The following is a 41,929-nucleotide window of genomic DNA, read 5'->3' on the forward strand; positions in this document are numbered from 1 at the left end:
ATCCTTGGGTGGTCAGCAGGCCTTGTGGATGAAGAAAAGGCCCGCTCACAATGTTCTTCCAGCGTCGAGACACGCGACATGGCCACCCGGCCAGCGACACGCTGAAAAGCCTGCGATTATAGCCCGTCCCGCGTTTTCTTCGAATTCCGGCCTTGCGCCACCCGCTTCCACACGCATGCCCCTCACCATCCGCCCCAGCCGCGAAGAAGACATCGCAGCCATCACCTCCATCTACGCCCATCACGTGCTGCACGGCACCGGCACCTTCGAAACGGAGCCGCCCTCCCCTGCCGACATGAGCGCCCGCCGTGCCGACGTGCTGGGCAAGAACCTGCCCTACCTCGTGGCTGAAGAAAATGGCGAAGTGTTGGGTTTTGCCTACTGCAACTGGTTCAAGCCGCGCCCGGCCTACCGTTTTTCGGCCGAAGACTCGATCTACATGTCGGAGTCAGCACGCGGCAAGGGTCTGGGCGCCAAGCTGCTCGCAGCGCTGTCGCAGGCCGCCGAAGCGGCCGGCGTGCGCAAGCTGATCGCGGTGATCGGCGACTCGGCCAATGCGGGCTCGGTCGGCGTGCACCGCAGCCAGGGTTTCACGCACGTGGGCGTGCTGAAAGACTGCGGCTGGAAGTTCGGCGAATGGCGCGACGTCGTATTGATGGAGAAAGTGCTTGGCGAGGGCAGCACAACCCGCCCCGAGTGACACCCGAATGAAAAACAAGACCACCGCCGCCTGGCTCTCTTTCCTCGGCGGCCCGCTGGGTCTGCACCGCTTCTACCTGCGCGGCATGGGCGACTGGCTCGGCTGGCTGCTGCCCATTCCCACGGCACTGGGCATCTACGGCATAGAGCGCGTGCGCATGTACGGCGTGGACGACGGGCTGAGCTGGGCGCTGATCCCGCTGCTGGGTTTCACCATCGCAGGCTGCGCGCTGACGGCCATCGTCTATGGCCTGATGACGCCCGAGAAATGGAACACCCGCTACAACGCCGGCGCCTCTGCCGACGCCGAACCTGGCCGCACGAACTGGTTCACCATCGGTGCAGTGGTGCTGGCCCTTTTCTTCGGCAGCACGATCCTGATGGCCAGCATCGTGTTCAGCTTCCAACGCTACTTCGAACACCAGATCGAAGAGGGCCGGAAAATCTCCCAGTAGCCGTCAGAACACCTGCAGGCTGATCCAGTAGGCGATTGCGGCGACGAACGCCGAAGCGGGGATCGTGAAGATCCACGCCCACACGATGTTGCCCGCCACGCCCCAGCGCACCGCGCTGGCGCGCTGTGCGGAACCCACGCCGACGATGGCGCCGGTGATCGTGTGCGTGGTCGACACCGGGATGCCCAGCGCCGTCGCCAGGAACAGCGTCAGCGCCCCGCCCGTCTCGGCGCAGAAGCCGCCGACCGGCTTGAGCTTGGTGATCTTCTGGCCCATCGTCTTCACGATGCGCCAGCCGCCGAACATGGTGCCCAGCGCGATCGCGGTATAGCAGCTCACGATGGTCCAGGTCGGCGGGTTCGCGTCCCCGGCGTTGGCATAGCCGGTAGCGATCAGCAGCATCCAGATGATGCCGATGGTCTTCTGCGCATCGTTGCCGCCGTGGCCCAGGCTGTAGGCGCCGGCCGAAACCAGCTGCAGCCGCCGGAACCAGCGGTCCACCCGCGAAGGCGTGGCACGCCGGAAGCCCCAGGCGACCAGCACCATCATCATCGAGCCCAGCACGAAGCCGAGCAGCGGCGAAACGAAGATGAAAGCGACTGTCTTCCAGATGCCCGCGGCGACCAGCCCGCTGGTGCCGGTCTTGGAGATCACCGCGCCCACGATGCCGCCGATCAGTGCGTGCGACGAGCTGCTCGGGATGCCGTAGTACCAGGTCACGAGGTTCCAGCTGATGGCGCCGACGAGCGCGCCGAACACCACGTGCACGTCGACCACTCCCGGCTGGGCAATGCCCTTGCCCACGGTGGCCGCCACGCTCAGGTGGAAGATGAAGATCGCGATCAGGTTGAAGAAGGCCGCGAACACCACGGCCTGCCCCGGCTTGAGCACCCCGGTGGACACCACCGTCGCGATCGAATTGGCGGCATCGTGGAACCCGTTCATGAAGTCGAACAGGATCGCGAGCACGACCAGCACTATCACCACCCAGAGGGCGACCTGAACCGTTGCCATCGGTCGCTACCCGCTCAGGAATTCTCGAGGACGATGCCCTCGATCACATTGGCCACGTCCTCGCACTTGTCGGTGATCGTTTCCAGCAGCTCGTAGATCGCCTTGAGCTTGATCACTTCGCGCACGTCGGGCTCCTCGCGGAACAACTTGCTCATGGCGCTGCGCATCACGCGGTCGGCGTCCGACTCGAGGCGGTCGATTTCCTCGCAGGTCTTCAGCGTGGCCTCGGCCACGGCCGGGTCGGCGATCTTGCCGAGGAACTTGACGGCGTCCTTCAGGCGGTCGCAGCACTTCACGCTCAGGGCCGTGAGGCGCACGATCTCTTCGGTCATGTGGCGCACGTCGTACAGCGCCATGGTCTCGGCGGAGTCCTGGATCAGGTCGGCCACGTCGTCCATCGTGTTGATGAGCTTGTGGATCTGCTCGCGGTCGATGGGTGTGATGAAGGTCTTGTGGATCAGCCGGTTGACGTCGTGCGTCACGCGGTCGGCGGCTCGCTCGGCGTTGTCGACGTCGCGGTTGTACTGCTCGCGCAGGTGCACGTCGTTGTAGTTGGCGACCAGTTGCTCGAACGCGCGCGCTGCCTCGACGATGCGCTCGGCGTGCTGGTTGAACATCTCAAAAAAATTCCCCTCGCGGGGCAGCAGCTTGCCGAACATGGCGCTCTCCTGGGATCTCGGGTCTCGCCCAGCCACAAACGTGTGACGGAGTCGTGAAAAACCGCGCAAGTGTAATGGGAGCCCGGAACCGGACCGCTGCGCCGGGGTTCCAGGCCCGTTGCCCGGTCAGTTCCGGATGCGTTCGATCACCTGGCCCGACACACGGGCCAGCGCAGCGCGCGGCACCTTGTCGGGCGCGATCTCGGCCAGCGGCTTCAGCACGAAGGCGCGGTCACGCATGCGGGGGTGCGGCAGGGTCAGCTCGGGCGTGTCCATCACCGAATTGCCGTGCATCAGCAGGTCGAGATCGAGCGTGCGCGGCGCGTTGGGAAAAGCCCGCTCGCGCCCGGCCTGCGTCTCGAGACGCTGCAGGGCGACGAGCAGCTGCTCGGCGTCGAGCCCGGTGCGCAAGGCCACCACAGCGTTGATGAAATCGGGGCCCGTGGCATCGACCGGCGCGCTGCGATAGAGCGACGAGCGGGCCGTCACCTGGGTTCGCTGCAATGCGCCCAGAGCATCCATGGCCGCCTTGACGGCCGCCTGGGCATCGCCGAGGTTGGCGCCGATGGCGACGAAAGCCTGCACAGTCGGATAGTCCTCCCGCACGCGGCCCGGAGACCGCGTGGGCGCTCGCCGAGCCGCGGGCGCGCCCTTGGCACCCGCGGGCCTGGCCCCTGCCGGCTTGCCCGTGGGGGCGCCGCTTTTCTTGCCGTCCTTCGGCTTGCCGGACGCGCTCATGCGCCTGCGGCGCTCTCGCCGCCTCCACCCGCGGAACGCGGCTTGCGGCGACGCCGGCGTTTGCGCGGCACGGCCTCGCCATCGGGCGGCACGGCGCCGGCTTCGACTTCGACCTCGTCCTCGGCGTCCGAATCGGCGTCCTGGCGCGCCACCGGCACGCTGCGCGGCTTCGGCGGCGGGGTTTCGCGCACCCGCACGCGCTGGCGCACTTTCTGCTCTTCGCGCACCTGCTCCAGCAGGTCCTGCCGGCGCACGTCGTCGGCGATGCTGAACTCCTGCCACCACTCGGCAATCGCCTCGCCGACTTCACCCACGTCGGCGCGCAGGCGCATGAAGTCGAAGGCGGCGCGGAAGCGCGCCTGCTCGACCAGGCTGTAGGGCGTGGAGCCGGTGCGCTTGTCGAAACGCGGCTGCATCATCCAGATCTCGCGCATGTCGGCGGCCAGCTTGCCGCGGCCCGAGACATCGCCGATACGGGCGTTGAACACGTCGTCGATGGCGTCCTGCAACGCCGGGAACGGCGGTTGCGCGCGCTGGCCGTGCCGGCCCTCCTGGCGCTGCGCCCAGCCGTCGCGCACGTCGGCCCACAGCACGCAGGCCAGCAGGAAGCTGGGCGCCACGGGCTTGCCTTCGCCGACGCGGCGGTCGGTGTCCTGCAGGGCCGCCTTCACGAAGGGCTGGTCAGCGCGCTCGACCACCACGTCGAGCAGCGGGTAGATGCCACGGGCCAGGCCGAGCTTGTTCAGTTGCTCGACCGTCGCGACGGCGTGGCCGGTCTGCAGCAGCTTGAGCATCTCGTCGAACAGGCGGCTCTGCGGCACGTCGGCCAGCAGCCTGCTCGATTCGACCAGTGGAGCCGCCGTCTTGGCTTCCATCTTGAAGCCCAGCGCGGCGAGCTTGGCCGAGAAGCGGATGGCGCGAATGATGCGCACCGGGTCTTCGCGGTACCGCGTGGCCGGGTCGCCGATCATCCGCAGCGTGAGCTTCTGGGCGTCCTTGATGCCGTTGTGATAGTCGACCACGACCTGGTTGGCCGGGTCGTAGTACATCGCGTTGACGGTGAAGTCGCGGCGCGCCGCGTCTTCTTCCTGCGGACCCCAGACGTTGTCGCGCAGCACCCGGCCGCTGGCGTCCACGGCGTGTTTCATGCTCGCGAGCTCGCCCTTGCTGGTGCGCTCGTTGCCTGCAACCTGCTCGGCGGCGGCGTTGTCCATGTAGGCGCGGAAAGTCGAAACCTCGATCACCTCGTGCTCGCGCCCACGGCCGTACACCACGTGCACGATGCGAAAGCGCCGCCCGATGATGAAGGCGCGACGAAACAGCGACTTGACCTGCTCGGGCGTGGCGTTGGTTGCCACGTCGAAGTCTTTCGGTCGCAGCCCCAGCAGCAGGTCGCGCACCGCGCCGCCCACCACGTAGGCCTCGTAGCCGGCCTGCTGCAACGTGGTGACCACGTTCTTCGCGCGTTCGTCGACCAGGGCCGGATCGATCTTGTGAACCTCTGCCGGCACCTCCTGGCGCTTGCCGAAGCGGCTCTTGCCCTGTGCGCCGCCGGCGTTCTTGCCGAGCAGCTTGTCGATGAATTTCTTGATCATTGTTGGTTGGAAGCCTTGTTCGCTCTTTATTCGTTCTCGAGCATGGAGCGGATCAGCGGAATGGTGATCGCGCGTTGCGTCTGCAGGGCATAGCCGTCGAGCTGCGTGAGCAGCTCCATCAGGCTGCCGAGGTCGCGGCTGAAGCGGTGCAGCATGTAGTCGAGCACTTCGTCGGACAGCATCACGCCGCGCGCATCGGCGGCTTGGCGCAGCACCGCGCGGCGTTCGCTTTCGCTCAGCACCTGCAAGTGGAACACGTGGCCCCAGCCGAGGCGGGTGCGCAGGTCTTCGCGCAGCGGCAGGTCGGCCGGCGGCAGGGCGCCGGCGGCGACCACGCCGCGCTGCAGGGTCTGGGCGTTGACGAACCAGTTGAAGGCCGCGTGCTGCTGCACGGCGGTATAGAGGTGGACGTCGTCGAGCAGCACGGCGCCCCAGCGCTCGTCGAACTCGGGCGGCTCCAGCAGGCCGGCGTGCAGCCAGCCCACGCTGGCGCCCTGCTCGCGCAGTGCGACACGCACCGATTCGAGCAGATGGGTCTTGCCGCTGCCGCCTTCGCCCCACAAGTAGGTGGGCACCGGCGAGTGCAGCGCAGGGCTGCCGGCGCCGCCCACCCACACTTGCAGGTGCCGCAGCGCCGCCTCGTTGGGGCCGGCAAAAAAGGCGTCGAAGCTGGGGCCCGTCGCAATGCCGATATCGAGCGCGAGCTGTTTCATCCCGGGAAGGTTCATGGAGGGGGCCGCGAGGGCCCTTAAAATCGTGAGGAATTCTATCGGCCCGGCCAACATGGTTGCCGGAGCCGCCTTCCGCTCCTACTCTCCGCATCCTTTCGCGTCCCTCCCGACCTCGACCACCCATGACCTCCTCCACGCCCACCCCGCTCAGCTACAAGGACGCCGGTGTCGACATCGATGCCGGCGACGCGCTGGTCGATCGCATCAAGCCGCTGGCCAAGAAAACCCTGCGCGAGGGCGTGCTGGCCGGCATCGGCGGCTTCGGCGCCCTGTTCGAGGTGCCCAAGCGCTACAAGGAGCCAGTGCTGGTGAGCGGCACCGACGGCGTGGGCACCAAGCTCAAGCTGGCTTTCGAATGGAACATGCACGACACGGTCGGCATCGACCTCGTGGCCATGAGCGTCAACGACGTGCTGGTGCAGGGCGCCGAGCCCCTGTTCTTCCTCGACTACTTCGCCTGCGGCAAGCTCGAAGTCGACACGGCCGCGGCCGTCATCGGCGGCATCGCGCGCGGCTGCGAGCTGTCGGGCTGCGCCCTCATCGGCGGCGAGACCGCTGAAATGCCCGGCATGTACCCGGCCGGCGAATACGACCTCGCGGGCTTCGCGGTCGGCGCGGTCGAGAAGTCGAAGATCCTCACGGGCCAGAACGTCAAGCCCGGCGACGTGGTGCTGGGCCTGGCCTCGGCCGGCGTGCATTCCAATGGTTTCAGCCTCGTGCGCAAGGTGATCGAGCGCGCCGGCACCGATCTGCCCGCCACGCTCGACGGCAAGCCCTTCCGCCAAGCCGTGATGGAACCCACCCACCTCTACGTGAAGCCGGTGCTCGAGGCGCTGGCCAAGCATCCGATCAAGGCGCTGGCCCACATCACCGGCGGCGGCCTGCTCGAGAACATCCCGCGCGTGCTGCCCGAAGGCACAGCCGCCCACCTCAAGAAGGGCAGCTGGCCGCAGACGGAGCTGTTCGCCTGGCTGCAGAAGGTGGCCGGCATCGACGACATCGAGATGAACCGCACCTTCAATAACGGCATCGGCATGGTCGTGGTGATCGATGCGGCAGAAGCCGCCGCCTGCGCGGCCACGCTGCGCGCCGCTGGCGAATCGGTGCACGAGATCGGCGTGATCGCCGCGCGCGGCGAAGGCGCCGCGGTGGTCGTCGGCTGAGCGGCGGCCGCACCTTCCACTTTTCCGAACAGAGCGCCTGACACCCCCGGATGGCCAAGAAGCCGCAACCCGTCACCACCGCCGTTCCGACGGTCCCCATTCACCGCGCCACGGCCTCGCGCGGCGTGACGATCGCAAGCTACCTGCTGATGCTGGGAACGCTGATGCTGGTGATGTGGGAGCACCTGCTGCCAGGATTGCTCTGCGTATGCATCGGCTTCCTGGCCACGCGGTGGTTCGCGCGGCTGCTGGCTGGCGACACGCGGCGCAATCCGGCCCCCAGCCAGCGCACCGACGGCTGGGCACGCGTGCTGGCCGTCGTCGTCGTGCTGGTGGGGCCGATTGCGCTGATCACGCTGCTGCTGTCGCAGGCCCGCGAATACATCGTCGACGCGCCCGACCAGTACCGCGAGCTGCTCGACTACACGGCGCGCACGGTGCTCGAGCTGCGCTCCAAGCTGCCGGTCGAGATCGCGGTCTACCTGCCCGAGGGCGCCGCCGAAATCCAGCGCGTGATCGCCAACTACCTGCGCGCGCAGGCCGGTTCGCTCGCCGTGGCCGGGCGGGCCTGGCTGCACGGCATCCTGTTTTCGTACGTGGGCCTGATCGTGGGCAGCCTGGCCGCCGTGTCGCACGCGCCGCTGCGCCGGATGCCGCTGGCCGAGCAGCTGCACCAGCGCGTGCAGACCTTCGGCGAGGCCTTCGGCCAGATCGTGGCGGCCCAGTTCTGGATTGCGGCCTTCAACACGCTGCTGACCGCCATCTTCCTGCTGTTCGTCATGCCGCTGTGGGGCGCGCACCTGCCGTACACGCCGGCGCTCATCACCCTCACCTTCCTGGCCGGACTGGTGCCGATCGTGGGCAACCTGGTCTGCAACTCGGTGATCACGCTGGTGGGCCTCTCGGTGTCGCCGGTCACGGCGCTGGCCTGCCTGATCTTCCTGATCGTGATCCACAAGGCCGAGTACGTCATCAACGCCAAGGTGGTCGGCGCGCGCACGCAGATGAGCGTGTGGGAGCTGCTGGCCGTGATGTTCGTGGCCGAGGCGGTGTTCGGGCCGGCCGGGCTGGTGGCGGCGCCGCTGTACTACGCGTACCTGAAGAAAGAGCTGCAGGCGGCGGCGCTGGTCTGAAAAGACGGTACCCGGCGATGTCCTGATCTGATCGATTCTGGTCCGCTCCCGAACGGACCCTGGGCTGGCAACGCACAAGAATAGGCGCATCATTCATTCCGCCCTTGCGAGCCACCGCCATGAAAACCTGTCTGATTGTGATTGACGCCCAGGCGTCGTTTCGCCAGCGCCCCTACTGGGACGAACGCCAGGCCGCTCCCTACCTCGCCGCGCAGAACACGCTCATCGCAGGCTGCGCCGCTGCCGGCACGCCGATCGTGCGGGTCTTCCACGTCGACGAACCGGCCGACGCGAGCAATCCCTTCGCGGTCGAATCGGGCCACATCCGGCCCATAGAAGGCCTGGCTGATTTCGAGGCCGCGGCCACCTTCACCAAGCACCGCCACAGCGCGCTGGTCAACAGCGGACTGGACATCTGGCTCACGCAGAACGGCATCGGCCGGCTCATCGTGAGCGGCATCCGCACCGAGCAATGCTGCGAAACCACCACACGCCATGCCTCGGACCTGGGCTGGGAAGTCGACTACGTGACCGACGCCACCCTGACCTTCGACATGACCCAGCCCGACGGCCGGCCGCTGGCCGCCGCCGACATCAAGGCGCGCACCGCCACCGTGCTGCACGGCCGGTTCGCGACGGTCTGCAGCGTGGCGCAGGCGCTGGAACGCGCCGGCGCGGAGGCAAGCGCATGAGCCTGCGCGTGCTGATCCTGGCCTACGACGGCGTCGAAGCACTCGACTTTGCCGGTCCCTTCGAGGTGTTCACCACCGCCAGCCGCGTCAGCCAACGGATGCAGCCCGGCACGGCCGCGCCGTTCGAGGTGGCCCCGGTCGCACAGGCATCGCCCGTGCAGGCGCGCGCGGGCCTTCGCCTGCTGGCCGACCAAACGCTCGAAGGCAGCCCGAAAGCCGACGTATTGATCGTTCCCGGCGGCGTGGTCGATGTGCCGATGGCCAGCCCCGACACCTTGCGCTGGATCGCGAAAAGCGCAGCCGACGCGCAGCTCGTGGCATCGGTCTGCACCGGCGCCTTCCTGCTCGCGAAGAGCGGCGTGGCCACGCACCAAGCGGTCACCACGCACTGGGAAGACATCGCCGACCTGCGCGCGCAGTTTCCGCGACTCGATGTGCGCGAAGGCGTGCGCTGGGTCGACAGCGGCCGCATCGTCAGCTCGGCCGGCATCAGCGCGGGCATAGACATGAGCCTGCACCTGGTCGAACGCCTGGCCGGACGCGAACTGGCCGAGCGCACCGCGCGCCAGATGGACTACGCATGGACCCACAACAGCAGCAACAGCCCATCCGCGTAGTCTTCGCGCTCCTGCCCGGCGGCCTGGTGCTCGACTGGGCCGGCCCGGCCGAGGCCCTGCGCATCGCCAACCAGCGGCTGCGCGCAACGGGCCAGCCTGAGCGCTTCACGCTCGAGTTCGCGAGCCCCCGGCCCGATTCCCTCAGCTCGGTCGGCGTTGCGCTCACCGGGCTGGCGTCGCTGCCCACGCGGTGGGACGGCCCGGCCTGGGTGGTGCTGGTCGGCCTGCCCGGGAACAGCATCGCCATCGACAATCCCGAGGCGCAAGACCTGTTGCACTGGCTGCGCGGCCTGCGCTTCGAGCGCAGCCGGCTGGAGCTGGTGACGATCTGCGCCGGCGCCGTGCTTGCGGCGCATGCCGGCGCGCTCGCGGGCCGACGCGCCACCACACACCACCATCACCTGGACGAACTGCGCACGGTGGAGCCACGCTGCGACGTGGTGGCCAACCGCGTCTTCGTGATCGACCCGCCGCTCTACAGCAGCGCGGGCGTCACGACCGGCATCGACCTCGTGCTGCACCGCATCGGCGAGATTTGCGGCGAAGCCCTCGCGGCCCAGGTGGCGCAGACCATGGTGGTGGCGCTGCGGCGCGGCCCGAACGATCCGGAGCTGTCGCCCTTTCTCGCCTACCGCAACCATCTGCATGCCGCGCTGCACCGGGTGCAGGACGCGGTCAGCGAACAGCCTCAGGCCGAGTGGAGCGTGCCGCGCATGGCGGAGGTGGCGCACACCTCGGCGCGGCATCTCACGCGCCTGTTCGTCGAGCATGCGGGCGTGGCGCCGCTGGCGTACCTGCGCCGGCTGCGGCTGGCGGCCGCGCAACTGGCGCTGGCCTCGGGTGCGAACGTCACGCGAGCGGCGGAACTGTCGGGCTTCGGCTCCGATACGCAGTTGCGTCGCGCGTGGCACCAGTTCGGCTTGCCGGGTTCGCCGTCCGAGGCGAATACGCCGCTGAAAACCTGACGGGTGTTCGGGCTGCGCCCCGGGGCGCTCAGTGCCAGACGCCCGCAGGCGCGGGGCCGGTCACACGCAGCAGCTTGTCGTCGCCGATCTCCAGCAGGCGGTTGGCCGCATAGCTGTTCTGCGAATCGGGCTCCAGCGCGGCGCTGACCAAGGGCGACAGCGGCTGCGCCAGCGACACATAGAAGCTGCCCGGCGGCATCACGGCACGCCCCATCCTTGGCCGCACGCGGAGGGCGCGGATCGCCTCGCCGTCCTCGATGGCGCCGCGCGCGTCCTGGCGCTGGCCGTCGCTCTGCGACAGGATCTCGTAGCGCTCGACCTGCCACGGCGCGGCGCTGTCGATGCGCTCGACGCGCACGCCCAGCATCTGCAGGCGCTGCACGGCCACCGTTTCACTGGCCGCCAGCAGATAGCCGCACGGGCGCGGGCGCGCATTGGCGACCTTCAGCGGCTCGGCCGCGCGCCACTCGACGTCGATCGCCTTTTCTTCCCCGCTCTTCTCGTCGAGAAAGTCCAGGCGCTGGCGCGCCGTCGTCTGCCAGGCCTCGACCACGAGGTCTCCGTGGCAGGCGTCGGCCTTGGCGCGCTGGCCGGCCTGCGCGGTGAGCTGCATCAGCGCCGGGCCCTGGCGCGCCGCCGTCTCGATGACGGTGGTGGCGGCCAGCACCTGCGTGTACACGCGACGGGCGAAATGCGCGCGGCCCAGCCCCACGCCCCGCACTTCCAGCAGCAGGCTCACGGCCTGATGCAGGCCGCTCACATTGCGGCCGGTGTCGGGCTGCACACCGCCCATCGAGACGGTGCGGTCGGCGCTCTTGCCGCCAGAAGTGGTGTGGTACTTGAAGCCCTGCAGCCCCGCCTGCGTGAACGCAGCCTGGACGGCGTCGATGTAGTCGCGCTGCGCGCTCGCGGCAATGGCGGCGTCGAGGTTGCCCACGGTGGCGGGCTGCAGCAGGCCGTCGTACTTCATGACCGCGCCGAACTTGTCGATCCAGCGGCCGCCGACGGTGAACTCGTGCAGGTCGAGCACCACCTGCGGCCGAAAGCGCAGGGTGGCGGCCGCGATCGAGCGGGCCTCGGGCGTACGCAGCAACAGGTGGTCGCGGTTCACGTCGATGCCGTTGGCGGTGACGCGGGTGAAGTGCTCCGCGCCGTCAGGGTTGCCGCGCGGCAGCAGCACGAGGTTCACCTTCTGCAGCAGCGCCGCGCCCGGCCCGCTGGCGAACTGCTGCGCCAGGGCCAGCACCGCTTCGCCGCCGGCTGGCTCGTTGCCGTGTTGCTGGCCGATCACCATGACGGTGGGCCGCGCAGGATCGACGCGGCCCTGATCGGCAAGCAGCACCAGCGGCATCTCGCGCCCCTGTTGCGACACGCCCAGGCGTTCGACGCGCACGTTCGGCGACTGGCGCGCCAGGTCATCGAGAAAGGCCAGCATCTCGGCGTGCGAAGCGAAATCGGTGCGGCCGGCGCGAAAGCCCGGCGTGGCGTAGCTCACGGGCGGATCGGGAAAGCGCGCCGCGATGGCCGGCGGTTCGACCCACACCTTGGCAGGATCGAACTGGGCACAGGCCGATGCGGCCGACAGCAAGGTCAGGCCAAGGATGCACAGGAAACGGAAGGCAGGGGTGCGGCGCATGGCGCGCATTTTCCTCTCGCCCAGGCTGCCGCAGCTTCGGCAGGCGCTCAGTTCAGGGTGCACGCCCGCGCACGTGCCAGCAGGAGCGCCCGTTCGCGCGTGTTGCGGGTGAGCGAAGCCGCGCGATCGAATTCCTTGCGCGCCTCGTCGCGGCGGCCGAGCTTGAAGAGCAGGTCGCCGCGCACGGTCGGCAGCAGGTGGTAGCCCTGCAGTGCCGGCTCGCCCGTGAGCGCGTCCACAACCTCCAGCCCCGCGGCCGGCCCGAACGCCATCGACAGCGCCACCGCACGGTTGAGTTCGACGATGGGCGACGGCGTGAGCTCGGCCAGCGCGTCGTAGAGCGCGGCGATGCGGCCCCAGTCGGTCTCGTCGGCGGTGCGCGCGCGGCCGTGGCAGGCGGCGATGGCCGCCTGCAGCGCATAGGGGCCGAGCGCGCCGCCGAGCGACTCGGCGCGCGTGAGCGCCGCGAGGCCGCGGCGGATCAGCATCTGGTCCCAGCGCGCCCGGCTCTGTTCGAGCAGCAGCACCGGTTCGCCCGAGGCACCCACACGCGCGGCGGTGCGGGAGGCCTGGATTTCCATCAGCGCCACGAGGCCGTGCACTTCGGATTCGCCGGGCACCAGCTCGGCCACGATGCGGCCCAGGCGCATGGCTTCGTCGCACAGCGCCGGACGCATCCAGTCGTCGCCGGCGGTGGCCGAATAGCCTTCGTTGAAGATCAGATAGAGCACTTCGAGCACCGAGGCGAGCCGTGCCTCGAGCTCGTGCCGGCGCGGCACCTCGAAAGGCACGCGCGCCTCGGCCAGCGTGCGCTTGGCGCGCACGATGCGCTGCGCCACGGTGGCTTCGGGCACGAGGAAGGCGCGAGCGATCTCGCCGGTGGTGAGGCCGCCCATCAGCCGCAGCGTGAGCGCCACGCGCGCCTCGGTCGACAGCACCGGGTGACAGGCGGTGAACACCAGGCGCAGCAGGTCGTCGCCGATGTCGTCGTCGAGCGCGGCATCGACCGCCTCGGCGAAATCGTGCTGCGCCATGTCGTGCCGGGCGTCGAGTTCGCGGCCGATCTCGCCGGCCTTGCGTTCGGCCAGTTGCAGGTGGCGCAGGCGGTCGAGGGCGCGGCGCTTGGCCACTGCCGTGAGCCAGGCCGCCGGGTTGTCGGGCACGCCCGATTCGCTCCATTGCTCGAGGGCGGAGACCAGCGCGTCCTGGGCCAGCTCTTCGGCCAGCCCCACGTCGCGCACCATGCGCGCGACAGTGGCGATGATCTTCGCGGACTCGATGCGCCATACCGCCTCGATGGTGCGGCGGATGGCGGCGGTGTCCGCGCGGCCCTCGCCGTGGCTCATGCGCCGGTCTTCTTCACCGTCTGCATCGACGTGAATTCGGTGGCCACGGCCTGCACGTCGGCCGGGAAGTCGCCGATCTCCTGGATCTGGCGCACCTCGATGACCTCGTTGTCGCCGCCCGGGCAGCGGCTGGCCCATTCGATGGCGGCGGCGCGCGAGGGCACGTCGATGATCCAGAAGCCGCCGAGCACTTCCTTCGCCTCGGCAAAGGGGCCATCGACCACGGTGGGCTTGCGGTCCTTGAAGCTCACGCGCGCGCCCATCGAGGGGGGATGCAGGCCGTCGCAGCTGATCAGCACGCCGGCTTTCTGCAGCGACTCGTTGTAGGCCATCATGGCCGACACCGCCTCGACGTCGTCGGGCATGGTGCCGGGCGCGGCGGTTTCGTAGCCGTGGGGAATCATCAGCAGCATGAATCGCATGGTGCGTCTCCTTGGGTAGGTCCGGTTGCGTTGTGCTGGCGGCCGCTTCAGCCGCCGGCCTTGGCGCGGGCCTCGGTCTCGGCCCGCAGGCGGTCTTCCTGGGCGAGCAGCTCGGGCGTCATCGAGTCGCCGAAGTCGGCCGCCTCGAACACCTGGCGGATCTCGATCTCGCCTTCCTGGAACGGGCTGCGCTTGATCCATTCGATGGCTTCTTCCTTGGACTTGCACTGGAACAACCAGAAGCCGGCCAGCAGCTCCTTGGTCTCGGCGAAGGGGCCGTCGATGACGGTGCGCTTGGCCGGACCCTCGCAGCGCACGCGCACCCCCTTGGAGCTGGGGTGCAGGCCTTCGCCAGCCAGCAGCACGCCGGCCTTGACCAGTTCCTCGTTGAACTTGCCCATGGCGGTGAGGATTTCGGTGCTGGGCATCACGCCGGCTTCGGAATCGGCGTTGGCCTTGACCAGAATCATGAATCGCATGTCGTTTCTCCTGAAGGTTGATGAGCTTGGGAGCGGCTCGATGGAATTTGCCTGCTCCTGTTCACACGTCGGACGAGCGGAAGACGGATCGACACGCTCGCGTCGATCTATTTGTAATTTTGTGCTTCAGAAACTCGAGGCTTCAGGGCAGGTAGCCGCAGAAGCGCAACACATGCCCGTCGGGCTCGCGGATCGCGAATTCGCGCAGGCCCCAAGGCTGGGAGACCGGCGGCTCGATGATCGTCACGCCGCGCTTCACGTAAGCGGCATGCAGCCCGTCGATGTCCTTGCCCACGTGGATCACGATTTCGCCGCGCCAAGGTTTGGCCTCGCGCGCGTTGCACTGCCACAGCCGCAGGTAGACCGGGTCGCCGTAGCTGCGGTCGCCCTTCTTCACGCGGGCGTAGCTGGGCGGCTCTCCCGCGATGAAATCGAGCTCGAAGCCCAGCACGTCGCGAAACCAGCGCGCGGCGCGCGAGACATCCGACACCGGCAGCACCGGCTGAACGCCATGGAATTCATGCAGGGTGCCCAGATCGGGCGCCGGGCTCACACCGGCCTTCGCGTCCATTTCAATTGGCCGTGCGGCGAAGGGTTGCGACGCGCTCGGCAATCGCGTCGATGTCGAGGGCGTCCTCGGCCTTCGCCAGGTAGGTTTCCAGGTCGCGCACGGCCTGCGTCGTGTTGCCCTGTTCGGCGTGCGCGACGCCGCGGTCGCGGTACTCGCCCCAGGCGCTGGGCAGCAGCGCGATCAGGCGGTCCTGCACGGCGATGACGCGCTGCCAGTCTTCCTGCGCGTGATGCACTTCCTTCAGGTTGCGCAGCATGCGGGCGATGATTTCGCGCGGACTGGCAGGCTGCAGGTACAGGCCCAGCGGCACGTCGAAATCGCCGACGAGGCCGTTGCTGCGCTTGTAGGGCTCGAGCCGCTCGCCCAGTTCCTCGCGCGACAGCGACTTGCCGGTGAAGGGATCGATCACCACCTGCCCCTTGGGCAGCGTCACCTTGAGCATGAAATGCCCCGGAAAGCCGATGCCGCGCGCCTGCAGGCCCAGGCCCTGCGCCAGCTCCATCCACAGCACGGCCAGCGAGATTGGAATGCCGCGGCGGGTGCGCAGCACGGCATTCAGGTAGCTGTTGTCGGGGTCGTAGTAGTCGTTGACGTTGCCGCCGAAGCTCAGGTCGTTGAAGAAGAACTGGTTCAGGGCGCGCAGGCGGGCCAGTGGCGCGGCGTCGGCCGGCAGGCGGCGCTTGAGGCGGGCGAGGAGTTGGTCGACATCGCCCAGCACCTGCTGCACATCGAGTTCGGGGTATTCGTCCTGCGCCAGGCTGGCGGCCGCTTCGAGCAGCGGAAAGTGATCGTCGCTGCAGACCAGCGATTCGAAATACTCCAGTGCGGTGGGAACCTGAAAGCTGAACGTCATGTGTCTTTGTAGAGGAGCCCGCCAGGTGCGTCAAGGCGGGACACGTGCGGATTGCGGCGCCTGCGCGCGAGGGTTCAGCGGCGAACGAAGCTGCGCAGCCGCACACCCACCGCCGCCAGCACGGCGAAATAGAGCAGCGCGGCGCCGGCGATCAGCGCGGCGAGCAGGCCGATGCGCAGCAGGCGCTGGTCGCGCAGAGCGATCCAGTCGAAATGCGCCGAGCCCCAGACCAACAGGCCCGCCAGCACCAGCGTGCCGGCCAGCACCTGCAGCGCGAACCTGCCCCAGCCCGGCTCGGGCCTGTAGCTGCCGCGGCGCACCAGGCCGACCAGCAGCCACGTCGAATTGACCAGCGCGCCGATGGCGATGGTCAGGGTCAGCGCCGCGTGCTGCAGCACCGGCACCAGGAAGATGTTGAGGATCTGCGTCAGCACCAGCACGCCCACGGCAATGAGCATCGGCGTGCGCGTGTCGTGCTTGGCGTAGTAGCCGGGTGCCAGCACCTTCACGGCCACGATGCCGACCAGCCCGACGCCGTAGCCCATCAGCGCCAGGGTGGTGCGGCCCACGTCCTCTCCCGAGTAGGCGCCGTTGTGGAAGAGCACCGCCACCAGCGGTTTTGCGAACAGCAGCAAGGCGACGGCGCACGGCGCCGACAGCAGCACCACGAGGCGCAGGCCCCAGTCGAGCAGCGAGGAATAGCGCGCGTCGTCCTTGGCGGCGCGGGCGCCGGCCAGCTGCGGCATCAGCACCACGCCGAGGGCGACGCCGAGCATCGCGGTGGGAAACTCCATCAGCCGGTCGGCGTTGGTGATCCAGGTGACGCTGCCCACCGCCAGGTGGGAGGCGATCTGCGTGTTGATGAGCAGCGATATCTGCGCCACGCTCACACCCAGCAGCGCGGGCAGCATCAGCCTGAGCACCTTGCGCGTGTTCGGGTCGGTCCAGGCGGTGCGCAGCGCCCGAAGGCTGGTTCCCACGCGCGGCATCAGCCCCAGCTTGCGCAGTGCCGGCATCTGCAGCGCAAGCTGCAGCACGCCGCCCACCATCACGCCCACGCACTGTGCATAGATCGGCTCGATGCCCCAGTGCCGGAAAAGCGGCGCCCCGACCAGAATCGACAGGATCAGCGCCACGTTGAGCAGCACCGGCGAGGCCGCCGGCACCGCGAACTTGCGCCAGGTGTTGAGAATGCCGCCCGCCAGCGCCACCAGCGACATGAAGCCGATATACGGGAACATCCAACGCGTCATGACGATGGCGGCGTCGAAGCCGGGCAGCCCGCTGGCCATGGCCCAGACCAGCAGGGGCGCGCCGGCCACGCCTGCCACGCAGACGATCAGCAGCGTCCAGGTCAACAGCGTGGCAACGTGGTCGATGAGCTGCCTGGCGCCCTCCTCCCCGGCTTCGGCCTTGCGCGCGGCCAGCACCGGCACGAAGGCCTGGCTGAAGGCGCCTTCGCCGAAGACCCGCCGGAACAGGTTGGGGATGCGGAATGCGACGTTGAACGCGTCGGTCAGCGCGCTGACGCCGAAAACCGAGGCAAACAGCACGTCGCGCACGAGGCCCGTGATCCGCGAGGCGAGGGTCAGCAGGGAGACGGTGGAGGCGGATTTGAGCAGGGACACGGGGGCCGAGTGTAGGGCCCGCCAAACCCCTGAAACGGGCCGATTCGGCGGAAAAGGCAACCCGGCCTATAATCGAGGGCTTTGCTGCATCATCCTCAGACACCTAAGGAACATTAAATATGGCATCCGCCAAGCCCAAGAAGAAGAACCCGCGCCTCGCCTCCGGCCGTAAGCGCGTCCGCCAGGACACCAAGCTCAACGCCGCGAACACCTCGCTGCGCTCCAAATACCGTACCGCTGTCAAGAACGTCGAAAAGGCTGTTCTGGCTGGCGACAAGACCAAGGCAAGCGAACTGTTCGCGAAGGCCCAGAGCATCGTCGACACCGTCGCCGACAAGGGCATCTTCCACAAGAACAAGGCCGCCCGCGACAAGAGCCGCCTGTCGGCCAAGGTCAAGGCCCTCGCCCTGGCGCCTGAAAAGGCCGCCGCCTGACACCTGTCAGGCAAGCCCGGATCGGAATCCTCCGGTCCGCCGTTTGATCGGGGTGCGCTGCAGCAAAGTGTAAAAAACCGCCTTCGGGCGGTTTTTTCATGCCCGGCTGGTTCATGAAACCAGGGGACGGACAAGAAAAAAGGCCGGTCAGGCCTTTGGGGGTGGGGTGTCGGGAACCAGACAGGCTTCGGCGACCTGCAGATCGTTGTCCTTGGCGAAATTCACACAGAAGTCCCAAGCCATGGGCTCGGCGTCGCGCAGCGCTCGGTTCACGACCACGCACTTCACGCCATTGATGGTCGTCGGCACGCACCAGGGCGAATAGCTCAGGTAGCTGCCCGGAAAGGCGCCGCCGGGGCGAAAAGAGCTCATGACGCCGGCCAGGCGCTCGGCCCAATCGCTCGGGCGAAAGGTCCGGCCATCCTTGGTAATTCCCTGGATGAAGATTTCTTTGGCAGTGGAGGAAATCATCGTTGAATGAGGCGACCGGAGCAGGTGCTGCGGTGCAGCAAGCGATTCTATCCGCGGCACTTTTTGCATCCTGAACACGGGGCATTGCTGTAATGCGCAATCCTCAACGAAGCCGTCAAACCGCACGCCTAGAATCCGCGTTCCCTATCTGGAGAACCCGAATGAGCGCTACCGCCCAGCCCACCTCGCCCCACGTCATGAACACCTACGGTCGCCTGCCGATCGCGCTGTCGCACGGCCAGGGCTGCCGAGTCTGGGACACCACGGGCAAGGCCTACATCGACGGCCTCGGCGGCATCGCAGTGAACACCCTGGGCCACAACCACCCCGAGCTGGTGCCCGCCCTGCAGGACCAGCTGACCAAGCTGATCCACAGTTCCAACTACTACCACGTGACCGGCCAGGAGCAGCTCGCCACCAAGCTGACCGAAATCTCGGGCCTCACCAACGCGTTCTTCTGCTGCACGGGCCTCGAAGCCAACGAAGCCGCATTGAAGCTGGCCCGCAAGTTCGGCCATGACAAGGGCATCGAGCGCCCCGAGATCGTCGTCTACGAAGCCGCCTTCCACGGCCGCAGCATCGCCACCCTCTCGGCCACCGGCAATCCCAAGGTGCAGGCCGGCTTCGGCCCGCTGGTCGAGGGCTTCATCCGCGTGCCGCTGAACGACATCGAGGCACTGAAGAAGGCCACCGAAGGCAACCCCAATGTTGTGGCCGTGTTCTTCGAAACCATCCAGGGCGAAGGCGGCATCAACCCGATGCGCTGGGAATACCTGAAGCAGGTGCGCGCCCTGTGCGACGAGCGCGACTGGCTCATGATGATCGACGAGGTGCAGTGCGGCATGGGCCGTACCGGCAAATGGTTCGCCCACCAGTGGGCGGGCATCAAGCCCGACGTCATGCCGCTGGCCAAGGGCCTGGGCTCGGGCGTGCCGATCGGCGCCGTGGTGGCCGGCCCCAAGGCCGCCAACATCTTCGGGCCCGGCAACCACGGCACCACATTCGGGGGCAACCCGCTCGCGATGCGCGCCGGCATCGAAACCATCCGCATCATGGAAGAGCACCAGCTGCTCGAGAACGCTGCCACCGTGGGCGCCCACCTGAAGGCCGCGCTGGAGCGCGAAATCGGCGGCCTGCCGGGCGTGAAGGAAATCCGCGGACAGGGCCTGATGCTCGGCATCGAGCTCGACCGCCCCTGCGGCGTGATCCTGAACCGCGCCTGCGACGCGGGCCTCCTGCTGAGCGTGACGGCCGACAAGGTGATCCGCCTCGTGCCGCCGCTCATCCTGACCACGGCCGAAGCCGACGAGATCGTCGCCATCCTCGCGCCGATCGTGAAAACCTTCCTGTCGGAGCCTGCAGCGCAATGACGACCGCCGCCACGCCCAACGCCATCCGCCACTACCTGCAGTTCTCGGACTTCACGGCCGACGAATATGCCTACCTCTTCGATCGCATGGCGATCATCAAGAAGAAGTTCAAGACCTACGAGAAGCACCAGCCGCTGGTCGACCGCACGCTGGCCATGATCTTCGAGAAGGCCAGCACGCGCACCCGCGTGAGCTTCGAGGCCGGCATGTACCAGCTCGGCGGCAGCGTGGTGCACCTGACCACCGGCGACAGCCAGCTGGGCCGCGCCGAGCCCATCGAGGACAGCGCCAAGGTCATCAGCCGCATGGTCGACCTCGTGATGATCCGCACGTACGAGCAGACCAAGATCGACGCCTTCGCCGCGCACTCGCGCGTTCCGGTCATCAACGGCCTGACCAACGAATTCCACCCCTGCCAGATCCTCGCGGACATCTTCACCTACATCGAGCACCGCGGTTCGCGCGACGCGGGAGGCGATGCACTTTCGTGCCTCAAGGGCAAGACCGTGGCCTGGGTCGGCGACGGCAACAACATGGCCAACACCTGGCTGCAGGCGGCCGAGATCCTGGACTTCACGGTGCACGTGAGCACGCCCAGCGGCTACGAGGTCGACCAGTCGATCGCGGGCATTCGCTCGGGCGACAGCTACAAGGTCTTCCAGGACCCGATGGAGGCCTGCCGCGGCGCCGACCTCGTCACCACCGACGTCTGGACCAGCATGGGCTACGAGGCCGAGAACGAGGCGCGCCGCAAGGCCTTTGCCGACTGGTGCGTCGACGAGGACATGATGCGCATCGCGCAGCCCGACGCCCTCTTCATGCACTGCCTGCCCGCGCACCGCGGCGAGGAAGTGCAGGCCGAAGTGATCGACGGGCCGCAGTCGGTGGTGTGGGACGAGGCCGAGAACCGGCTGCATGCGCAGAAGGCGCTGATGGAGTTCCTGCTCCTCGGCAAGTTATAGGCACTCCCCCAGGCTCCGCGCACTTCGTGTCGCTTCGCCATCCCCCTCGCCGGGGGCAACACCTGCGGCCCCGCAAAGCCGGTTCCGCGGTGTTCCTGAGACAGATCGTCAACTGGGCCTTGCCATGAATGACTGCCAGCAATGCGGCGCCTGCTGCGCCAGCTACCGCGTCGACTTCAGCGTCCATGAGCTCGACGGCAACGGCGGCAAGGTGCCTTCCGGCCTCGCCGTCGAGGTGAACGACGCCATCTGCCGCATGCGCGGCACCGACCACACGCCCATGCGCTGCGCAGCGCTCACCGGCAAGATCGGCCAGGCCGTGGGTTGCGGCATCTACGAATGGCGCCCCAATCCGTGCCACGAGCTGCAGGCCGGCAGCGACGCCTGCGAGCGGGCACGCGCCCGGCACGGACTGCCCGCGCTGTCGCCGCTTCATTGACGGCTTCAACTCGTCACATAAGGTGTTGGAAATAACCGACACCACGACCGCTCGCCGGGCGCTAACTTCGCGCCATGCGTTCAAAGCAACCCCGCCCCCGAATCTGGGACATTTCGCCGCCCGTGCATGAAGGCACGCCGGTGTTTCCCGGCGATACGCCCTACCAGCAGCGCTGGGCAGCGACCATCTCGCCGGACTGCCCGGTGAACGTCAGCGAGATCAAGCTCTCGCCCCACGTCGGCGCGCACGCCGATGCGCCGCTGCACTACGACCCCGCAGGCCAGACCATCGGCAACGTCGACCTCACGCCCTTCCTCGGCCCCTGCCGCGTGATCCATGCGATCGACAAGGGCCCGCTGATCGAATGGGAGCACATCTCCCACGCCGTCGACAGCAACCTGCCGCAGCGCGTGCTGGTGCGCACCTACACCGCCATGCCGGTGGACCGATGGGACCCTCGGCTTGCCGCCTACGCCCCCGCCACCGTCGAGCGCCTCGCGGCCATGGGCGTGAAGCTCATCGGCATCGACACCGCCAGCATCGACCCGGCCGACAGCAAGACGCTGGAAAGCCACCAACGCATCCGCCGCCTCGACCTGCGCGTGCTCGAGAACCTCGTGCTCGACGACGTTCCCGAGGGCGACTACGAACTCATCGCGCTGCCGCTCAAGCTGGTCAGCGCCGATGCATCTCCCGTTCGCGCGGTCCTGCGCGAACTCCCCCGCTGAAACCTCCAACATGACGACCCTTGCAGACTGCCGCGCGCTAGACGCGCAAGACCCGCTGCGCGCCTTGCGCGACCAATTCACCATTCCCGAGGACGTGCTCTACCTCGACGGCAACTCGCTTGGCGTGATGCCCAAGGCCGCTCCTGCACGCATCGCCGAAGTCGTGACCAAGGAATGGGGCGAAGGCCTGATCCGCTCGTGGAACACCGCAAGCTGGTTCGACCTGCCGCAGCGCCTGGGTGACAAGGTAGCCCGACTGATCGGCGCCGCGCCCGGCGAAGTGGTGTGCACCGACAGCACCTCGGTCAATCTCTACAAGGTGCTGTTCGCTGCGCTGTCGCAGCACAAGGACAGTGGCCGAAAGCTGGTGGTGAGCGAACGCAGCAACTTTCCGACCGACCTCTACATCGCCGAGTCGCTGTGCCGCGAACGCGGCTTCACGCTCAAGCTGATCGATGCGAGCGAACTGCCGGACGTTCTGACCGACGAAGTGGCCGTGCTGATGCTGACGCACGTGAACTACCGCACCGGCGCCATGCACGATATGAAAGCCGTCACCGCCGCCGCGCACGCCGCGGGCGCGCTCACGGTGTGGGACCTCGCTCACAGCGCGGGCGCGGTGCCGGTCGCGCTCAACGAGAGCAACGCCGACTACGCGATCGGCTGCGGCTACAAGTACCTCAACGGCGGCCCCGGCGCACCGGCCTTCGCATGGGTGCACACGAAGCATGCGGGCCAGTTCGAGCAGCCGCTGTCGGGCTGGTGGGGCCACGCGGCGCCCTTCGAGTTCACGCCGCACTATCGCCCGGCCCCAGGCGTCGGGCGGTACCTCTGCGGCACGCAGCCGATCATCGCGCTCGCGGGCCTGGAATGCGGTCTCGACACCGTGCTCGCGGCCGAAGCCTTCAACGGCGATCACGGCGCGATGGCAGCGCTGCGCACGAAGTCGCTCGCGCTGACCGATCTCTTCATCAAGCTGGTGGAAGAACGCTGCGCCGGCCAGGGCCTCTCGCTCATCACCCCACGCGATCACGCCCAACGCGGCTCGCAGGTCTGCCTGAGCCGTGAAGAAGGCGCCTACGCCATCGTGCAGGCGCTGATCGCGCGCGGCGTCATCGGCGACTACCGCGCCGGCGACTCGCAGATGCCCGACATCCTGCGTTTCGGCTTCACGCCGCTGTACATCGGCTTCGAGGACGTGTGGAATTCGGTCGAACACCTCGTGCAGGTGCTCGAGACGGGCGAGTGGAAGCGCGAAGAGTTCAACCGCAAGAACGCCGTCACCTGAGCGGCGCCGCATCATGAAACACGCATTGCTCGCTCTTTCCGCCACGCTGCTGATGGCGGCAGCCCCCGCCCTTGCACAGCAGCCGAACTTCACGCTGCCGCAACTGAAGGCCTTCGTCGTCCTGTCGCCCGACGCCTTCCGCCAGGAGATCAAGCGCCAGGGCTTCTCGTATGCCGACAAGACCGTGACCGACGAGGTCAGCATGATCGAGTACGAGAAGTTCGTCGACGGCCAGACCACGCATCTCATGAAGTCCACCTATGTGGAAAGCCGCGGCAGCGAGAACAGCATCCAGCTCTCGCTGACCGACAAGGCTGCCTTCGATCGCCTCGTGAAGGAAGTGCGCGACGCCGGCTACGCCCCGGCCGAGAAAGGCCGCATCCCGGGCGGCGAAACCTACCAGCAGTTCAAGCGCAAGGACGAAGCCGTGCGCTTCGTCTACCCCAGGAAAGAGTCCGGCATGGGCCTCCCCTCCTACACCGCCGTGGTCTGGCGATGACCAACCAGCAAACATCATGAGCACCGAAAAAATCGTACACGAAGAAAAGGCGCAACTGGACTTCAGCAAGTCCATGAGCTACGGCGACTACCTGCACCTCGACGAGATCCTCAACGCCCAGCACCCGCTATCGCCCGCGCACGACGAGATGCTGTTCATCGTGCAGCACCAGACCAGCGAACTCTGGATGAAGCTCATGCTGCACGAGTTGCGCGCGGCCATCGGCTGCATCGCCGACGAGAAGCTGGCCGACGCCTTCAAGATGCTCGCGCGCGTGAGCCGCATCATGGAACAGCTGGTGAGCGCATGGACCGTGCTCTCGACCATGACGCCGCCCGAGTACACGGCGATGCGCCCCTACCTCGCCAACTCCAGCGGCTTCCAGAGCGCGCAGTACCGCTGCATCGAGTTCGCGCTCGGCAACAAGAACGCCGCCATGCTCAAGCCGCACGCGCACCGTGCCGACCTGCTCGCGCAGGTCGAGGCGGCCTATCGCGCCCCCTCCCTGTACGACGAGTCGCTTCGCCTGCTGGCGCGCCGCGGCCTTCCTGTGCCCGCCGACCGGCTGGAACGCGACTGGACCCAGCCCTACGAGGCGAGCGACGGCGTCGAAGCCGCGTGGCTCACGGTCTACCGGAACCCGCATGATCACTGGGACCTGTACCAGCTCGGCGAAAAGCTCACCGACCTCGAAGATGCATTCCGCCTCTGGCGCTTCCGCCACGTGACGACGGTGGAGCGTGTGATCGGCTTCAAGCGCGGCACCGGCGGCACGGGCGGCGTGAGCTACCTGCGCAAGATGCTCGACGTGGTGCTGTTTCCCGAGATCTGGAAGCTGCGCACCGATCTGTAGGCGCACAAGCCACGCAAACGCCCTAATAAAGCTGGGGTGGTCCGGATTGCTCCGCTGGCGCAAAGCGCTACATTTTTGGAAACAACGGAGGCCCCCGCCATGAACGACATCCGGTTCACACCCGACGAGCTTTCCACCTTGCGCGAACATGGCGTCGTGCTGTTCGCCGACCGCGTGATCTTCGACGCACAGCCGCCGATGCCGCGGCAGCAGATCGATGCCGTGCAAGCCCAGTGCGCGGGCCCGGTCCCCGAAGCGCTGCTCGCGCTGTGGCTGCAGACCGCGGGCGGGCGGCTCGACTACGACCTGTCGCTCGAGATGAACGGCAATCTCGAAGCCATCAGCTGGAACGAGCTGTTCTGGAACGGCAGCGACGGCTACCACGACCTGCAGGGCTGGATCGCGCACGAACTCGAACTGGCCGAGGAAGCCGCGCAGGAAGGCGGCACGGCGTGGAGCGGCAAGCTCACGCACCTGCCTTTCGGCGGCTTCGAATACACCGACCGCATCTACGCGGTGGTGGAGCCCGGCGCCGGGCACGGGCAGGTCATCGCCTGGAAGAAGGGCCTGCCGCCGGCATGGACGCATGCGCTGCACGAAGACAGCGTGAACACCATCGCGCCCGACCTCATGGGTGCCTTCGCGGCTCTGCACCTGGAAGAAGACCCGCTGGCCCCCACGGGCGACTACTTCTCGGGGCAGACGCTGCTCGAATACCTCGACGACCGCCACGAGGAGCACGGACTCGACCTTGACCTGATGGACAAGCTGGTGGCCTTCTATTCCCGTGCCGTGGCCGACTGGCGCTCGCCACTGGCCGCGGGCACGCTGCGCCACCAGCCCTCGCTTGCACGCGTAGCGCTGCGCCATGCCATCGCGACCGACGATGCCGAGCTGGTCGCCGAGCTCGCCGCCGCGGGCGTGGGCTTCGACGGCCCGCTGCAAGGTAGCGCGCTCGCGACCGACGTCGCTGTGGGGCACGGCGCTTTCGCCGCGGCCGCGGCACTGGTGCGTGCGGGTGCGCCGGTGGCGGCCGATGCACTGCGCAACATCGATGGACAGATCGCGCCCGAACTCACGAGCGCGCTGCTGGCCAACGGCGCGGAGCCCAACGTGGCTGCGATCGTCAAGTGCGCGGCCTGCGGTGCGCCCGCGAGCGCGCACCTGATCGCGGATGCCTGTGCGCGGGCGGGCATCGACGTGCAGCCGGCCTTCACCGCGGACCGCGATGCGATGCTGCTCGAACTGAAGACCACGCTCGCCGACAAGCACGGCCACTACCTGGGGCAGGAAGGGCTTGCAGAGCGCATCGAGCACCTGCAGACTTTTCAGCTGTGAAACGAGCTCTCCTTGCGTGATGCGTGGCCTGTGCACGCACCCCAGGGGACACAAGCATCAACCGCCGTACAGCCACGGCTGGTCGAGCAGCTTTGCTCCCAACAAGCGCATCGCCATGTCGCGCCCCAACCGCATTGCGCCCGTGGCGTGGAAGATCTCGCCGTTGCGGCGCGCACGCGCCTGCACCTGCGCATTGCGTGCCCAGCGCGCCTCGGCATAGCGCGCGAACGCGGCGGGCACGTCGGCGGCGCTGCCGTCGCCCAGCGCATCGGCCAGCGCCACCGCGTCTTCGATGGCCATGCCCGCGCCCTGCGCGAGGTACGGCACCATCGGATGCGCCGCATCGCCTACCAGCGCGATGCGCTCGTGCGCCATGTCGGCTGCGCCGTTCAGGGGTGCACGGTCACCGAGCGACCACGCGCGCCAGCCGGGCATGGCGTCGAGCAGCGCCTGCAGGCCTGCGCAGCTGCGGCCCATGGCCTGCTTCAGCGCGGCGATGCTGCCGGCCTGGTCCCAGTCGCGCGCATCGCCTGCGGGGGCGGACTCGGCGATGACAACCACGTTGAGCCAATCGCCGCCGCGCACCGGGTACGCCACCGCATGCAGGCGCGGGCCGAGCCAGACGTCGACCTGTCCGCGGCGCAATGCGGCGGGCAGCCTCGCCTGCTCGGCCATGGCGCGCCAGGCCGTGTGGCCGGTGACGCGCGGCGGTTGCGCGGCAGACGCGGAATCGAGCTCCTGCCGCACCATGCTCCATAGGCCATCGGCTCCGACGACGGCTTCGCCTTCCCAGGCACGCGCATCGGTGCTCGACAGGCACACGAGGTCGTCGCTGGTTTCCACCTGCGTGATGTGCGCCGCGGTGACGAGCGTGCCGGTGCCGCGTGCGCGTACGGCATCGAGCAGCAGGCCGTGCAGATCGGCGCGGTGCACGCAGAAATAGGGAGCGCCGTAGCGCTGCTGCATGGCGTCTCCGAGCGGCATGCGAGCCAGCTCCGAACCGCTTCCGGCGCTGTGCACCGCGAGCGCATCGGGCCGCGCCGAAATGGCCGCGAGCCCGGAGCCCAGGTCGAGTTGCTGAAGGCGCCGCGTGGCGTTGGGGCCGAGTTGCACGCCGGCGCCGATTTCGCCGAAGGCCGCGGCCTGTTCGAAGACGTCGGCCCGGTGCCGTTGGCGGGACAGCGCCAGCGCAACGGCCAGCCCTCCGATGCCGCCCCCGGCGACGAGGATGTGCGCGGGCATCGGCTCAGCGGCTGTGCGTGGACGACGGCGCGATGGTGCCCTGGTCGGCTTCGGGTTGCTTAAGGGTAGTCTTGGGAGCGCAGCTTCCACAGCTGTCGCAAGAGCCGCAGCCCGAGGTCTTTGCCAGCGAGGCGGCCAGCTCCTTCGCGCGGGCTTCGTCGACCCAGCCCGCGCGGTGCGTACCGGCCGCGAGCTTCTGCGCCGCGCCGCGGCGCCAGCCCGCGGGCATCCAGCGCCAGACCGCATAGAGCGCGGCTGCCGCGACGATCAATCCGACGATCAGTTGTTGCGTCATATCTCAAATACTCCAATCCCGAAGCCTATACCGCGGGGAATACCGCGGAACCGGCTTCGCCGGGCCGCCGGTATTGCCCCCTGCAGGAGGGTGGGCAGCCACACGAAGTGGGCAAGCCTGGGGGTTTGCTTTTTTACCCCGCTCCGAGTGCCAGTGCAACGCGGTAGGTGATGAAGCACGCCATGTAGGCCAGCGCAAAAAGATAGCCGGCCATGATCCAGACGTACTTCCACGAGCCTGTCTCGCGCTTCACGGCCGCGAGCGTCGAGATGCACTGCGGCGCGAACACGTACCAGACCAGCAGCGACAGCGCGGTAGCCAGCGACCAGCTGCCCGCGATCAGCGGCTCCAGCTGCCCCGCCACGTCGTCGCCCGTGGCCGACAGCGCATACACCGTGCCGAGCGCTCCCACGGCCACCTCGCGCGCCGCCATGCCCGGCACCAGCGCAATCGATATCTGCCAGTTGAAGCCGATGGGCGCGAAGATGTGCTCCAGCCCGCGGCCGATCATGCCGGCCAGGCTGTACTGGATGGCCGGCCCGGTCGCGCCTTCCGGCGGCGAGGGGAAGGTCGACAGGAACCACAGCAGGATGGTCAGCGTGAGGATGATCGTGCCCACGCGCTGGATGAAGATCCAAGCCCGTTCGTACAGGCCCAGCGCCAGGTTGCGCGGGTTCGGCCAGCGGTAGGCGGGCAGCTCCATCAGCAGCGGCGAATGCGAGGTACTGTCGCGAAAGCGCTTCATCACCCAGGCCACGGCCATCGCCGAGACGATGCCGAACACGTACAGCGCGAACAGCACCACGCCCTGCAGGTTGAACACGCCGCCCACCGTGCGCGCCGGAATGAAGGCCGCAATCAGCAGCGCATACACCGGCAGCCGCGCCGAGCAGGTCATGAGCGGCGCGATCATGATGGTCGTGATGCGGTCGCGCCAGTTGCTGATGGTGCGCGTGGCCATCACGCCGGGAATGGCACAGGCGAAGCTCGACAGCAGCGGAATGAACGAGCGGCCCGAGAGGCCCACGGTGCCCATCACGCGATCGAGCAGGAAGGCCGCACGCGGCAGGTAGCCCGAGTCTTCCAGAGCGAGGATGAAGAGGAAAAGAATCAGGATCTGCGGCAGGAAGACGATCACGCCGCCCACGCCGGCGATGACCCCGTCGACCAGCAGGCTCTGCAGCATGCCCTCCGGCATGTGCGCCTTGAGCAGGCTGCCCAGCCCCTCGGTGCCGGCCTTGATGGCGTCCATCGGCACATTGGCCCAGCTGAACACGGCCTGGAACATCAGGAACATGGTGACGGCGAGCACCAGCATGCCCCACAGCGGATGCATCACCACGCGGTCGATGCGGTCGCTGGTGGCGAGGCTGCCCGCCGGCTCCTTCACCGCCAGGCCGAGGATGCGGCGCACCTCGCGCTGCGTGGCCAGCACGTCGTCGAGCCCCGGTGCCCGCCAGGGCTGGGGCGCAGCGGCGGCCACGGGCGTGTCGAGCGCTTCGAGCAGGCCCTGCGCGCCACCGCTGTGCACGCCGACCGTCTCGATGACCGGCACGCCCAGTTCGCGCGAGAGCACCGCCGTGTCGACCGCGATGCCCTGCTTCCTGGCCATGTCGGTCATGTTGAGCGCCACCACCATCGGCAGGCCCAGCCGCCTGGCCTCGAGCACCAGCCGCAGGTTCAGGCGCAGGTTGGTGGCGTCGGTGACGCACACCAGCAGGTCGGGCAAGGCTTCCTTGCTCCGGCCGGTGACGACGTCGCGGGTGACGGCCTCGTCGGCGCTCAGCGCGTTCAGGCTGTAGGCACCCGGCAGGTCGAGCACGAACACGCGGCGGCCCGATGGCGTGCGCAGCGTGCCTTCCTTGCGCTCGACCGTCACGCCGGCGTAGTTGGCCACCTTCTGGCGGCTGCCGGTGAGCAGGTTGAACAGCGCGGTCTTGCCGCAGTTGGGGTTGCCCAGCAAGGCGATACGGCCGGGCTGAGCGGTAGGCGCGAGGCGCCCGGGACCCTGGATGACGGCTTCAACCATGGTTGGCGGCTCCCGGCGTGACGTGGATCAGCGCGGCCTCGTGGCGGCGCAGTGCGAAGGTGGTGTGGCCGAGGCGGACCGCCAGCGGTTCGCGGCCCGGGATGCCGCTGGCGACGATGCGCACGGCCTCGCCGGGCACGAAGCCGATTTCCGTCAGGCGCAGGACCAGTTCGCGGCCGTCCGCATCCTCGGGGCGCGCCACGTCGAGCACGGTCGCCCACTGGTTGTTCGGAAGCTGGTCGAGGCGCAGGGCGACGGCGGTGGTCGGTGCTGCGCCGAAATCGATGGTTCGCACGGTGAGATGACGCCCGGAATATCGGGCGCGCCGGTAAGCAAAAGCTAGATGCTAGCAATTCTCACTCACAAAAACCTGACCAACCCCCTCAAAAGCATGGAAGCCCGGCAAATCGGGGGGTTTTCGCTCGGTTCGGCCGCCCGTACCGGGCTCAAACGGCCAGTTCGACGACGCGTGCGGTGACGACATCGCCGTCGATCAGCAGTTCGGCCACGGCGATGGGCAGCTTGAACCGGCGCGGGCCCGCGCTGCCCGGATTGACGTACAGCACGCCGCCGCGCTCCGCGATCTTCGGCTGATGCGAATGGCCCGAGACGACCACGCGCACGCCGGCCGCGGACGGGTCGATCCCGAGTTGCGCGAGGTCGTGGATGGCATGGAGGCGCACATCGCCGAATTCCAGCAGTTCGGTTTCAGCGATCGTCTCGGCCCAGGGCTCGCGGTCGTTGTTGCCGCGCACGGCCGTCAGCGGCGCGATGGCTGCGAGCGCCTCGAGGATGCCGGCGCTGCCGATGTCGCCGCCATGCACGATGAAGTCGCTGCCTTTCAGGAAAGCGACGGCCTCGGGCCGCAGGAGCCCGTGGGTGTCGGAAATGAGGCCGATGCGGAGCATGGAAGAAGAAAGGCCTCTCGGGAAAACAAGCCCGTGCTATTCCAGCAGTTGCCGCAGCACGAAGGGCAGGATGCCGCCGTGCTTGTAGTAGTCGACCTCGATCGGCGTGTCGATGCGCAGGCGCACCGTCACCTCCTGATGCGTGTCGTCGGCGCGGTGCACGACCAGCTTCACGTCCATCTGCGGCTTCAGCTCGCTGCCGATCACCACGTCGATCTTCTCGTCGCCGGTGAGGCCCAGCGTCTGCCACGAATCGGCGCCGCGGAACTGCAGCGGCAGCACGCCCATGCCGACCAGGTTGGCGCGATGGATGCGCTCGAAGCTGCGCGCCACCACGGCCTTGATGCCCAGCAGCTGCGTGCCCTTGGCCGCCCAGTCGCGCGAGGAGCCGGTACCGTACTCCTCGCCGCCGAACACCACCGTCGGCACGCCCTGCGCCATGTACTTCATGGCGGCGTCGTAGATGAACATCTTCTCGTTGCCGGGCTGGAACAGCGTGACGCCGCCCTCTTCCTGCGTGCCGTTGGCGTCCGGCGGAATCATCAGGTTCTTGATGCGCACGTTGGCGAAGGTGCCGCGCATCATCACGTCGTGGTTGCCGCGGCGCGAACCGTAGCTGTTGAAGTCGGCCTTGGCCACGCCATGCGCCTTGAGCCAGATGCCCGCGGGCGAGCTTTCCTTGATGGAGCCGGCCGGCGAGATGTGGTCGGTGGTGATCGAGTCGCCGAACAGCGCCATGACGCGTGCGCCCTTGAAGCCCGCGTCCGACGCGTGCGGCGTCATCCTGAAGCCCTCGAAGAACGGCGGCTCGGCGATGTAGGTCGACTTCGGCCAGTCGTACACCTGGCCGTTGGTACCCTCGATGCTGCTCCAGAACTTGCCCGGGTCGGTCTTGACCTTGTCGTAGTTCTCGCGGAACGATTTCGCATTCATCGCGTAGCGCAGGTTCTCGTCGATCTCCTTCGGCGTGGGCCAGATGTCGCCCAGGTACACGTCCTTGCCGTTCCTACCCTTGCCCACGGGCTCGGTCATGAGGTCGGTCATCACGTTGCCGGCGATGGCGAAGGCCACCACCAGCGGCGGCGAGGCGAGGAAGTTGGCCTTCAGGTTCGGATGGATGCGCGCCTCGAAGTTGCGGTTGCCCGACAGCACGGCCGCGCCGATCAGGTCGTTCTTGGTGATGGCCTCGTTGATCTCGGGCGTCAGGTCGCCGGCGTTGCCGATGCAGGTGGTGCAGCCGTAGCCCGCGAGGTAGAAGCCGAGCTTTTCGAGGTACGGCAGCAGGCCGGCCTTCTCCAGGTATTCGGTGACGATGCGCGAGCCGGGTGCCAGAGAGGTCTTGACGTGCGGCTTGACCGTGAGCCCCGCCTCCACAGCCTTCTTCGCGAGCAGGCCGGCGGCCAGCATCACGCTCGGGTTCGAGGTGTTGGTGCACGAGGTGATGGCCGCGATCAGCACGTCGCCGTTGCCGATGGTGACTTCGCCCTTGGGCGCCGGCGGTGCGGTGGCGCTGGTGTGTGCCGCGGCATGGGTCGAGCGGTTGGCCACCATCTCGATCACGTCGCGCGGCGCACCGGGCGGCGGCGCCGCGGCTTCGTCGTCGCCACGCACGCCGTTCACGCTCAGCGGATAGCGCAGCTTGAGCTTGTCGGCCGGCTGGTTGAAGCCGTTGGCTTCGTTGGGCTTGCTGTAGAGCTCGGAGAACTTGGTGGCCAGGTGGCCAAGGTCGATGCGGTCCTGCGGGCGCTTCGGGCCGGCCAGGCTCGGGGACACGGTGCCGAGGTCGAGCCTGACGATTTTCGTGTAGTCGATGTCGCCCGGGTTGGGCATGCCGTACAGGCCCTGCGCCTTGTAGTAGGCGGCGAAGCGCTCGACCTCTTCCTTGGTGCGGCCGGTGCCTTCGAAGTACGCCACGGTCATGTCGTCGACCGGGAAGAAGCCCATGGTCGCGCCGTATTCGGGCGCCATGTTGCCGATGGTCGCGCGGTCGGGCACGGCGATCGATGCGGCGCCGGGGCCGAAGAATTCGACGAACTTGCCCACGACCTTCTCGGCCCGCAGGATGGACGTGACGTACAGCACCAGATCGGTGGCCGTCACGCCTTCGCGCAGCTTGCCGGTGAGCTCGAAGCCCACCACGTCGGGCGTGAGCATGTAGACCGGCTGGCCCAGCATGGCCGCCTCGGCCTCGATGCCGCCCACGCCCCAGCCGACCACGCCGATGCCGTTGATCATGGTCGTGTGGCTGTCGGTGCCGACCAGCGAGTCGGGATAGTAGGTGGGCACGTCGTTCGCGTCGCCCGGGCTCTTGTAGACGCCGCGGGCGAAGTATTCGAGGTTGACCTGGTGCACGATGCCGAAGCCCGGCGGCACGACGCGGAAGGTGTCGAAGGCCTGCATGCCCCACTTCATGAACTGGTAGCGCTCGTTATTGCGCTGGAACTCCAGCTTCATGTTCAGGTCGAGCGCCTTGGGCGTGCCGTAGTAGTCGACCATGACCGAGTGGTCGACCACCAGGTCGACGGGCACCAGCGGCTCGATGGTCTTGGGCGACTTGCCCAGCTTGGCGGCCACGCTGCGCATGGCGGCCAGGTCGGCCAGCAGCGGCACCCCGGTGAAGTCCTGCAGCACCACGCGGGTGACGACGAAAGGAATCTCGTCGGTGCGCTCGGCGTTCGGCGCCCAGTGGGCCAGCTCTTCGACATGCTTGGCCGAGACCTTCTGCCCGTCGCAATTGCGCAGCACCGATTCGAGCACGATACGGATGGAAACCGGCAGGCGGTCGATGGTCGGGTACTGCTTGGCCAGTTCCTTCAGGGACCAGTATTTGCCGGACTTGCCCGATGCGGTCTTGAAGGTCTTGAGGGTGGACGCAAAGGCATGCGCCGGCGCTTTGGCCATGGGGGAACTCCTGTTTGTTCGTGGAAGCCTCTCAAAGATATCAGGGTTCGATGTCAACGGCTGTAGTCGGTCTTCCCTGCTGACGCCTTGCCGGGCCATGTTCCTCATGGCGAAAAATGCCGGGGACAGGGGTGTCGCCGGCATTCCGCGATCTCACCAGCGGCCAGCCGGCTCCAGGCCGGAAACCACGCGGGCACCGCCGCGGGTGCGGCGCAGCCCGGTCCATTGCAGCTCGGCCAGCACGACCACGCAGGCCACCTGAGCCAGCACCCAGGCCATGCCCAGCGCAGTGACCGGGAAGATGCCGCTCACCAGCAGCGCGACGCTGGCCACGGCCCAGCCGAAGTTGCCGGCGACGACCAGGCCGATGAGGGTACGCGGCGGCGCGCGGCGGCTGGCCATGAAAGCAGCGGCAGCCGCATAGGCCAGCAGAAAAACGCCCGTACCCGTGAGCAGCGGCGCCGGCAGGCCGGTCAACCTGGCCAGTGCGCCGGTGAACGCCACTTGCAGCGCGCCCGTCGCGGCGCAGGAAGCGGCATCGGCCCACATCACGTTGGGCAGGAAACGGGGGGATGCGAAGACGGACATGTGAATCTCCTTGGGTGGTTACGCCGCAAGCCAGCCCTGCCGCGTTGGAGCCCATGATTCCGGCCGGCGTGAATCGCGTCGATGACCTGGGAGGTCATGGCGCCGCGCCGCCGGCGCGCCAGAATGCAGCCCCATGAACATCACCCGCTCCCACCTGTCCAAGGCCAGCCAGCCCGGCGCGCGCGACCCGTTCGGCGCCCACCTGCGGCACTGGCGCACCCACCGCCGCCTGAGCCAGCTCGACCTGGCGCAGGAGGCCGAGGTCTCGACCCGGCACCTGAGCTACGTGGAAACCGGCCGCGCCGCGCCCAGCCGCGAGATGGTGCTGCGCCTGGCCGAGCGTCTCGAGGTGCCGCTGCGCGAACGCAATGCGCTGCTGGTGGCCGCGGGCTTTGCGCCGATGTACCGGCAGCGCTCGCTCGACGATCCGGCGATGGCCGCAGCTCGCCGCGCGGTCGACCTGGTGCTGAAGGGGCACGAGCCCTTTCCCGCGCTGGCCGTGGACCGCCACTGGAACCTGGTGGCGCACAACGCGCTGGTGCCGATGCTGATGGAAGGCGCCGCGCCCGAGTTGATGCAGGCGCCCATCAACGTGATGCGGCTGAGCCTGCATCCCGACGGCGTGGCTCCGCGCATCGCCAATCTCGCCCAATGGCGAACCCATCTGCTCGAACGGCTGCAGCAGCAGATCGCTGCCACCGGCGACGCGGTGCTGCAGGAATTGCATGACGAACTGGAGGCCTACCCCCCACCCGCGGTCAGCCACGACCTGCCCGCCATCGACACGGCACTGTCGGCCATTGCGGTGCCGATCCAGTTCGTGACGCCGAACGGGGTGCTGAGCTTCATCAGCACCACCACCATCTTCGGCACGCCGGTGGACGTCACGCTGCAGGAACTGGCGGTGGAATCGTTCTTCCCGGCCGATGAGCAGACCGCTGCTGCGCTGACGGCATTGGCGGCGCAGGCGACGGCTTGAAAACCGGGGACCGCTGGCTCAGCGCTTCTTCGGAGGCTGGCCCGCGGCACCGGCCGGGGCTGCGCCAGTAACTGCGGCCGGGTCCCGCCAGCCGTATTCAACGTAGCGGCGAATGATCAGGCAGCCCGGCGGCGAATCGATCAGCGAGACCGACGAGGTGGGCTCTTTCTCGTCGGTGTAGACCGCGTAGTTGGGCAGCAGCCGCGTCATCTTGTAGCTCGCCAGCTCTTGCTGGCCGACGCTCGCGCAGGTGAAGGGCGCGACCGAGATGCGCTCGGCCGACACGGTGCAGGCGCCGCTGTCGTCGGGAATGGCGGTGATCGACGCGGCCACGCCGGCGTTCGGAAACTCCATGCCGATCAGCGAGAACATCGGCCCGGCATCGGGGCGCTTGCGGTCCCAGTCGAGCAGCACGTCGTGGCTGCGGCTGCCCTGCACGGTGAGCGTGGAAAGCCGCGTGATGGCGGGCAGGCAGCGCTTGATACCCACGCTGGTTGCTGCGCGCGTGAGCGTGTCCTGCGGCGCCGCCGGTGGCGCCTGGGGCACCAGCACGCCCTGTGCGAGTGCAGCGCCGGCAGCGCCCCACGACAGGGCGGCAAGCAGCAGGCGGGGGAATCGTCGGTTCGGCTTCATCCCGGTCCTCATGCGTAAAGGTTCTCGATGGCGGCGGTGTAGGTGCGCACGTTGTCCTCGCCCTCGGGGTCGAGCGTGGCAATGAAACGGCGCGCGCGCTCGCGGTAAGCCGGCAGGTCGGCGTCGTGTTCGGCGAAGGCGCGCTGCAGGGCGCGACCGCCCTCCTCGCAGTCGAAGCCGTGATAGCGGTAGCCGCAGTCGCCGATGAGGTGCGAGTTGTGGATCAGCGGATAGCCGCCGTACAGGGCCTCGTAGTAGAGGTAGTTCTGCGCGTTCTCCCAGTGGTGCGCGAACACGGCGTCGATCTTGCCCGGCATCACCTGGTAGACCGGGAAGCGCCCCTCGAAGGTGGCCAGCCCGTGCTGCACGATGTCCAGGCTTTGCGCGAAGCCGATGAACAGCGGCTTGTCCTTCAGATGGAAGCTGTTGTAGACCCACATCTTCTCGATCAGCCGCGGCTGCGCGCGGTGCGCCGCCTCGCAGCCGAGCATCGGGATGAAGCTCGTCTTCACCATGCAGATGTTGGGCTCGAAGATGGCCACGCGCCACTGCCTGCGGCCGGGTTCGTAGGCAAACGGCGGACTCTGCGGCGCGCGGGCCATGGCGCGCTCCAGCACCATCGGGCTCCAGAGGTGAGTCATCAGCCGCACCGGCGCGCGGAAGGTGCTCTCGAAGTAAGGCTTGCAAGACACCTCGTACTCGGGGATCGTCCAGACCTCGTCGTACGGTGCGCCGGAGACCAGCAGGCCGTGCGGCTTGTCGAAGATCATCCGCTCGATGTCGATCACGTAGTCGTTGCCCACACGCATCGAGACGATCTTGCCGCCGCGTTCGCGAAACGCCACGGACCACGACATGGCCAGCTGGGCACTCATCTCGATCATGAGATCGAGTTCTTGTGCGGCCGTGGCCATGTCGATGATGGGCACCGGCGAGTCGGCCAGAAAATTGGTTGCATCCGCAGGACCGCCGTCGCCGCCGCCGGCCACCAGCACGGCGCTTTCCACGCGCGGCGAACGCAGCAGCAGCATCACGAGGAACAGGCAGTTCTGGTAGACGCCGTTCTCCCACAGGCTCTGCTCGCCCTTGCGGATGAAGATGGAAACGCCGACCTTCAGCTTGGCCGGCATGGTGGCCTTTTTCTGCGCTTCGCTCATGCGGCGCTCCTCACGCCGTCGGCACGGAATGCGGCATTGCCGCCCACCAGGTGCAGCAGGCGCTGCGCATAGCCGTCGACGTTCGCCCGGTGGAGCGGATCGAGCGTCTCGAAGACCCGCAGGGAGCGCGCGCGGTAGTCGTGCAGTTGCCTGTCGTGGCTGCGCACCGCCTGCAGCAGTTGCGCCGCGCCGGCGGCGATGTCGAAGTCGGGGTAGTAATAGCCGGCATCGCGCAGCCAGGGCGAGTTGTGCACCAGCGGGTAGTTGCCGTAGAGCGCATCGAGGTAGCTGTAGTTCTGGTCGTTCTGCCACTGGTGCGAAACCACCGCATCGGCGAACTGCACCATGAAGCCCGCGAAGTCGTGCCGGCCGTGGAAGATCGCCTTGTGCTGGCGCACGATGTCGAGCGAGTTCGCCAGGTACAGCATCGTCGGGTGGTCCTTGACGTGCAGGGTATTGAGCACCTGCATCGAGGCCACGGCGGTTGGGTCGGCGCGATAGGCCCCGTCGCAGATCAGCATGGGCACGCTGCTGGACTTCACCACCGAGATATTGGGCTCGAAGATCGCCACCCGAAACCCCGGCTGCTCGGCCGTGCGCGGCGTGTAGCCGAAACGGTGGCCCGCGGCCTCGACCTCCGCGACGCGCTGGGCCAGGAACTGCGGCGACCAGAGATACGGCACCTCGAACACCGGGCAGCGGTGCATGGTGCGCATCATCGGCGCGAACACCGCGTCCTTGGGCAGCAGCCACACCTCGTCGCAGCGGTCGGGTTTGCTGAAGTGGCCCTTGTCGGTGAACACGATCGGCTCGGCCAGCGCCGCGAAGGGCTGGCCCACGCAATGGAACACCACGCGGCCGCCGCATGCGCGGAAGTAGGAGAGCCATTGCACGTCGAGCGCGCCGGCCATCTCGATGACCACGTCCAGCGCATCGGTCAGGTCGCGGGCCCGCCCGAAAGCCAGGCCCATGGCGGCCAGGTCGACCTGTGGCGGCATGCTCGGCTGGTCGCCGGCGTCGACCAGGGTCACGGATTCGACGAACTCGATACGTTGCAGCAGCCGGGCGAGAAACAGGACGTTCTGCCCCATTCCGTTTTCCCAGATGTTCTGCCCCGCGTGGGTGAGGACTGAAATACCAATGCGCATGGGGGCGAAGTGTGTACCAAAAAAAACGGCTCCCGCACCGTCAGCGCGGGAGCCGCCCGGTCAGGGGCGATTCAGCGGCTTGCTTACTTCCACTTCCAGCCGATGCCGGCGTTGATGCCCCACTCCTTGCCCGTGGTCGTCAGGCCCGCGCCCCAGGACATCTTGCCGTCATCGGACAGCGCCTTGAATGTCAGCGCCACGGCGCTGTAGCCCTTGTAGCTGCCGAGACCCACGCCCACGGTCTTTTCGCCGGGGTACAACGTCGGCAGGTACGTGCCCGACATCGCGAAGGCCATGGCCGTGCCCGAGTAGGCGATGCGCGCCACGTCGCCAACCTGTCCCTTCACCTGGTTCAGCTGGTTCAGGTTCACGGCGTCCGTCGGCAGCACGCCCGGCGCCACGTTGCTGATGCGCGTGCCGCCCGGTGCCTGCCCGCCGCCCAGCGTGACCTGGTTGTAGTTGACCGAGCCGTCCGGGTTGGTCGCGTACTGCACGCCGCCGGCCGCAACCGCATTGGCCGTGGCCCTCAATTGCGCCACGTTGGTGGCGTCGCTGTCGGCCGTACCTGCCGCCACGCCGGTGATCTGGCGATACTGGCCGGAGGCCGCATCGCCCACCGACACCGCGGCCTGCGTGCTGGTGGTTGCCCTAATGGCCGCCGCCTGCTGCGCCGTCGCGCTGCCCGGCACGTAGCCGGCCACACCCGCCGCGGTGGAAGCCACCGAGCCCGAGCCCAGCGCCACGCCGCCGCTTTGCTGCACGATGGCGCCGAAGCCGATGGCCGTGCCCTTGGAGATGTTCTGCGCCTGGCTCAGCGCCGTACCGCCTGCGTCGGCGTTGTCGCCCAGCGCCACGCCACCGCCGCCTGCGCGGGAGTTCACACCAATGGCCTGCGAGCCCGTGGCCAGCGCCCCGGTACCGATGGCGATCGCGTTCGCACCCGTCGCCTGGGCGCCGAAGCCCACCGCCACCGCGCCGTCGGCCGTGGCCCGGGCGCCGTTGCCGGCTGCAAACGAGTTGGCGCCGCTGGCCACCGATTGCGGGCCGATCGCCACGGCTTCCTGGCCAGAGGCTTGGGCATCCGCCGCCGTCGAGTTGGCGTGGAAGTACTTGGTGCCGGTGTTGTAGATGTTGTTGACCGACGTGCTCAGGCTGTTGACGTTGACGTTGGTCGTGCTCAGGCTGCTCGACAGGCTGCCGACACCGGTCGACAGACTGGCGATGCCGCTGGTCGCGGTGCTCAGGCCCGACGAGGTCGAAGTCGACAGGCTTGCCACGCTGCTGTTCGTCGTGCTCAGGCCGGTGGACAGGCTGCCGATGCTGCTCGTCGCCGTGCTCAGGCCGGTCGAAGTCGAGGTCGACAGGCTGGCCACGCTGCTGTTCGTCGTGCTCAAGCCCGTCGACAGGCTGCCGATGCCGCTCGTCGTGGTGCTCAGGCCGGTGGACAGGCTGTCGACCGTGCTCGACACCGTGCTCAGGCCGGTGGAGAGGCTGCCGATGCTGCTGGTCGCGGTGCTCAGACCTGTGGAAGTCGAGGTCGACAGGCTGGTCACGTTGCTGTTCGTCGTGCTCAAGCCCGTAGACAAGCTGCCGATGCTGCTCGTGGTCGTGCTCAGGCCGGTCGAGACCGATGCCGACAGGCTGGCCACGTTGCTGTTGGTCGTGCTCAGGCCCGTCGACAGGCTGCTGATGCTGCTGGTCGCGGTGCTCAGACCCGTCGAGGTCGACGTGGACAGGCTGTCGATGCTGCTCGTGGCAGTGCTCAGGCCGGTGGAAGTCGAAGTCGAGAGGCTGGCAACGTTGCTGTTGGTCGTGCTCAAGCCGGTGGACAGGCTGCTGATGCCGCTGGTCGCGGTGCTCAAGCCCGTCGAAGTCGACGTGGACAAGCTGTCGATGCTGCTTGTAGCCGTGCTCAGCCCGGTGGAGGTCGACGTGGACAGGCTCGCAACGTTGCTGTTCGTCGTGCTGAGCCCCGTCGACAGGCTGCTGATGCTGCTGGTGGCGGTGCTCAGACCCGTCGAAGTCGACGTGGACAAGCTGTCGATGCTGCTCGTGGCCGTGCTCAGGCCCGTGGAGGTCGAGGTCGACAGGCTGGCCACGTTGCTGTTTGTCGTGCTCAGGCTGGTCGACAGGCTGCCGATACCGCCACCAAGCGAGGTCGACAGCGACGTCAGCTGACCGAAGTTCACTGCATCGGTGGGATTCACACCCGCGGCGACGTTCGTGAGGATGACCGGCGAGGTTGCACCCACGCCTCCCAGCGTGACCCTGGAGTGGCTTGCATCGTCGTACTGGACCGAATTGGCAAGGCCGGTCGACAAGCTGCCGATGCTGCTGGTCGCGGTGCTCAGGCCGCTGGACAGGCTGCTGATGCCGCTCGTTGCGGTGCTCAGGCCAGTCGAGGTCGACGTCGACAGGCTGGCCACGTTGCTGTTGGTCGTGCTCAGGCCGCTCGACAGACTGGTGATACCGCTGGTCGCAGTGCTCAGACCCGTCGAGGTCGAGGTCGACAGGCTGGTTACGTTGCTGTTGGTCGTGCTGAGGCCGGTCGAGAGGCTGCTGATGCCGCTGGTAGCAGTGCTCAGACCGGTCGAGGTCGAGGTCGACAGGCTGGTTACGTTGCTGTTTGTCGTGCTCAGTCCGGTGGACAGGCTGCTGATGCCACTGGTCGCGGTGCTCAAACCCGTCGAGGTCGACGTGGACAGACTGTCGATGCTGCTCGTGGCCGTGCTCAGACCGGTGGAGGTCGAGGTCGACAGGCTGGCGACGTTGCTGTTCGTCGTGCTCAGGCCAGTGGACAGGCTGCTGATGCCGCTGGTGGCCGTACTCAGACCCGTAGAGGTCGAGGTCGACAGGCTGGCGACGTTGCTGTTTGTCGTGCTCAAGCCAGTGGACAGGCTGCTGATGCCGCTGGTTGCCGTGCTCAGGCCCGTCGAAGTCGAGGTCGACAGGCTCGCCACATTGCTGTTGGTAGTGCTCAGTCCAGAAGACAGGCTGCTGATGCTGCTCGTTGCGGTGCTCAGGCCAGTCGAGGTTGAAGTCGACAGGCTAGCAACATTGCTGTTCGTCGTGCTCAGCCCCGAGGACAGACTGGTGATACCGCTCGTCGCAGTACTCAGCCCTGTCGATGTGGAGGTCGACAGGCTGCTCACATTGCTATTGGTCGTGCTGAGGCCCGTCGAAAGGCTGCTGATGCTGCTGGTGGCGGTGCTCAGACCCGTCGAGGTCGACGTGGACAGGCTGTCGATGCTGCTCGTCGCTGTGCTCAGACCGGTGGAGGTCGAGGTCGACAGGCTGGCGACGTTGCTGTTGGTCGTGCTCAAGCCGCTCGACAGACTGGTGATACCGCTGGTCGCCGTACTGAGACCCGTCGAGGTCGAGGTCGACAGGCTGGCCACGCTGCTGTTCGTCGTGCTCAGGCCGGTGGACAGGCTGCTGATGCCACTGGTCGCGGTGCTCAGGCCCGTCGAAGTCGACGTGGACAAGCTGTCGATGCTGCTTGTGGCGGTGCTCAGACCGGTCGACGTCGACGTCGACAAGCTGGCAACGCTGCTGTTCGTCGTGCTCAAGCCAGTGGACAGGCTGCTGATGCCGCTTGTTGCAGTGCTCAGGCCCGTCGAAGTCGAGGTCGACAAGCTGGCGACGTTGCTGTTGGTCGTGCTCAGGCCGGTGGACAGGCTGCTGATGCCGCTCGTTGCGGTGCTCAGGCCAGTCGAGGTCGAGGTGGACAGGCTGTCGATGCTGCTCGTGGCCGTGCTCAGACCCGTGGAGGTCGAGGTCGACAGGCTGGCGACGTTGCTGTTCGTCGTGCTGAGGCCGCTCGACAGACTGGTGATACCGCTAGTCGCCGTGCTCAGACCCGTCGAGGTCGAAGTCGACAGGCTGCTCACGTTGCTGTTTGTCGTGCTCAGGCCGGTGGACAGGCTGCTGATGCCGCTCGTTGCGGTGCTCAGACCGGTGGAGGTCGAGGTCGACAGGCTGCTCACATTGCTGTTGGTCGTGCTCAGGCCGGTCGACAGGCTGGTGATACCGCTTGTCGCAGTGCTCAGGCCGGTGGACAGGCTGCTGATGCCACTGGTCGCGGTGCTCAGGCCCGTCGAAGTCGACGTGGACAAGCTGTCGATGCTGCTTGTGGCGGTGCTCAGACCGGTCGACGTCGACGTCGACAAGCTGGCCACGCTGCTGTTCGTCGTGCTCAAGCCAGTGGACAGGCTGCTGATGCCGCTTGTTGCAGTGCTCAGGCCCGTCGAAGTCGAGGTCGACAAGCTGGC

Annotated in this window: 42 protein-coding genes and 1 pseudogene; 18 read left to right on the top strand and 25 right to left on the bottom strand. The window is 67.7% G+C overall.

Annotation, left to right across the window (positions count from 1 at the left end):
- Positions 1 to 175: 175 nt before the first annotated feature.
- Positions 176 to 700, top strand: a complete 525-nt coding sequence (locus tag ACCD11_RS08325) for a GNAT family N-acetyltransferase (protein WP_007831312.1) — start codon at positions 176 to 178, stop codon at positions 698 to 700.
- A 7-nt stretch (positions 701 to 707) separates the two neighbouring features.
- The gene (locus ACCD11_RS08330) at positions 708 to 1,154 is read left to right on the top strand and encodes a TM2 domain-containing protein (protein ID WP_007831313.1); all 447 of its coding nucleotides are present in this window, start codon (positions 708 to 710) and stop codon (positions 1,152 to 1,154) included.
- Positions 1,155 to 1,157: 3 nt separating this feature from the next.
- Here the strand turns inward: ACCD11_RS08330 and ACCD11_RS08335 are convergent, their stop codons facing one another.
- The 5 genes from ACCD11_RS08335 to hda form a co-directional block, all read right to left on the bottom strand.
- Positions 1,158 to 2,168 carry an inorganic phosphate transporter gene (locus ACCD11_RS08335; RefSeq protein ID WP_007831314.1) on the bottom strand — a complete coding sequence of 337 codons (1,011 nt, stop codon included), beginning with the start codon at positions 2,166 to 2,168 and terminating at the stop codon, positions 1,158 to 1,160.
- A gap of 14 nt (positions 2,169 to 2,182) precedes the next feature.
- Positions 2,183 to 2,827: a DUF47 domain-containing protein gene (locus tag ACCD11_RS08340; RefSeq protein ID WP_007831315.1), complete on the bottom strand. Its 645-nt coding sequence runs from the start codon at positions 2,825 to 2,827 to the stop codon at positions 2,183 to 2,185.
- Positions 2,828 to 2,953: 126 nt separating this feature from the next.
- Positions 2,954 to 3,565, bottom strand: a complete 612-nt coding sequence (gene folK, locus ACCD11_RS08345) for a 2-amino-4-hydroxy-6-hydroxymethyldihydropteridine diphosphokinase (protein WP_007831320.1) — start codon at positions 3,563 to 3,565, stop codon at positions 2,954 to 2,956.
- On the bottom strand, positions 3,562 to 5,160 hold the full coding sequence (gene pcnB, locus ACCD11_RS08350; protein WP_413313482.1) for a polynucleotide adenylyltransferase PcnB: 1,599 nt from the start codon (positions 5,158 to 5,160) through the stop codon (positions 3,562 to 3,564). The genes folK and pcnB overlap by 4 nt, the downstream gene beginning before the upstream one ends.
- 26 nt (positions 5,161 to 5,186) lie before the next feature.
- Positions 5,187 to 5,873, bottom strand: coding sequence for a DnaA regulatory inactivator Hda (gene hda, locus ACCD11_RS08355; RefSeq protein ID WP_235505650.1), 687 nt, complete (start codon positions 5,871 to 5,873; stop codon positions 5,187 to 5,189).
- Positions 5,874 to 6,013: 140 nt separating this feature from the next.
- Here hda and purM point away from each other — a divergent pair, with 140 nt between their 5' ends.
- The 5 genes from purM to ACCD11_RS08380 all read left to right on the top strand — a co-directional run bounded on the left by purM (position 6,014) and on the right by ACCD11_RS08380 (position 10,461).
- The gene (gene purM / locus ACCD11_RS08360; RefSeq protein WP_413313483.1) at positions 6,014 to 7,054 is read left to right on the top strand and encodes a phosphoribosylformylglycinamidine cyclo-ligase; all 1,041 of its coding nucleotides are present in this window, start codon (positions 6,014 to 6,016) and stop codon (positions 7,052 to 7,054) included.
- Positions 7,055 to 7,104: 50 nt separating this feature from the next.
- Positions 7,105 to 8,187: an AI-2E family transporter gene (locus ACCD11_RS08365; RefSeq protein WP_007831328.1), complete on the top strand. Its 1,083-nt coding sequence runs from the start codon at positions 7,105 to 7,107 to the stop codon at positions 8,185 to 8,187.
- 119 nt (positions 8,188 to 8,306) lie between these two features.
- Positions 8,307 to 8,879 carry a cysteine hydrolase family protein gene (locus ACCD11_RS08370; RefSeq protein ID WP_413313485.1) on the top strand — a complete coding sequence of 191 codons (573 nt, stop codon included), beginning with the start codon at positions 8,307 to 8,309 and terminating at the stop codon, positions 8,877 to 8,879.
- Positions 8,876 to 9,496: a DJ-1/PfpI family protein gene (locus ACCD11_RS08375; RefSeq protein ID WP_413313487.1), complete on the top strand. Its 621-nt coding sequence runs from the start codon at positions 8,876 to 8,878 to the stop codon at positions 9,494 to 9,496. Before ACCD11_RS08370 ends, ACCD11_RS08375 begins: the two co-directional genes overlap by 4 nt.
- Complete coding sequence (locus tag ACCD11_RS08380) at positions 9,460 to 10,461, top strand: GlxA family transcriptional regulator (RefSeq protein WP_413313489.1); 1,002 nt, start codon at positions 9,460 to 9,462, stop codon at positions 10,459 to 10,461. The genes ACCD11_RS08375 and ACCD11_RS08380 overlap by 37 nt, the downstream gene beginning before the upstream one ends.
- Before the next feature lie 28 nt (positions 10,462 to 10,489).
- Here the strand turns inward: ACCD11_RS08380 and ACCD11_RS08385 are convergent, their stop codons facing one another.
- From ACCD11_RS08385 to murJ, 7 genes are all read right to left on the bottom strand, one after another.
- The gene (locus ACCD11_RS08385; RefSeq protein ID WP_413313491.1) at positions 10,490 to 12,097 is read right to left on the bottom strand and encodes a M14 family metallocarboxypeptidase; all 1,608 of its coding nucleotides are present in this window, start codon (positions 12,095 to 12,097) and stop codon (positions 10,490 to 10,492) included.
- A 47-nt stretch (positions 12,098 to 12,144) separates the two neighbouring features.
- Positions 12,145 to 13,443, bottom strand: a complete 1,299-nt coding sequence (locus ACCD11_RS08390; protein WP_413313493.1) for an RNA polymerase sigma factor — start codon at positions 13,441 to 13,443, stop codon at positions 12,145 to 12,147.
- Positions 13,440 to 13,865 (bottom strand): YciI family protein, encoded by a 426-nt coding sequence (locus tag ACCD11_RS08395; protein ID WP_007831336.1) that lies wholly within the window; start codon positions 13,863 to 13,865, stop codon positions 13,440 to 13,442. The genes ACCD11_RS08390 and ACCD11_RS08395 overlap by 4 nt, the downstream gene beginning before the upstream one ends.
- Positions 13,866 to 13,912: 47 nt before the next feature.
- On the bottom strand, positions 13,913 to 14,344 hold the full coding sequence (locus ACCD11_RS08400) for a YciI family protein (RefSeq protein ID WP_413313495.1): 432 nt from the start codon (positions 14,342 to 14,344) through the stop codon (positions 13,913 to 13,915).
- Between the two features lie 142 nt (positions 14,345 to 14,486).
- Entirely contained in the window at positions 14,487 to 14,915 is a 429-nt protein-coding gene (locus ACCD11_RS08405) for a bleomycin resistance protein (protein ID WP_007831340.1), read from the bottom strand.
- 1 nt (position 14,916) lies between these two features.
- Positions 14,917 to 15,768, bottom strand: a complete 852-nt coding sequence (locus ACCD11_RS08410) for a SirB1 family protein (RefSeq protein ID WP_007831342.1) — start codon at positions 15,766 to 15,768, stop codon at positions 14,917 to 14,919.
- Positions 15,769 to 15,842: 74 nt separating this feature from the next.
- A complete protein-coding gene (murJ, locus tag ACCD11_RS08415; RefSeq protein WP_413313497.1) occupies positions 15,843 to 17,396 on the bottom strand; it encodes a murein biosynthesis integral membrane protein MurJ in 1,554 nt (517 codons plus the stop codon).
- Between the two features lie 119 nt (positions 17,397 to 17,515).
- On the opposite strand from murJ, the gene rpsT reads away from it, so the two are divergent.
- A complete protein-coding gene (rpsT, locus tag ACCD11_RS08420) occupies positions 17,516 to 17,830 on the top strand; it encodes a 30S ribosomal protein S20 (RefSeq protein ID WP_007831346.1) in 315 nt (104 codons plus the stop codon).
- A gap of 147 nt (positions 17,831 to 17,977) precedes the next feature.
- Here the strand turns inward: rpsT and ACCD11_RS08425 are convergent, their stop codons facing one another.
- Positions 17,978 to 18,301 (bottom strand): DUF3579 domain-containing protein, encoded by a 324-nt coding sequence (locus ACCD11_RS08425; protein ID WP_007831348.1) that lies wholly within the window; start codon positions 18,299 to 18,301, stop codon positions 17,978 to 17,980.
- Between the two features lie 161 nt (positions 18,302 to 18,462).
- On the opposite strand from ACCD11_RS08425, the gene ACCD11_RS08430 reads away from it, so the two are divergent.
- The 8 genes from ACCD11_RS08430 to ACCD11_RS08465 all read left to right on the top strand — a co-directional run bounded on the left by ACCD11_RS08430 (position 18,463) and on the right by ACCD11_RS08465 (position 25,778).
- The gene (locus ACCD11_RS08430) at positions 18,463 to 19,671 is read left to right on the top strand and encodes an aspartate aminotransferase family protein (protein WP_007831350.1); all 1,209 of its coding nucleotides are present in this window, start codon (positions 18,463 to 18,465) and stop codon (positions 19,669 to 19,671) included.
- Positions 19,668 to 20,633: an ornithine carbamoyltransferase gene (gene argF / locus ACCD11_RS08435; RefSeq protein WP_413313500.1), complete on the top strand. Its 966-nt coding sequence runs from the start codon at positions 19,668 to 19,670 to the stop codon at positions 20,631 to 20,633. The genes ACCD11_RS08430 and argF overlap by 4 nt, the downstream gene beginning before the upstream one ends.
- A 124-nt stretch (positions 20,634 to 20,757) precedes the next feature.
- Positions 20,758 to 21,072: a YkgJ family cysteine cluster protein gene (locus ACCD11_RS08440; protein ID WP_413313502.1), complete on the top strand. Its 315-nt coding sequence runs from the start codon at positions 20,758 to 20,760 to the stop codon at positions 21,070 to 21,072.
- Between the two features lie 74 nt (positions 21,073 to 21,146).
- Positions 21,147 to 21,800: an arylformamidase gene (kynB, locus tag ACCD11_RS08445; RefSeq protein ID WP_413313503.1), complete on the top strand. Its 654-nt coding sequence runs from the start codon at positions 21,147 to 21,149 to the stop codon at positions 21,798 to 21,800.
- 10 nt (positions 21,801 to 21,810) lie between these two features.
- Positions 21,811 to 23,088, top strand: coding sequence for a kynureninase (gene kynU / locus ACCD11_RS08450; RefSeq protein ID WP_413313505.1), 1,278 nt, complete (start codon positions 21,811 to 21,813; stop codon positions 23,086 to 23,088).
- 13 nt (positions 23,089 to 23,101) lie between these two features.
- Positions 23,102 to 23,587 carry a hypothetical protein gene (locus ACCD11_RS08455; RefSeq protein ID WP_413313507.1) on the top strand — a complete coding sequence of 162 codons (486 nt, stop codon included), beginning with the start codon at positions 23,102 to 23,104 and terminating at the stop codon, positions 23,585 to 23,587.
- Positions 23,588 to 23,603: 16 nt separating this feature from the next.
- Complete coding sequence (gene kynA / locus ACCD11_RS08460; RefSeq protein ID WP_007831360.1) at positions 23,604 to 24,440, top strand: tryptophan 2,3-dioxygenase; 837 nt, start codon at positions 23,604 to 23,606, stop codon at positions 24,438 to 24,440.
- 99 nt (positions 24,441 to 24,539) lie between these two features.
- Complete coding sequence (locus tag ACCD11_RS08465; RefSeq protein ID WP_413313508.1) at positions 24,540 to 25,778, top strand: SMI1/KNR4 family protein; 1,239 nt, start codon at positions 24,540 to 24,542, stop codon at positions 25,776 to 25,778.
- 57 nt (positions 25,779 to 25,835) lie between these two features.
- Here the strand turns inward: ACCD11_RS08465 and ACCD11_RS08470 are convergent, their stop codons facing one another.
- The 7 genes from ACCD11_RS08470 to ACCD11_RS08500 all read right to left on the bottom strand — a co-directional run bounded on the left by ACCD11_RS08470 (position 25,836) and on the right by ACCD11_RS08500 (position 33,741).
- Positions 25,836 to 27,020 carry an FAD-dependent monooxygenase gene (locus tag ACCD11_RS08470; RefSeq protein WP_413313510.1) on the bottom strand — a complete coding sequence of 395 codons (1,185 nt, stop codon included), beginning with the start codon at positions 27,018 to 27,020 and terminating at the stop codon, positions 25,836 to 25,838.
- A gap of 4 nt (positions 27,021 to 27,024) precedes the next feature.
- Positions 27,025 to 27,315 carry a DUF6587 family protein gene (locus tag ACCD11_RS08475; RefSeq protein WP_413313512.1) on the bottom strand — a complete coding sequence of 97 codons (291 nt, stop codon included), beginning with the start codon at positions 27,313 to 27,315 and terminating at the stop codon, positions 27,025 to 27,027.
- Between the two features lie 133 nt (positions 27,316 to 27,448).
- Positions 27,449 to 29,344: a ferrous iron transporter B gene (gene feoB, locus ACCD11_RS08480; protein ID WP_413313514.1), complete on the bottom strand. Its 1,896-nt coding sequence runs from the start codon at positions 29,342 to 29,344 to the stop codon at positions 27,449 to 27,451.
- Positions 29,337 to 29,639: a FeoA family protein gene (locus ACCD11_RS08485; protein ID WP_007831365.1), complete on the bottom strand. Its 303-nt coding sequence runs from the start codon at positions 29,637 to 29,639 to the stop codon at positions 29,337 to 29,339. Before ACCD11_RS08485 ends, feoB begins: the two co-directional genes overlap by 8 nt.
- 151 nt (positions 29,640 to 29,790) lie before the next feature.
- Complete coding sequence (locus tag ACCD11_RS08490) at positions 29,791 to 30,252, bottom strand: metallophosphoesterase family protein (RefSeq protein WP_413313517.1); 462 nt, start codon at positions 30,250 to 30,252, stop codon at positions 29,791 to 29,793.
- Positions 30,253 to 30,288: 36 nt separating this feature from the next.
- A complete protein-coding gene (locus ACCD11_RS08495; RefSeq protein ID WP_007831367.1) occupies positions 30,289 to 33,153 on the bottom strand; it encodes an aconitate hydratase in 2,865 nt (954 codons plus the stop codon).
- A gap of 153 nt (positions 33,154 to 33,306) precedes the next feature.
- On the bottom strand, positions 33,307 to 33,741 hold the full coding sequence (locus ACCD11_RS08500; protein WP_007831369.1) for a hypothetical protein: 435 nt from the start codon (positions 33,739 to 33,741) through the stop codon (positions 33,307 to 33,309).
- Between the two features lie 133 nt (positions 33,742 to 33,874).
- Between ACCD11_RS08500 and ACCD11_RS08505 the strand changes: the two genes are divergently transcribed.
- Positions 33,875 to 34,720: a helix-turn-helix domain-containing protein gene (locus ACCD11_RS08505; protein WP_007831371.1), complete on the top strand. Its 846-nt coding sequence runs from the start codon at positions 33,875 to 33,877 to the stop codon at positions 34,718 to 34,720.
- Between the two features lie 18 nt (positions 34,721 to 34,738).
- Here ACCD11_RS08505 and ACCD11_RS08510 read toward each other — a convergent pair whose 3' ends face one another.
- The 5 genes and pseudogenes from ACCD11_RS08510 to ACCD11_RS08530 all read right to left on the bottom strand — a co-directional run.
- The gene (locus ACCD11_RS08510) at positions 34,739 to 35,353 is read right to left on the bottom strand and encodes a hypothetical protein (RefSeq protein WP_413313520.1); all 615 of its coding nucleotides are present in this window, start codon (positions 35,351 to 35,353) and stop codon (positions 34,739 to 34,741) included.
- Between the two features lie 8 nt (positions 35,354 to 35,361).
- Complete coding sequence (locus ACCD11_RS08515) at positions 35,362 to 36,510, bottom strand: DUF2827 domain-containing protein (RefSeq protein ID WP_413313522.1); 1,149 nt, start codon at positions 36,508 to 36,510, stop codon at positions 35,362 to 35,364.
- Entirely contained in the window at positions 36,507 to 37,658 is a 1,152-nt protein-coding gene (locus ACCD11_RS08520) for a DUF2827 family protein (RefSeq protein WP_413313524.1), read from the bottom strand. Before ACCD11_RS08520 ends, ACCD11_RS08515 begins: the two co-directional genes overlap by 4 nt.
- Before the next feature lie 83 nt (positions 37,659 to 37,741).
- A complete protein-coding gene (locus tag ACCD11_RS08525; RefSeq protein WP_413313532.1) occupies positions 37,742 to 38,692 on the bottom strand; it encodes a YadA-like family protein in 951 nt (316 codons plus the stop codon).
- Positions 38,684 to 41,644, bottom strand: a pseudogene (locus ACCD11_RS08530) (beta strand repeat-containing protein); the annotation flags it as partial. The gene ACCD11_RS08525 and the pseudogene ACCD11_RS08530, both read right to left, overlap by 9 nt.
- Between ACCD11_RS08530 and ACCD11_RS08535 the strand changes: the two are divergent.
- A partial coding sequence (locus ACCD11_RS08535) for a hypothetical protein (RefSeq protein WP_413313526.1) occupies positions 41,589 to 41,929 on the top strand: 341 nt, incomplete at its 3' end. The pseudogene ACCD11_RS08530 and the gene ACCD11_RS08535 overlap by 56 nt on opposite strands.

The sequence above is a fragment of the Variovorax sp. Varisp36 genome (assembly GCF_047304235.1).
In the GTDB taxonomy this organism is placed as follows: domain Bacteria; phylum Pseudomonadota; class Gammaproteobacteria; order Burkholderiales; family Burkholderiaceae_C; genus Variovorax.

Bases quoted from the DNA above. Each gene is read 5' to 3' on its own strand.
- ACCD11_RS08375 (WP_413313487.1), top strand. From the start codon at position 8,876: ATGAGCCTGCGCGTGCTGATCCTGGCCTACGACGGCGTCGAAGCACTC.
- ACCD11_RS08440 (WP_413313502.1), top strand. From the start codon at position 20,758: ATGAATGACTGCCAGCAATGCGGCGCCTGCTGCGCCAGCTACCGCGTC.
- ACCD11_RS08490 (WP_413313517.1), bottom strand. From the start codon at position 30,252: ATGCTCCGCATCGGCCTCATTTCCGACACCCACGGGCTCCTGCGGCCC.
- folK (WP_007831320.1), bottom strand. From the start codon at position 3,565: ATGAGCGCGTCCGGCAAGCCGAAGGACGGCAAGAAAAGCGGCGCCCCC.
- kynU (WP_413313505.1), top strand. From the start codon at position 21,811: ATGACGACCCTTGCAGACTGCCGCGCGCTAGACGCGCAAGACCCGCTG.
- ACCD11_RS08395 (WP_007831336.1), bottom strand. From the start codon at position 13,865: ATGCGATTCATGCTGCTGATGATTCCCCACGGCTACGAAACCGCCGCG.
- ACCD11_RS08335 (WP_007831314.1), bottom strand. From the start codon at position 2,168: ATGGCAACGGTTCAGGTCGCCCTCTGGGTGGTGATAGTGCTGGTCGTG.
- rpsT (WP_007831346.1), top strand. From the start codon at position 17,516: ATGGCATCCGCCAAGCCCAAGAAGAAGAACCCGCGCCTCGCCTCCGGC.
- ACCD11_RS08510 (WP_413313520.1), bottom strand. From the start codon at position 35,353: ATGAAGCCGAACCGACGATTCCCCCGCCTGCTGCTTGCCGCCCTGTCG.
- ACCD11_RS08325 (WP_007831312.1), top strand. From the start codon at position 176: ATGCCCCTCACCATCCGCCCCAGCCGCGAAGAAGACATCGCAGCCATC.
- ACCD11_RS08385 (WP_413313491.1), bottom strand. From the start codon at position 12,097: ATGCGCCGCACCCCTGCCTTCCGTTTCCTGTGCATCCTTGGCCTGACC.
- feoB (WP_413313514.1), bottom strand. From the start codon at position 29,344: ATGGTTGAAGCCGTCATCCAGGGTCCCGGGCGCCTCGCGCCTACCGCT.
- pcnB (WP_413313482.1), bottom strand. From the start codon at position 5,160: ATGATCAAGAAATTCATCGACAAGCTGCTCGGCAAGAACGCCGGCGGC.
- ACCD11_RS08475 (WP_413313512.1), bottom strand. From the start codon at position 27,315: ATGACGCAACAACTGATCGTCGGATTGATCGTCGCGGCAGCCGCGCTC.
- ACCD11_RS08505 (WP_007831371.1), top strand. From the start codon at position 33,875: ATGAACATCACCCGCTCCCACCTGTCCAAGGCCAGCCAGCCCGGCGCG.
- ACCD11_RS08425 (WP_007831348.1), bottom strand. From the start codon at position 18,301: ATGATTTCCTCCACTGCCAAAGAAATCTTCATCCAGGGAATTACCAAG.
- ACCD11_RS08465 (WP_413313508.1), top strand. From the start codon at position 24,540: ATGAACGACATCCGGTTCACACCCGACGAGCTTTCCACCTTGCGCGAA.
- ACCD11_RS08470 (WP_413313510.1), bottom strand. From the start codon at position 27,020: ATGCCCGCGCACATCCTCGTCGCCGGGGGCGGCATCGGAGGGCTGGCC.
- ACCD11_RS08500 (WP_007831369.1), bottom strand. From the start codon at position 33,741: ATGTCCGTCTTCGCATCCCCCCGTTTCCTGCCCAACGTGATGTGGGCC.
- ACCD11_RS08410 (WP_007831342.1), bottom strand. From the start codon at position 15,768: ATGACGTTCAGCTTTCAGGTTCCCACCGCACTGGAGTATTTCGAATCG.
- ACCD11_RS08515 (WP_413313522.1), bottom strand. From the start codon at position 36,510: ATGAGCGAAGCGCAGAAAAAGGCCACCATGCCGGCCAAGCTGAAGGTC.
- ACCD11_RS08380 (WP_413313489.1), top strand. From the start codon at position 9,460: ATGGACCCACAACAGCAGCAACAGCCCATCCGCGTAGTCTTCGCGCTC.
- ACCD11_RS08365 (WP_007831328.1), top strand. From the start codon at position 7,105: ATGGCCAAGAAGCCGCAACCCGTCACCACCGCCGTTCCGACGGTCCCC.
- kynB (WP_413313503.1), top strand. From the start codon at position 21,147: ATGCGTTCAAAGCAACCCCGCCCCCGAATCTGGGACATTTCGCCGCCC.
- hda (WP_235505650.1), bottom strand. From the start codon at position 5,873: ATGAAACAGCTCGCGCTCGATATCGGCATTGCGACGGGCCCCAGCTTC.
- ACCD11_RS08400 (WP_413313495.1), bottom strand. From the start codon at position 14,344: ATGCGATTCATGATTCTGGTCAAGGCCAACGCCGATTCCGAAGCCGGC.
- ACCD11_RS08430 (WP_007831350.1), top strand. From the start codon at position 18,463: ATGAGCGCTACCGCCCAGCCCACCTCGCCCCACGTCATGAACACCTAC.
- purM (WP_413313483.1), top strand. From the start codon at position 6,014: ATGACCTCCTCCACGCCCACCCCGCTCAGCTACAAGGACGCCGGTGTC.
- kynA (WP_007831360.1), top strand. From the start codon at position 23,604: ATGAGCACCGAAAAAATCGTACACGAAGAAAAGGCGCAACTGGACTTC.
- ACCD11_RS08405 (WP_007831340.1), bottom strand. From the start codon at position 14,915: ATGGACGCGAAGGCCGGTGTGAGCCCGGCGCCCGATCTGGGCACCCTG.
- ACCD11_RS08390 (WP_413313493.1), bottom strand. From the start codon at position 13,443: ATGAGCCACGGCGAGGGCCGCGCGGACACCGCCGCCATCCGCCGCACC.
- ACCD11_RS08495 (WP_007831367.1), bottom strand. From the start codon at position 33,153: ATGGCCAAAGCGCCGGCGCATGCCTTTGCGTCCACCCTCAAGACCTTC.
- ACCD11_RS08455 (WP_413313507.1), top strand. From the start codon at position 23,102: ATGAAACACGCATTGCTCGCTCTTTCCGCCACGCTGCTGATGGCGGCA.
- ACCD11_RS08520 (WP_413313524.1), bottom strand. From the start codon at position 37,658: ATGCGCATTGGTATTTCAGTCCTCACCCACGCGGGGCAGAACATCTGG.
- ACCD11_RS08370 (WP_413313485.1), top strand. From the start codon at position 8,307: ATGAAAACCTGTCTGATTGTGATTGACGCCCAGGCGTCGTTTCGCCAG.
- ACCD11_RS08330 (WP_007831313.1), top strand. From the start codon at position 708: ATGAAAAACAAGACCACCGCCGCCTGGCTCTCTTTCCTCGGCGGCCCG.
- ACCD11_RS08340 (WP_007831315.1), bottom strand. From the start codon at position 2,827: ATGTTCGGCAAGCTGCTGCCCCGCGAGGGGAATTTTTTTGAGATGTTC.
- argF (WP_413313500.1), top strand. From the start codon at position 19,668: ATGACGACCGCCGCCACGCCCAACGCCATCCGCCACTACCTGCAGTTC.